Source organism: Klebsiella planticola ATCC 33531, from assembly GCF_000735435.1.
Lineage (GTDB): Bacteria > Pseudomonadota > Gammaproteobacteria > Enterobacterales > Enterobacteriaceae > Klebsiella > Klebsiella planticola.
On sequence record NZ_JMPP01000036.1, the window covers coordinates 1 to 56,007 of the forward strand.

The window sequence follows — 56,007 nt, forward strand, 5'->3', positions numbered from 1 at the left end:
CCTGGGCTTTCTGCTCAGCGGCTGGTTTAGCGGCAGCTTTGTGGTGTTTTTTTGCGGCCTGGGCTTTCTGCTCAGCGGCTGGTTTAGCGGCAGCTTTGTGGTGTTTTTTCGCGGCCTGAGCTTTCTGTTCAGCGGCTGGTTTGGCAGCGGCTTTGTGGTGTTTTTTATGATGGGTGGTCTTGGCAGTGGTGCTGTGAGTTGCAGCAGCCGGAGCCTGAGTAGTGCTTACTGCATCAGCAGCGAAAGCAGCAGAAGACAGACCCATAGCAGCGGCAACGACCAGAGCTAATACTTTTTTCATTCTGATATCCTCGAAATTGTTTCTTCAGTTAACCCCACTGCGGGGCTGTTGAAATTACTATAAGTTTTTCTTTCTCAGGCTTCAGTGAGTGTTTGGTATCGGCGAGTAACGGAATGTACAACGCGCAGGGCGGGCGAAAAGCAGGATGCTCCGCCAACGGAGTCAGCGTCGGCGGAGGGGGGCGGTTAGCGATGCGGTGTATGGGACAAGGTCGTGAGCAGCGTCGGGCGGGTCATTCGTACGCAATAGGCGGGCTGGCCGCGTTCAAAACGCCATCCTTCGGACAGTGGTCCGGCGTCGACGGTGTCAAAGCCAAACGCCTCGTACAGCGCGGCGGCGATCGCTTTTCCTTTTTCACTATCGCCTGCTAACGGCAGCGCCCGACGATTTTCCGCCCCCGCGGGCAGTCCATCGCTTTCCAGTTGGGTCATGGGAATAGCGTTAAACGCTTTAGTGACGGTAGCGGCAGGCAGGATCTGGGCGAGCAATTCGCTGGTCGTGGTCTCTCCTGACTCCAGCGCCTCGATCGGGCCATCACGCTCGGGATAGTAATTCACTGCATCAATGACATGTTTATCCTTAATGCCGGCAACCGGCAGCGAATGGATAGCGCTGAGCGGCACGGCAATGACCACCACCTCGCCAAATTCGGCAGCGTCCTCTGCGCTACCGACCTGACAGCCAATCATCGGACCCAGGCTGAAAAGAGTCTGGGGCCCCCGTGAGTTACTCAACATGACATCGTGACCGGCGGCAAGCGACAGCTTCGCGATAGACCGGCCAACGAATCCGGCGCCAATAATGCCAATCTTCATTTTCAACTCCTTACCAATGATCTGATAGTGTCGATAAATTTAATTCCATCTCTGCAGAAGATAAATCGTAAGATAGTGGAATGATAAACAACTCAAATGAGTGAATCATGGACCAGCTCACCAGTATCAGGGTTTTCGTGAAGGCGGCTGAAACGGGGTCGTTTGCCGCCGCTGCCGGACAGCTGCGACTCTCGCCGCAGATGGTCGCCCGACACGTGGCAGCGCTTGAGGCGCACCTGGGCACTTCATTAATCGCCCGCACCACGCGCCGACAGACGCTCACCGATATCGGGCGTAGCTATTATGAACGCTGCCGGGTGGTACTGGCTGAGATCGCGGAGGCGGACGCGGTGGCGCAGGAGATGAAAGCGACACCTTCAGGCATCATCCGGGTGAATGCGCCGGTCACTTTTGGTTCGCATGCGCTCGCAGCCTTTATTACCGACTATCTTGCCCGCTACCCTGACGTTCAGGTTGAACTGACGTTGAGCGACCGCATTGTCGACCCGATAGAAGAGGAGTTTGAGGTGATCGTGCGCATCGGTGAGCTGGCCGACAGCTCGATGGTTGCATGGCCTCTGCTGCCATACCGGCTGATTGCCTGTGCGTCACCCGACTATATTTTGCGCCACGGCGAACCGCAGACGCCGACCGATCTTCAACATCACGCGTGCCTGGTTTATGGACACTGGTCGGCGGGCAGCGCCTGTCGGTGGCAATTTGAGAAACAGGGGGCCATGTTCGAGATCAAACCCTCCGGGCGGTTCCGCGCGAATGACTGGAAGGCGCTGATGAATGCGGCCATTGCCGGGCACGGTATTACCCTCGGGCCGGAAGATGTGTTGAAAACCGAAGTGGAGCGGGGGAGCCTGGTGCAGGTATTAGCCGGATTCTCAGGACCGGCGCGGCCCATGCATATTCTGGTGCCGGCCGGACGTCGGCGGACGACGAAAATTAAATGTTTTGTTGACGCCTTAAGAACCGCGCTGGGCCCGCGCTGAATCCCTACGACGGTGAGGAGCGGCACCCTGGGAACAGGTGCCGCTGTGCGTTAGCGCGCCGCGCGTTGCAAAATCACGCTGGACGGTTGACGCTGCAGGAAACGCATCCGCAGCATCATCATCACTGCTGCCGAGGTGAGCCCGATAATAAATCCGCACCAGAAACCGGCGGGCCCCATACGCGGAACAAGCGTATCGGTTAAGGCCAGCAGGTAGCCGCTCGGCAGTCCCAGCACCCAGTACGCGGTAAACGTAATAAAGAAGATCGAACGCGTATCTTTATATCCGCGCAGAATCCCGCTACCAATCACCTGTACGGAGTCGGAGATCTGATATATCGCGGCCAGCAGCATCAGTTGGGAAGCCAGCAGGACCACTTCCGGATTGTCGTTATACAGCAGGGCAATCTGCTTACGCATCAGGATGGTGAAAATCGCCGTGATCACCGCCATGCAGACGCCAACGCCAACCCCGGTTCTGGCAGAAACCTGCGCATCGAGGGTGGAACCCTGCCCAAGACGGAAGCCGACGCGGATGGTGACCGCTGCCGCCAGCGAGAGGGGTAAAACGAACATCAGCGAACTGAAGTTCAGGGCTATCTGATGGCCCGCGACGTCCACAATCCCCAGTGGAGAAACCAGCAGCGCAACGACCGCAAACAGAGTGACTTCAAAAAACAGCGCCAGCGCAATTGGCAGCCCAAGCTGCACCAGACGTTTAAGCACGCTGAAGTCCGGTCCGCTGAAGCCTTCATCGCTACGGATATCGCGCATAGAGCGGGCGCGACGTACCCAGGAGATCATACAGAAGAACATCACCCAGTAAACGGATGCCGTCGCCACGCCGCAGCCGATGCCGCCCAGTTCAGGCATGCCAAAGTGGCCGTAGATAAAGATATAGTTAACGGGAATATTGACCAGCAGGCCGATAAATCCCATTACCATCCCCGGTTTGGTTTTCGCAAGGCCTTCACACTGGTTACGTGCGACCTGGAAGAAGAGATAGCCGGGGGCGCCCCACAGCAGCGCGCGCAGGTAGCCTACCGCTTTTTCGGCGAGGGCCGGGTCAATATTGTGCATCGAGCTGATGATGTACCCGGCGTTCCACAGCACGACCATGACCAGCAGCGAAACGAATCCCGCCAGCCAGAACCCCTGACGAATCTGATGGGCAATGCGGTCGCGGCGACCGGAGCCATTTAGCTGTGCGATAACCGGCGTCAGCGCCAGCAGCAGACCGTGGCCAAAGAGAATTGCCGGGAGCCAGATAGAGGTCCCAATCGCGACGGCTGCCATATCGGTGGCGCTATAGCCACCCGCCATCACGGTATCGACAAAGCCCATGGAGGTCTGGGCGACCTGTGCCAGGATCACAGGAATGGCCAGTGCTAATAACTGACGCGCTTCAATAAAATACTTCTGCACGTGAACACCTTTATATTGTTGTTATTTTGAGACTAAAAAAGCCGCCGTAAATGGCAGCAAGAAGAAAGAGCAGAGGGATTTTCCAGTCTATTGTAGCGAGGATGCGCCATTAAGCCAGTGAAAAAATGGTAGGGCACGATGCGCGCTGGCAACCTGTTTTGCCAACTGGTATTGTTCCCGACAGGTATAACGGTAATGATACCGTCACGAAAGTCTACAGGAGTAAAGCATGTTTACAGGCATTGTGCAGGGGACCGCTAAAGTGGTGTCCATCGATGAAAAACCCAATTTTCGCACCCATGTGGTGGAGCTGCCTGAGCATATGCTTGCCGGCATCGAGACCGGGGCATCGGTGGCGCACAATGGTTGCTGCCTGACAGTCACCGAAATTGACGGTCCGCGCATCAGTTTTGACCTGATGAAAGAGACGCTGCGTATTACCAACCTTGGCGCTGTAGAGGTGGGGGATGTGGTGAACGTGGAACGAGCGGCAAAATTCAGCGATGAGATCGGCGGCCATCTGATGTCCGGCCACATTATGACCACGGCGGAAATCGTCAAGATCCTGACCTCGGAAAATAATCGCCAGATCTGGTTTAAGGTTCAGGACCCGACGCTGATGAAATATATCCTCTATAAAGGATTTATCGGCGTTGACGGCATCAGTCTGACGGTCGGTGAAGTGACCCCGACGCGTTTTTGCGTGCATTTGATCCCGGAAACGCTGCAGCGCACCACGCTTGGCATTAAAAAACTCGGCGATCGGGTGAATATCGAGATCGACCCGCAAACGCAGGCGGTAGTCGATACCGTGGAACGCGTGCTGGCAGCGAAAGAAGCGGCACAACAGCTGAGCGATGAATGATCGGCCGCTGCTGCCGGATGAAGAAGGAAAGAAAAGAATATCCCCCGTGTTAACGGGGGATATTTTTAGCGGGCCACGCGAAGGCCGTTTTCCACACCGCGAGAAAAGACCACCTGCCAGAGCTGAATATCGCGCGCGCGAAAAGCCCCCGCGCAGGCGTTCAGATAATAACTAAACATACGTTTAAAACGTTCCGAATAGTTATCGGCGATATCGGGCCAGCTGGCCAGGAAACGTTCGTACCAGGCCATCAGCGTCGTATCGTAATCGGCGCCGATATTGTGCCAGTCTTCCATCACGAAATGGGATTCGCTGGCTTGCGCGATATGACGAACCGAAGGCAGACAACCGTTGGGGAAAATATATTTATTGATCCACGGATCGACGCTGTGGTCCGTTTTTTTGGAGCCAATGGTGTGTAATAAAAAACGACCGTCAGGTTTTAAATTACGATCCACCACTTCAAAATAGGTGGCGTAATTTTTAGGTCCCACGTGTTCAAACATCCCGACGGAAACAATGCGATCAAACTGGTCATGCAGGTCACGATAGTCCTGCAGCAAAATGGTAACGTCTAACCCTTCGCATCTCTGTTGGGCCATTTTTTGCTGCTCGGCGGAAATGGTCACGCCAACTACGCTAACGTGATAATTTTTGGCCATATAGTAAGCCAGACCACCCCAGCCGCAGCCAATATCCAGCACCCGCATCCCCGGTTCCAGCTGCAGCTTGCGGCAAATAAGATCTAATTTTGCCACCTGCGCCTCTTCCAGCGATTGCGCCTCTTTCCAGTACGCGCAGGAATATTGCATATAGGGGTCGAGCATCCGGCTGAAAAGATCGTTGCCCAGGTCGTAATGTTCTTTGCCGACAATCCAGGAGCGCTTTTTACTTTGTAGATTGAACAGGCGTGCGCCCGCGATACGAAGCGTATCTTTCAGATGGTGAGGAAGCTGATTTTCCAGCCCGGCACGGAGTACTTTATGGAAGAATATATCCAGCCGTTCGCAATCCCACCAGCCGTCCATATAACTCTCACCTAACCCCAGCGACCCTTCCTGTAAAACACGTTTAAAGAAGAGCGGATTGTTAATCCGCAGATCGGAGGGTGCGGTGCCATTAACCTCAATGCCCGCGCGACCGAGCAATTCGGTTGCAATTCGGTACCAGTCGTCGTTTGGTACGCTTACTTCTTCTATACACGATGAACTCATAGCTTCTCCATCACGCCCAAGTGATCAGAACCTTAAAACAGCGTAGACGCTTTTTTGGCTTTGTGAGAAATCTCACGGAATATCCGTGAAGCTGCTATCCGACGTAGAACAGAGGAAGGGCGATAACCCTTGCCGAAAGGCCTTCCATGGTGAAACGGGATGCATCCTGCTCCCGTTAATCTTAAAAAATATTTTATTTATGTGAAGCCGGTTCAGTATAGGCCGCTGAAATCAGGCTTTCAATAAAAATATATTAGCAGGCTAATTACTGAGCCTTAACATCACTGAAACGCGTTTATGCATGAGACGATTCGGTAGTCAGGCAAACGCTGTGACGCTGCATAAAATAACCCAGCCCGGCCAGCACGATAGAGACCAGCATCACGCTGGTGGTAGTGAGCAGCGGCGTGGCAATCAGCGCGGAAACCAGCAGACTGGTCAGGAAGCACAGACCAAGCTGCAGCGTGTTCTGCAGCGCGGCGGCACGACCGGTCGCCTGCGGGAACGGCTTCAGCGCCTGGGCGACAACAATCGGGTAGATCCCGCCATTGACAATGGCCATCACGCAGAAGGGAATCATCACCGCAATAATTGAGACATCCTCAACCAGACCAACCATCCAGGTGGCAGCCACGCTGACGGCGAAAATCACCAGCAGCCAGGGCAGCAGCTGTTGGCCTTGCCATTTCTGCAGCGCCGCGCGGCATCCATAGCCACCGATTAAAAAGGCGATTGTCTGCGGAACATAGCTAAGACCGATAGCGGTTGGGCTGTAGCCCATCTCATGGAGAATAAACGGCGACCCGGTTAACCAGGCAAAAAAGCTGGCGGAGCAGGCGGCGTAAATCAGCACGTTGCCGCTGTATTCGCGCGAGCGCAGCAGCGTCAGAAAGGTCAGCTTCTCGCGGACGTCACCCTGCGGCCTGACGACCGGCTTCAGGCGCAGGGCGGGCACCATCAGCAGCAGGGCGATGGCAAAAAGGGTGGCAAAAATGGCCTGCCATTCCAGATGGGCAAGCAGCCAGCTGCCGAGCAACGGCGCCAGAGCCGGCGATAAACCCACCAGCGGCATAATGGTGGCGAAAATACGGTTAGTTCGCTGAGCTGGATAATAATCGGTGACCATCGCCTGCCAGGTCACCGCCGCCGCGCAGACGCCGATCGCCTGGATAAAGCGCAGCACCAGCATCAGAGTGGCGTCACGCACCCACAGCATTCCCAGACAGCTGATAGCGAAGATCGCCAGCCCGGTTAGCAGAATCGGTTTACGTCCGTAGCGGTCCGAGAGCGGGCCCCAGAACAGCTGCCCGATGGCGAAGCCGGCGAGGAACAGGCTCAGACTGGCGCTGACCGACGCTGCAGAAGTATTGAGATCTTGCTGGATGGCCGAAAAGGCCGGCAGATACATGTCGGTGGCGAGGAAACCCAGCACGCTGAGTCCCGCCAGCCACACTAAAAATCCTTTCCCGGGTTGTTGCATAACATTCTCTTATAGATGCAGGTATGATGCCGCAGAGTGTAGGGAGTGCATTCTGGCTTGTGAAACGCTAATATTTGCTACATGCGTTCAAAATTTTTGCAGGCAGAATATGTGGTCCGAATACTCACTCGAAGTTGTTGATGCTGTCGCCCGCAACGGCAGCTTTAGCGCCGCGGCGCAGGAGCTGCACCGCGTACCTTCGGCGGTCAGTTATACCGTACGTCAGCTGGAGGAGTGGCTGGCGGTACCGCTTTTTGAACGCCGCCATCGCGATGTCGAATTGACCCCCGCCGGGCTCTGGTTTTTACAGGAAGGACGATCTGTTATCAAAAAAATGCAGATCACCCGCCAACAGTGTCAGCAGATAGCCAACGGCTGGCGTGGTCAGCTGTCAATAGCCGTGGATGACATTGTTAAACCGGCCCGTATGCGGCAGATGATTGTTGATTTTTATCGTCACTTTCCCGATGTCGAGCTGATTGTTTTTCAGGAGGTTTTCAACGGTGTCTGGGACGCGCTGGCCGACGGACGCGTGGAACTGGCTATCGGGGCAACCCGTTCGATTCCGGTGGGGGGACGCTACGCCTTTCGCGATATGGGGATGTTGAGCTGGCATTGCGTGGTGGCGAGCCATCATCCTCTGGCGCAGATGAGCGGGCCGCTCAGCGATGATGTGTTGCGCAACTGGCCGTCGCTGGTCAGGGAGGACACCTCCCGCTCGCTACCAAAACGCACGACCTGGCTACTGGACAACCAGAAAAGGGTGGTGGTGCCGGACTGGGAATCCTCGGCCACCTGCCTCTCGGCGGGATTGTGCGTAGGGATGGTACCGAGCCATTTTGCTCGCCCGTGGATTGACCGCGGTGAATGGACCGCGCTGGCGCTGGAAAACCCGTTCCCGGACGCCGCGTGCTGCCTGACCTGGCAGCAGAGCGACACGTCACCGGCGCTGTCGTGGCTACTGGATTATCTGGGGGACAGTGAAACGTTAAACCGGGAGTGGCTGCGGGCGCCGGAGTAACCGGCGCCGCACGGGCGATTAGCGACGGTAGTCGACGAACGGGCCGTCTACGACGGAGCGGCGCTCTACCAGCCGCGGGTGAACCTCGATCGACTGTGACTCTTCGCGCTTGTTGACGATACGATCCATCAGCATATTGAAGGCCGCTTCCCCCAGCGAATCTTTCGGCTGGTGGATGGTGGTCAGCGCCGGGCTGAAATAGCGGGCGTTACGCACGTTATCATACCCGATCAGCGAAATGTCCTGCGGCACGCGTAGCCCCATCTCATCCGCAGCGCAGATTGCGCCCATCGCCATGATGTCGCCGCCGCAGAAGACCGCCGTCGGGCGATGCTGCTGGCTGAGGATCTGCTGCATTGCGCGGTAGCCGGATTCAGGCTCGAAGTCTCCCTGCACAATCCAGCTTTCCGGAACGGCGATCTGCGCTTCTTCCATGGCTTTCATAAAGCCCGCCAGGCGCCCGGCGCCGGTGTTACGCTCCAGCGGACCCGGGATCACGCCGATTTCACGATGGCCGCGTTCCACCAGATAGCGACCGGCCATATAACCGCCCTCGAAGGCGTTATCGATGACCGAATCGGTAAAGTCGGCTTTGGATTCACCCCAGTCCATTACCACCATCGGAATATGGCGGTACTCTTCCAGCATGCTGAGCACCGATTCCGGATATTCAGAACACATAACCAGCAGGCCGTCGACGCGCTTTTGCGCCATCATCGACAGATAGGCCTGCTGCTTTTCGAGATCGTTCCACGCATTGCCCAGAATCAGGGTATAGCCTTTCTGGAAACAGCTCTTTTCTACGGCTTCAATAATCTCAGCGAAATAGGCCGCTTCGCTGCTGGTGGCCAGCAGGCCAATCGATTTGGTGTGATTAACCTTCAGGCTGCGAGCCACGGCACTGGGGGAATAGTGCAGCTCTTTGATCGCCGCCCACACGGCGTTGCGGGTTTCTTCCGCCACGAAACGGGTTTTGTTAATTACATGTGACACTGTTGTAGTGGAAACGTTTGCGCGCTTCGCTACATCTTTAATTGTTGCCATTACTTCTCACTCCAGACCTTGACCTGATCGTCTGATTATCGATACGTAAACGTTTGCCTATACACACCCTGAATACAATTTTCAACATTGCATCACGTCGGGAAAACGACACAGAACGACAGGAAGGGGTCAATGGCCGATACGCTTTCAAATTAGCGTGGGATTTTGTCCGATCTTGCGGCAAAGGGGAAGAGCAAAAATGTGCATCACCCTAAAACATGGAAGATTTTTGCGCTATATTGTGCAAAAATGAGCAAGCTCACTTTTCATGTGGGGATAACTGGGGGAAAAATTGATGGATACAGATTTAAAGTTTTCGCTGACGACAACGATTATTGTCCTGGGTCTGATCGTGGCCGCCGGCCTGACCGCGGTGCTGCACTGATTTATCCGGGGGAGAGAGCTCTTTCCCCCGACGTCCCGCCATTATTATCAATTTCGCAAAAATCTTTTGCCATTTCGTTTACTTTTGTTTTTTTGTGATTGATGTCATGCTTTTGACTTCTGATGAGATACCGTCGCCGATGACGGTCTGCTGGAGTCATTGAATGAAAATCAACTTTCCCTTGTTAGCGCTGGCGATAGGCGCGTTTGGTATTGGCACCACGGAGTTTTCCCCGATGGGGCTGCTGCCGGTGATTGCCAAAGGTGTCGACGTGTCAATTCCGGCGGCGGGAATGCTGATCAGCGCGTATGCGATCGGCGTGATGGTCGGTGCGCCGCTGATGACTTTGCTGCTCTCTCATCGCGCGCGCAGAAATGCGCTGATTTTTCTGATGGCTATCTTTACGCTGGGGAACATTCTCTCCTCAATGGCGCCGGATTACACCACGCTGCTGATTTCGCGCATTATCACCAGTCTTAACCACGGCGCTTTCTTCGGCCTCGGGTCGGTGGTGGCGGCGAGCGTGGTGCCGAAACACAAACAGGCCAGCGCGGTGGCGACCATGTTCATGGGCTTGACTATCGCTAATATTGGCGGCGTTCCGGCGGCGACATGGCTTGGCGAGACCATCGGCTGGCGGATGTCGTTCCTCGCGACGGCAGGTCTGGGGCTGGTGGCGATGGTCAGCCTGTGGTTTTCGTTGCCCAAAGGCAGCGCTGGCGAGCGTCCGAACGTAAAACAGGAGCTCTCGGTGCTGGTTCGTCCGCAGGTGCTCTCCGCATTGCTGACCACCGTGCTGGGGGCCGGCGCGATGTTTACCCTCTATACCTATATTTCACCGGTGCTGCACACCATTACGCACGCCTCACCGCTGTTCGTCACCGCCATGCTGGTGTTGATTGGCGTCGGCTTTTCACTGGGTAACTACCTCGGCGGTAAATTCGCCGACCGTTCCGTCTCCGGGACGCTGAAGGGTTTTCTGCTGTTGCTGATGGTTATCATGCTGGCGATTCCGCTGCTGGCGCAGACGCAGCTGGGAGCCGCAATCAGTATGGTGGTCTGGGGGGCGGCGACCTTCGCCGTGGTTCCACCGCTGCAAATGCGGGTGATGCGAGTGGCTCATGAAGCACCGGGACTCTCTTCGTCGGTCAATATCGGAGCGTTTAACCTCGGCAATGCGCTGGGTGCGGCAGCCGGTGGCGCGGTGATTTCTGGCGGACTGGGCTATGCCTTTGTGCCGGTGATGGGGGCGATCATTGCCGGCGTGGCGCTGCTGCTGGTGCTGTTCGGCGGGCGTTCGCAGCCGGAAGAGGCGTTGGTCTGACAGTCGGTATATTCGCAGAAGGGTTGCCCCTTCTGCGTTAGCGTTTTAGGCCGCCAGATTGGCTGCCACAAACTTCCAGTTTACCAGCGCCCAGAAGTGCGCCAGATAGTCAGGACGGGCGTTGCGGTAGTCGATGTAATAGGCATGTTCCCAGACATCCACGGTCAGCAGCGGTTTGGCGTCGCCGGTCAGCGGCGTGCCAGCGTTGCTGGTGGAGACAATGCTCAGGCTGCCATCGCTATTTTTAACCAGCCATGTCCAGCCTGCGCCAAAGTTCTTCGCTGCCGCGTCGGTAAACTTCGCTTTGAACTCTGCGAAGCTGCCGAAGGATTGATTGATGGCGGCTGCCAGCTCACCTTCCGGCTCGCCGCCCGCATTCGGCGCGAGGCAGTTCCAGTAGAAAGTATGGTTCCAGACCTGGGCCGCATTGTTAAAGATGCCGCCTTCAGAAGCGCGGACGATCGCTTCTAAAGATTGACCTTCAAACGCGGTGCCTTTGATCAGGTTGTTGAGGTTGGTGACATAGGCCTGGTGATGTTTGCCGTAGTGGTATTCCAGGGTTTCTGCGGAAATGTGCGGCGCCAGGGCGTCTTTTGCATACGGTAATGCAGGTAATTCAAACGACATTGTTACTCTCCTTATAACTTCTTGTTTTCTAGCTCACATTCAAAGGATGTTTTACCATCCAGAACAGCATGTACTGTCCCTCGCCGGGGCGAGTGCAACAGGTTTTTATTGTGATCGGAATGCTAACACTTGCAGAAGGGAGTTAAAAGCCTTGCAATGATAAAGGGTATATTTAACAAACTTACCCGGCTAAGCCTTCGCCGGAGCGCAAGGCATCGCATTTCAACAGGGCAGGTTGATCGCTGTTGCCGTTGAAATATAAAGTGATTAGTGAATATCCATTTTGCAGAGGTCTGTTTTGTCTAACATAGTCTATCGCCAGGCGACTCTGGCCGACGTCGAACGCTGTTTTGAAATTGAAACGACCGCATATGAAGGGGATGAAGCGGCCACTCGTGAAAAGATTGCCACCCGAATCCAGCAGTACCCGGAAGGATTTCTTTGCATGGAACGGCAAGGAGAGGTCATTGGCTTCATTAATTCAGGGTGCGCGTGGGAAGTCGTGATGTCGGATGAAGCCTTCAAGGAGCTGGTCGGGCACGATCCTCGCGCGCCGAATGTCGTGATTATGTCTGTCGTCGTTGATCCTGAACACCAGGGAAAAGGGTATTCGACTGCTCTGATGGAGCGCTTTATCCGGCAGATGGCACAGGCGCAAAAGAGCGCCATTCACCTGATGTGCAAAGACCGACACGTGGCCCTGTATGAGAGATTTGGTTTTCGCTACGAGCGGCCTTCCGCCTCGGATCATGGCGGCATGTCCTGGCATGAGATGAGCCTGACATTATAGTGAGGAGAGTTGACCTGCCGCAGACGCGGCAGGTCAGGCTCAGCGAATGGTTTTGGGGGTCATCACCCGGCGTGCGCCGACATAGTGGCGAATCCAGTAATCTTCGCTTAATGAGGTGATCTGGATGTCGCGGCCGGTACGCGGCGACTGAATAAACTTGCCGTTGCCAACGTAAACGCCGACGTGATCGGCGGTGCCGCGCCCACGGGTGCGGAAGAAGACCAGATCGCCGCTCTGCAGCTCGCCGCGATCGACCGGACGGGCATCGCGCAGATGATACATCTCATTGGCGGTGCGCGGAATGCGGATTTTTACCAGATCCTTATAGGCGTAGTAGACCAGCCCACTGCAGTCGAAACCGGTACGCGGCGAAGTTCCGCCCCAGCGATACGGTTTGCCAATCTGATCCATTAACTTCGACATAGCGGTGCTTTGCGCTCTCTGCACGCGGGCTTTATGCGCATCCGCCAGGGTCAGCGGCGGTTCTTCCGCGATTGTTTTGCAGCGTTTTTTGTAACCTTTACGCACGACGCATTTACTCTGCACGCTGGCCATGACCGGGGCCGGTTCAGCGGCTGGCGCGATCGATTTCGCACACTGCTTTTTATACCCTTTACGCAAAACGCATTTTTTGGTGCCGGCGGCCTGACGGTTCAATGCCGTCTGGCTGGATGCGGTGGTGCGAGTGGGGTGTCGGGTGCGGGTGGCCGTTGAGGCTTTCTTGCTGGTGGTTTTGGTTGTGGACTTCGTTTTCTGACTGCTGGCTTTTTTCTTACGTTCTGTAGTGCCTTTCGCCGCATGCGCTTTTGGCGTGGCGGAGGTGTGCGTATGCCCTGAAGCATGCGCCAGTGGTGTAAATGAGATAGATGTAAACAGTAATGCACAGAGCGAAATCGCGATTTTGTTTAGCCGCGCCACTGAGCAATCCCCTGATTAATGACAGATATGTACCCATACCTGACGGTGAATGACAAAACCCAACGATTCTAAAGCATAAAAACCCGGAAAGTTAATACTCTTTTGTATCTAAAGTGTCGTTTGATTAACAATTGCAAAAAATTATCTCAGACATTAACCACCTTGTACGTGAAATGTACAGCGATACTGCTTTTACGCGGCCAAAATGATATTTTTAAGGCAACTTCTGACCACAGAAGATAAAATATAATGAGTGAAAAAAATGTTATTATCTGTCCTGCGTTCAGGACGCTACAATGACAAATTACTGCCGTATAGAAGTTAAGGAAGCATGACAATGAGCACGACTGTAGAAAAAATCCAACGTCAAATCGCTGAAAACCCGATCCTGCTGTACATGAAAGGGTCTCCGAAACTGCCAAGCTGCGGTTTTTCCGCTCAGGCTGTGCAGGCGCTGTCTGCATGCGGCGAGCGTTTTGCCTACGTTGACATCCTGCAGAACCCGGATATCCGCGCGGAACTGCCGAAATATGCGAACTGGCCGACCTTCCCGCAGCTGTGGGTTGATGGCGAGCTGGTTGGCGGTTGCGACATCGTGATTGAAATGTATCAGCGCGGCGAACTGCAGCAGCTGATCAAAGAAACGGCGGCAAAGTACAAGACCGACGAGCCGAAAGCTGAATAAGTCTGCCGCCAGTAAAAAAGCGACTTCCTGCGAAGTCGCTTTTTTTTGTCTCTTACTCTTGTCCGGCAAGCGGTAATGGCCAGCCGCCAAGACGTTTCCAGCGGTTGACGATTTCGCAAAACAGCTGCGCCGTCTGCTCGGTATCATACAGCGCAGAGTGCGCCTTGCTGCCATCAAACGCCATTCCGGCGGCCAGGCAGGCTTTGGACAGCACCGTCTGGCCGAGCGCCAGTCCACTCAGCGCCGCGGTATCAAACGTCACGAACGGATGAAACGGATTACGTTTGAGTCCGGCGCGTTCGGCGGCGGCCATCGTAAAGGTGAGATCGAACGTCGCGTTGTGCGCCACCATGATGGCACGATTACAATCGTTATCCTTAATTCCCTTGCGGACCATTTTAAAAATGGCGTGCAGGGCGTCGTATTCGCTCACCGCGCCGCGCTCAGGATCGTTCGGATTGATGCCGTTAAAGGCCAGCGCTTCAGGCTGCAGATTGGCGCCTTCGAAAGGTTCAACATGAAAATGCAATGTCTCGTCCGGCATTAACCAGCCTTGCTCATCCATTTTCAACGTAATGGCGGCGATCTCAAGCAGGGCGTCGGTTTTAGCATTAAACCCGGCGGTTTCTACATCAATCACCACGGGGTAGAAACCACGAAAACGGTCGCACAGACCATTAAGTTGAACGTTCTCGGACATCTGATTCTCTTAACTGGAAAAAAGTAGCGCGCATTATGGCAAATTTTGCCGCGCCTTGCAGCAGGAAGGGGAAAAACAGCGGGCGCCGATGAGCGCCCGAAGCAGGTTAGTTGCCAAGGCCTTTGCCGGCGTCCTTCTCTTCAATCAGTTCGATTTTGTAACCGTCCGGATCTTCAACGAAAGCGATAACCGTGGTGCCGCCTTTCACCGGACCCGCTTCGCGGGTGACGTTGCCGCCGTTCTGGCGAATACGCTCGCAGGCTTCGGCGGCGTTATCCACGCTCAGCGCGATATGACCGTAAGCGCTGCCGAGGTCGTATTGGTCAACGCCCCAGTTGTAAGTCAGCTCGATAACCGCCGTATCGCTTTCCTCGCCGTAGCCGACGAAGGCCAGCGAGTATTTGTACTCGGTATTTTCGCTGGTACGCAGCAGCTTCATGCCCAGCACGTTGGTGTAAAACTCGATAGAACGTTGCAGGTCGCCAACGCGCAGCATAGTGTGAAGTAAGCGCATAGTTTTTATACTCCTTGTTTACAGCCCCTTAGCGGAGACCGTATGTGCAATTGTCTGAATAGCGTAACAAAACGGACAAGGCGTTTCATACCCCTGAGCACTATATCGTAAAAAGGCCGCCATTTCAGGCGGCCCTTACGCCGATCTTTCTTGTCGTATCCGCGGACGAGATGAGTGCGTCCTGGATGTGCAGTCAGTTACCACAGAATACGATAGCGGCTAACCGTCGCGATACCCGGCGGGATTACAACGTCGGGTAATCGGTGTAGCCTTCCGCGCCGCCGCCGTAGAAGCTTTCAGGGCGCTGCGGGTTCAGCGCGGCCTTGTGCTGCAGACGAGCGACCAGATCGGGATTGGCGATATAGTCACGACCGAAGGCCACCGCATCAATTAAGCCTTTGCCGATCAGATCGTTGGCTTTTTCTACCGTGTAGGCACCGGCGCCGATAATCGCGCCCGGGAAGCGATCGCGCACTTTTTGGCGGAATGCGTCGCTGTACGGCTGGCCGCCGGCCCAGTCCGGCTCGGACATGTGCAGATAGGCAATGCCGCGTTTTGCCAGCTCTTCAATCAGATACAGCGCATCGGCTTCTTCGTTCGGGCCATTATCGACATTCTGGAAACTGCCGATTGGCGACACGCGGATCCCGATACGATCGGCGCTCCACTCTTTGCTGACGGCATCCACAACTTCCAGCACCAGGCGCGCACGGTTTTCAACGCTGCCGCCGTATTGATCGGTACGGTGGTTAGAAGAAGGGGACAGGAACTGATGCAGCAGGTAGCCATGCGCAGAGTGCAGCTCTACAAGGTCAAAACCGGCATCGCGGGCATTGCCGACCGCCTGGCGGAAATCATCGACGATCCCCGGGATCTCATCGAGCTCCAGCGCACGCGGCATGGAGGTGTCGACGCGAATGGCGTGGCCATGTTCATCGCGCAGGGAGGTACGGGTGCCCGCACTGATAGCAGAAGGCGCAACCGGCGCTTCGCCGCCGGGCTGCAGGGAGTTGTGGGAAATACGACCGGTGTGCCACAGCTGCACGGCGATACGGCCATGTTCAGCGTGAACGCCGGCGGTAATTTTCTGCCATGCCGCGATCTGTTCCGGGCTGTGCAGGCCCGGAGCGCCGGCGTAGCCTTTTGCCTGGGCGGAAATCTGCGTGGCTTCGGAGATGATCAGTCCGGAGCTGGCACGTTGACGATAGTACTCGGCCATTAACGGCGTCGGGATATCGCCTGGTTCGATACTGCGCAGACGCGTCAGCGGAGCCATAAATACGCGGTTAGGTACAGTTATTGCACCGACTTTCAGTGGAGAAAACAGTTTTGATTCGGACATAATGACTCCTGAGTAGACCGGTCGTCTTGTAATTCGTTAAATAAAAACGCCTGTTAAACGTCAGGCGCTGCAATAATCTGTCTGGCATGGGCAAGGGCGCTTTCCAGCGGCATTGCACTGCGGGTAATCTTGGCCTGCAAATTGGCCCCCAGCCACAGGGAGTAAAGCACCTGGGAGAGGGTAAAAGCATCGCCGTTAAATGTCAGGCTCCCTTCCTGGCGACCCTTTTCCAGCGCTTCGCCCAGCAACGTAATAATCTGGCTGGCGCCTTTGTTCATCTCTTCGCGCATGGATTCAGACAAATCACACACTTCAGCGGAGAGTTTCACCGTCAGGCAACCGCTGATAATACCCTGTTGGCAAAACTGCGTCAGGGTATGCTGGTAGTAAGCCAGCAGACGGTCGCGATAGTTCCCTTCGCCGTGAGCAAAATGGTCAACCAGGCGGCGGATATAGCCAGCATAGTGATGTTCAAGCAGCGCGACGCCGTAAGCTTCCTTAGAGCGAAAATAGTGGTAGAAAGAACCTTTCGGCACTTCCGCTATTTTCAGCAGTTCGCTCAGGCCCATTCCGGTAAAACCGCGGTGCATGCACAGCTGTTCGCCGGTCACCAGAATATGTTCGCGAGTATCGTATTCACAATGTTTGTTCATGGCGCTCACTGTAATAGACCGATTGGTCTAATGCAAGCGAAAAAATGTCGCCCGGGGCAGAGGCTGAACAACAAAAGTTGCGAAGCAGAGTTGAAACGTCTTCAATAAAAGACACAGAAGAGTCGCCGGAGGCGTGGAGTGGCAGAGCAGCTGGAGTTTTTCCCGGTACAGAGTCCATGCCGGGGAATTTGTCAGTCGGACGAACGTGGATTTTGTCGCGGTTGCTTTCGTAGTCGTGAAGAGCGTTTTCACTGGCAAACAATGAGTGATGCCCAGAAGCAGGACGTGCTGCGCCTGTGCCGTCAGCGTCTGTTGCGCAAATTACGCGCGAATAAACCGCAGGCCGAGGAAGAACCACAGCAGCCTTCACTGTTTTAATGGCAAAATTGCGTATACTCAACACACTTTTTTGTTGAGGACGTTGTTATGGTTCAGCGTATTGCTATGGCCCCGCAGGGGCCGGAATTCTCGCGTTTTGTTATGGGCTACTGGCGTTTGATGGACTGGAATATGTCCGTGAACGAGCGGGTCAGCTTTATTGAGCAGCACCTGGATCTGGGCGTGACTACCGTCGATCACGCGGATATTTACGGCGATTATCAGTGCGAAGCGGCTTTTGGCGAAGCGCTGAAGCAGGCTCCGCATCTGCGCGGTCGCATGGAAATCGTCAGCAAGTGTGGGATTGCCACTAAAGCCCGCGCCGAAAATACCATCGGCCACTACATCACCGACCGCGATCATATCGTCTTAAGTGCCGAGCAGTCCTTGCGCAATCTGGCGACCGACCATCTTGATTTGCTGCTGATTCACCGCCCGGATCCGTTAATGGATGCGGATGAGGTGGCGGAAGCCTTCCTCGCACTGCATCACAGCGGTAAAGTTCGCCACTTTGGCGTCTCCAACTTTACGCCGGCGCAGTTTACGCTGCTGCAATCGCGTCTGCCGTTTACTCTGGCCACCAACCAGGTTGAAATCTCTCCGGTACACCAGCCGCTGCTGCTGGATGGTACGCTGGATCAGCTGCAGCAGCTGCGTATCCGGCCGATGGCCTGGTCCTGCCTCGGCGGCGGGCGGTTGTTTAATGATGAAAGCTTCCAGCCGCTGCGTGATGAGCTGGCGCAAGTGGCTCAGGAGCTGAATGCTGAGAGCATCGAGCAGGTGGTTTATGCGTGGATCCTGCGTCTGCCGTCGCAGCCGTTACCGATTATCGGCTCCGGTAAAATCGAGCGTGTCCGCTCTGCCGTGGTGGCCGAAAAACTGAATATGTCTCGTCAGCAGTGGTTCCGCATCCGCAAAGCTGCGCTGGGTTATGACGTGCCATAACTGACTGACGCCGCCTTCGCAATGGCTGTCCCGGTCGGCGACGAACCGGGATGGCCCTGCCGGAGGCGTTGTTTGCCGCTGTCTCCTCGCCATCACGCCACAGCGCTTCGCTGAAAATCAGAACGCATTCCGTTTTACGAGGCGCTCGCTCTCTCCGTTATTGTCCCGACCGCAGGTGCCTGCTCAAGCTGAGACAGGGCGCAATACAGCCGCCAGATCACGGCTGCCAGCTCTTTTGCTGCCGGCTGATGATGATGGTTCAGCGTGTCGCAAATTCGCTGTAGCTCCTGCAAGGTTGAGGCCAGGGGGCGTTGCTGGACTCCGCGTTCGCTCATGACATCCCGGAGCAGACTGATGCATAAATCCCGCACCTGCGAGAGCGGGTCAGAACGGGTTTCCCACTCGCGAAGCTGCCAGACCACGTGCGAACAGTTAAGCAGCACCACGCCCCAGCGCAGCAGCCAGCGGCGCGCCAGGGCATCCTGGCTGTTACTTAACTGACTGATATGATGGTAGACCAGCGATTCAAACTCGTGTTCGCTATGTTGAGGTCGGCGGCTCAGCTGATCGACAAAGTGACGGCGTAACGCTTTTATGTGCCGGCGGCTCTTGCGCGCATCGGAACCGGGGCTGATCACGGCAAAAGCAAGCCAGGCAAAGCCGACGCCAATGATTTTTCCAAGATTGTCGTTGAGGAACGAGGCAAAGTCGTAGACCGGCGGATTGGTCACCGAAATAAACGACCCCATGAACACAATCAATTGTCCCCACAGACCCGCCAGCTTGGGCATTTGCAGCTTAAGCAGTTGCATGGTGGTCAGTAGCGGGAAAAGGAACAGCAGGAACTGCCACAGGTCGGTTATCTGTACCATCAGTCCGAATTTCACCCCGAAGCTGAATATCGACAGCAATATCAGCGTACGCATCAGCAGGGTCAATGATTTGAACGGCGAGGGTGAGACCGAGTAAAGCACGCAGCAAATTGCTGCCAGGGTGAGCGCGGCGGCGCACGACTGCCATTGGGTGCTGATACCCCAGGCTCCTACCGCAACCAGCGCGCAGAACGTTCTGATGCCGTTCCACAACGCTTCGGCCTGATCGGTATGACGAGCTAACGCCGGGGCGGAAGGAACATTAAATTCGGCGATTACCGAGGCGTTTTCCACGCGCTGGAGCCAGCGACTGCTGTCCAGATACAGGCGGCAGAAGTAGCGCAGGCGCTTCCAGAACGCGAGATGGCGATAGTCGGCATCGGCGGGAGGCGCCAGCGGGGCGATTATCCGTGCGACAGCGTAAAAATCGGCCCGTGGATTGGCCAGCGCGATAAGCAGCGTTTCCAGTACTTCGCGGGTCTGCGCCGGCGCGGCCGGCCAGTTAACCAACATCCGCCGCAGGCTGGAGATGACGCTGGTCAGCCGCAGCTGCTGGTGGAGTAAATAGTTCAGCAGCGGGTTCTGACGACGAAAACGGTAATGACTCCAGAAGGCCTGAATACGCAGCAGGTTCATGGTCAGGATTTGCCCGATCACGCTTTCGTGGGCGGTGCGAATGGCATCGGTGGTTTCCGGCACCCACAGCAGACTGGCGTGCTCAAGCAGGCGAGCATGCATATTTTTCAATGCCGTCAGCAGCGCAGTGCCATCCGACGTACTGGGCATGATCATCATCATCAGCCCGCCGCACAGGATGCCGACGATAACCTCGCAAACTCGCGACTGCGCGATAGTCCACAGCTCGTTGGCGTCGGTAATGTTGATAACCGGAAAGGCGATAATGGCGCAGGTGTAGCCGGCGAGCTGGAAAGCGTAGGCCACGTTGTTGGTATACATTGCGCAGGCCCAGGTACAGAGCGCAATCCACGCCGAAATGCTGAATAAAAATAGCCAGGGGTCGTTTAGCGTATGTCCGGCGAGCAGCAGCGCGGCACAGGCGCCGAGCAGGCTTCCGGCAATGCGTCCGAAGCTCTTACTGATCACGCCACCGACCGTCGGGAAACTGACGACGGCGGCAGAGGTCATCGCCCAGTAAGGCTCATCAAGATCCAGCCAGTAAGCAATACTCAGCGCGAGACACATCGCGATGCCGTTACGCAGGGCATAGCGCCACTGCGGACGGCTGGCTTTAACCCAGGGAAGAGCACGCCATGACGGGACCTGCAGCTTCATCAGGGTTCGCCAATTGAGACGGTGCAGGTGGTCCCGGAAACCAGCGTCGTATCCGCAGGCAAACCGTTGAGTTCGATGCGCACCGGTACGCGCTGGGCCAGACGAACCCACGGGATATTCGGTTTAATATTGGCAACCAGGCTGTTCCCGCCTTCGATACTTTGGTCGACGATGGCACGGCCGATACTGGATACGTGACCCTGTAACGTTTGCTTGCTGCTGTACAAAACTATCTGCGCACTATCGCCAGCGCGAATATGGCGCAGCTTGGTCTCTTCAAAGTAACCAATGACATAAAATGAATTGCTATCGACAAGGGCGAAAACCGGATGGCCTGCCGAGGCGTAGTCGCCCACGCGGGTCGTTAAGTTTGTCACCCAGCCATCTACCGGCGATTTCACGGCCGTCTGACCAAGCTGCCATTGCGCGTGCTCCAGACTGGCCTGCGCCACGCCGACCACCGCTTTGGCGGCCTCAAGGTTGGTCGTCGCAGTGTTCAGCGCGGTATTGGCGCTTTCCAGATCTTCGGCGGAGATTGCCTCTTGCGAAAGATGACGACGACGACGGGCATCACTGGCCGCTTTCGTTTGCTCCGCTTTGGCTTTGGCCATTTCCGCTTGCGCTTTCGCGAGCTGCGCTTCGGCGTTGAGAGCGGCAATACGATAAGGGGTGTCATCGATCCTGAACAGAACGTCGCCGGCTTTGACTAACTGGTTATCGCGAACGTTTAGCTGGAGGATGCTGCCGGAGACCTGCGGCGTGATGCTGACCTGTTCGGCGCGTACTTTGCCATCCCGGGTCCAGGGGGATTGCGTGTAATAGTTCCAGACCAGCCAGGCGGCAATGATCGCGAGTGCGGCGACCAATAAGGTCGAGAGGTATTTGAGTTTTTTCATGTCGTGAACATTACCAGGCAGTCAGTAAAACCAGAGCCAGACACACAGAGAGTGCAAACAGGGACAGATCCATCAGCAAGGGATGCCAGATATCGCCGGCATACATCCAGTCGCGCAGCTGGCGGTGAATAACCAGCCAGATAAAAAATCCCAGCAATACGGCTTTAAACAGGGGAGGAAAGTAAATTGACGCACCGAATACCAGGTCCTGGAGCGACAATCCGGAAGTGTTAAGACTCAGTTTCACAAGCAAAAATCCTTTGCCATTGCAGGGAGAATGTTCAGAGCATGCTACTATTACACATTGTAAATCATTGTTTTGAATTTGGTGTATCAGGTAATTCATTTGTTTTGATTATTCAAATGCTGCACACTATTCTAAAATCAGTATAATAACTTAGCAAGCTAATTATAAGGAGATGAAATTGGAATCGCCACTGGGTTCTGATCTGGCACGTTTAGTGCGCGTCTGGCGCGCGCTGATCGACCATCGCCTGAAACCTCTGGAGTTAACGCAGACGCATTGGGTCACGCTGCACAATATTCATCAGCTGCCTCCTGAGCAGTCGCAGATTCAACTGGCGAAAGCTATTGGTATCGAGCAACCCTCACTGGTGCGTACGCTGGATCAGCTGGAAGAGAAAGGTCTTATTTCTCGCCAGACTTGTGCAAACGACCGGCGCGCGAAACGAATCAGGTTAACGGAAAAAGCGGAGCCGCTGATCAACGAAATGGAAGAAGTGATCGGCAAGACGCGTGATGAGATTCTGTCTGGTGTGTCGGCAGAAGAAGTCGCAACGCTGCTCAATTTAATCCGTAAACTGGAACAAAATATCCTCGATCTTCAGGCAAAAGATTAATTTATTCAGGGCCCTGAGCGTTCAAGGCCCTTTTTTTATCTTCGGTTATGCCAGGCGTCAGTTAGCCATCTGATTCCCTCCGCCTTTCCTGGCCTGATACATGGCGGCATCGTCTCGTTTTCGCCTGACGGAGACGTTCTGCCCCCGTCAGTCTTCATGAACCGTACTGACCAGCAGGAGAGCGGTGAGGCTATCCAGGGGGCTGCAATTATAGCGCCGGCCCAGCAAATCGTGGGTCCAGTTTTGACAGCAATAATTTATCCCTGAATTCCCGACAGAGGTTAAACACATCACACCGTAAATAAATAAGGTACCGGGCATTGCACCGAAGGGGGCTTTTGCGACTGGTGTCTGCCATCAACAGGAAAAGCAAAAAAATAATACGCTGTGCAGAAGATTCACCGCAGCAAACTATATTGTGTGGCCGCGGTAAAATAATAATTCGGTATATATAGCCTTCCGCTGGCCTGAATGAAATAATGAGCAGAGAGTAATACTTCCGGCAAAAGCAATGCACAATACCAGAATAAGCGTATGTGCCTGCCGGGGGAGTTTTTCGCTATGGCGACAGGTGGAGAAAATGCGAGCGGTGATAAACAGTCGCATCGTATTCGTTAAGAACAGCGTCTCGTTAGCCTGACAGGCCTGTCGCCCCAGCCTCAGACGCTGCGAAAGCGCAGTGGGTGGCTGTCAGGCACAGGGATTTTCTGGCATACCCGTCAGCCTAAAGCAAGAAAGCGTGACGCGGAGTATGAATAAAAAAGTGAATCCGCGGGGCGTGGAGTCAAAATCGATATACGATTCATTAATGTGGCCCGAAATAAACCTGTCTCTTTCATGAAAACAGCGCTGCACACGAAGTGAATAAAATTCCTTCACGCCGTGCTGAAGAATAATACGCATGGCTGTTGAAAACAATATCCATCTTTTGGGACGGCGCGAGAAGTGTGACGGAATAAGATGACAAAGCCGTTATGAGTTGACGGTGAGCGAACATGGGGTTGCCCGAGCACGGTGTTTTTATATAACAGCGGTGCTGCCGAGTTCTTTTTTTCAGACACTACCGGACACGGTTTTGATATTAACCAGAGGGAGAAGCAGGGCGGCCATAAAGACCGCACTGAGAGGTTCAAACTTAACGTGGGGAGACGGTAACCTGGCTGCCGCTGCCGGCAATCGCCACGCGCTGGCCGACAGAGAACGGCGTGCTACCCTGTTTCTGCACCACCAGGATGGTATTGCCGTCATCTTTACGGATTTCCAGCTCAACGCCCTGAGTTTTGTTCATTGCGCCCTGTACACCCTGTCCGGCTACGCCGCCGGCGACCGCGCCTGCTGCGGTGGCCAGAGAGCGGCCGGTACCGCCGCCGATGGTATTACCGAGGAAACCACCAAGCACCGCACCACCGATAGCACCGATAGCATTGCTGTCATCACCGCTCTGGATCTGTACTGCGCGGGTATGAACAATGGTCCCGTAGGTGACGCTTTGCACCTGTTTGGCTTCCGATGCGGAGTAAACGTCTCCGGAGAGGCCGCTGCTGCTCACGCAACCTGCAAGCGATAAACCAATCATCGAGACAGCCAAAACACGTAAAATCATTTATGAATCTCCTTCACCGAATAGTGTTCTGTTGAACGTCCATGCGTTCAATTATATGGCATTTCATCGTCGGCTGGCATACTTCCAGCATGGACCAGACAAAAAATAATAATCCGCTCCTCTTCAACTTAACATAAACATAAGTTCTTTACGTAATGCGCAATCTTTCGCGCTTTAGTGTTAATAAACGTTAGTGCACCGTAGCATTGCCCTCTTCTTTATGATGGAGTGTGAGGCATACGAGAGTCATGGAATGAAGGAAGGCGTATGAAATCAGGTCACTTTATCGGCGTAATGTCCGGAACCAGCCTCGATGGCATTGATGTGGTTCTGGCGGCAATCAACGAAAGCGTAGTGGCGCAGCAGGCCAGTCTGTCGTACCCCATTCCGGTGGCAATAAAAGAGGATATTCTGGCCATCTGCCAGGGGCAAACGCTGACGTTATCCCAGCTCGGTCAGCTGGATACGCGTCTGGGGCGCTTATTTGCCGATGCCGTGCTGGCTCTTATGCGTCAGGAGAATGTGCAGCCGACGGATATTGTCGCTATCGGTTGTCATGGGCAAACGGTATGGCACGAACCAACGGGCGAAGCGCCGAATACGCTGCAAATCGGTGATAACAACCAGATAGCCGCCCATACCGGCGTGACGGTGGTGGGGGATTTTCGGCGTCGTGATATGGCGCTTGGCGGTCAGGGAGCACCGCTGGTTCCGGCTTTCCACCATGCGCTGTTGGCGCATCCCGTCGAGCGGCGGATGGTGCTCAATATCGGCGGGATCGCCAACCTGTCGCTGTTGGCGCCGGGCGTGCCGGTCCGCGGCTATGACACCGGACCGGGTAATATGCTGATGGATGCGTGGATCTGGCGTCAGTGTGGAAAACCCTACGATAAAGACGCGCAGTGGGCCAGCGAAGGCAAGGTGCTGCTACCGCTGCTACAAAACATGCTCAGCGATCCGTGGTTTGCGCTACCGGCGCCGAAAAGCACCGGACGTGAATATTTCAACTACGGCTGGCTGGAGCGCCATCTGGCTCGTTTCCAGGGGCTGCGTCCGCAGGATGTGCAGGCGACTCTGGCAGAACTGACGGCGGTGACCATCGCGGAACAGGTGCTGCTGAGCGGCGGCTGTGAACGTCTGCTGGTGTGCGGCGGCGGCGCGTGTAATCCGCTGCTGATGGCGCGGCTGGCAGCGCTGTTGCCGGGTACGGAGGTGTCTACGACCGATGCGGCTGGTATCAGCGGCGATGATATGGAAGCGCTGGCATTTGCCTGGCTGGCATGGCGGACGATGTCCGGACTCCCCGGTAATCTCCCGTCGGTCACCGGCGCTTGTGAAGCCACTGTGCTCGGGGCCATTTTCCCCGCAAACCGGCCGCAGAATCAGAGTTAACTGAAACACCTGTTTTTTATTTACCGGTAAACTGGATGAAGTTAACGGGGGGCGATTTGCCCTCCTGGACCGGGATAGTCGAAGGCAAACGAATGAAAAAAATCCTTATCGCTGTAGTACCCTTTATGCTCGCAGGCTGTAGCTACTATAACCAGTTTGTGGAGCGGATGCAGACGGATACCCTGGAGTATCAGTGCGATCAGAAACCGCTGACCGTGCACATCAACAATACCCGGCAGATTGCCAGCTTTATCTATGACAACCAGCAGTTGAATCTGGCACAGGGGCTTTCGGCATCAGGCGCGCGCTACACCGACGGCGTGTATGTCTTCTGGTCGAAAGGCGACAGCGCCACCGTTTACAAGCGCGATCGCGTTGTGCTGGAAAACTGTCAGCTGCAGACGGCCAAACGTTGAGATTTCCGGCCCGGGGGCGCACAATGACGCCACCCGATGACTATTTTCTCACTTGCCATGTCTGATAACGACGAATTGCAGCAAATCGCGCATCTGCGCCGAGAGTATACCCGTGGCGGCCTGCGCCGCCGCGATCTTCCCGCCGAACCGCTGACTTTATTTGAGCGTTGGCTCAGACAAGCCTGCGACGCCCGGCTGGCCGACCCGACGGCAATGGTCGTCGCCACCGTTGACGAAAACGGCCAACCTTACCAGCGAATTGTTCTGCTCAAGCACTATGACGAAAAAGGGCTGGTGTTTTATACCAACCTCGGAAGTCGCAAAGCCCACCAGATCGAAAACAATCCTCGCGTGAGCCTGCTTTTTCCGTGGCACATGCTGGAGCGTCAGGTGATGGTGACTGGCAAGGCGGAGCGCCTGTCAACGCTGGAAGTGGTGAAGTATTTCCACAGCCGCCCGCGCGACAGCCAGATTGGCGCCTGGGTCTCCCAGCAGTCAACCCGCATCTCAGCCCGCGGTATCCTGGAAAGTAAGTTCCTGGAGCTGAAACAGAAATTCCAGCAAGGCGAAGTGCCGCTGCCGAGCTTCTGGGGGGGATTCCGCGTGAATATTGAGCAGATGGAATTCTGGCAGGGCGGTGAACACCGTCTGCACGATCGTTTTTTATACCAGCGCGACAACAGCGCGTGGAAAATCGATCGTCTGGCCCCGTAATCCCTGAAATTTGTTGTGTTAAGCGCTGGTGCTGGATGGGCTGGCGCTTTATTCTATAGACTTCATTTTTCAAGCTGCGTCTTTGTTGGCTGTGCCGGCTTATTCCGGCCGTTTGCTTGCGTAAGTCTCCGTACTTGCCGCCTTGAGGCAACTTGAATGATTTTGCATAGATGTTTTTTTTCGCGTCTGGCGAAAAGTCGTGTACCGGCAAAGGTGCAGTCGTTTATACATGGAGAATTTGATGGCAAGCAGTAACTTGATTAAACAATTGCAAGAGCGGGGGCTGGTAGCCCAGGTGACGGACGAGGAAGCGTTAGCAGAGCGACTGGCGCAAGGCCCGATCGCGCTCTATTGCGGCTTCGATCCAACCGCTGACAGCTTGCATTTGGGGCATCTTGTTCCATTGTTATGCCTGAAACGCTTTCAGCAGGCAGGCCATAAGCCTGTGGCGCTGGTGGGGGGAGCAACCGGTCTGATTGGTGACCCGAGCTTTAAAGCCGCCGAGCGTAAACTGAACACCGAAGATACCGTGCAGGAGTGGGTGGATAAAATTCGCAAACAGGTCGCGCCGTTCCTCGACTTTGATTGCGGTGACAACTCGGCCATTGCCGCGAATAACTACGACTGGTTTGGCAGCATGAACGTGCTGACCTTCCTGCGTGATATCGGCAAGCACTTCTCCGTAAACCAGATGATCAACAAAGAAGCGGTTAAGCAGCGTCTGAACCGCGACGATCAGGGCATCTCGTTTACCGAGTTCTCCTATAACCTGCTGCAGGGTTACGACTTCGCGTGTCTGAACAAGCTGCATGGCGTGGCGCTGCAGATTGGCGGTTCCGATCAGTGGGGCAATATCACCTCCGGCATCGACCTGACCCGTCGTCTGCACCAGAACCAGGTGTTTGGTCTGACCGTTCCGCTGATCACCAAAGCCGATGGCACCAAGTTCGGTAAGACCGAAGGCGGCGCGGTATGGCTGGATCCGAAGAAGACCAGCCCGTACAAATTCTACCAGTTCTGGATCAACACCGCGGATGCTGACGTTTATCGCTTCCTGAAGTTCTTCACCTTTATGGACATTGCCGAGATCAATGCGCTGGAAGAAGAAGATAAAAACAGCGGTAAGGCCCCGCGCGCGCAGTACGTGCTGGCCGAGCAGGTCACCCGTCTGGTACATGGCGAAGAAGGGCTGGTAGCAGCAAAACGCATTACCGAAAGCCTGTTTAACGGTAATCTGAGCGACCTGAGCGAAGCCGACTTCGAACAGCTGGCGCAGGATGGCGTGCCGATGATTGAGCTGGAAAAAGAGGCCGACCTGATGCAGGCGCTGGTGGATTCCGAGCTTCAGCCATCGCGTGGCCAGGCGCGTAAGACTATCGCCTCTAACGCCGTCACCATCAACGGTGAAAAACAGTCCGACCCGGAATATGTATTTAATGACGGCGATCGTCTGTTTGGTCGCTACACCTTACTGCGTCGCGGTAAGAAAAATTACTGTCTGGTCTGCTGGAAGTAATTGCGTAAAGGCAGGGGCGTGGGAAACCACGCCCCTTATTTTTTGCTGTCAGGTACACAAGATGAAGAACATCCTCGCCATCCAGTCCCACGTTGTGTTTGGTCACGCCGGCAATAGTGCCGCAGAGTTTCCGATGCGCCGCCTTGGCGCGAACGTCTGGCCCCTTAATACCGTTCAGTTCTCCAACCATACGCAGTACGGGAAATGGACCGGTTGCGTGATGCCGCCTGCGCATCTGACCGAAATCGTTCAGGGGATTGCTGATATTAATCAGCTGCAGCGTTGTGATGCGGTATTGAGTGGCTATCTGGGCTCCGCCGAACAGGGTGAACATATTCTCGGTATCGTGCGTCAGGTAAAAGCGGCCAATCCGGCGGCGAAATATTTCTGCGACCCGGTGATGGGACACCCTGAGAAAGGCTGCATCGTCGCACCCGGCGTGGCGGAGTTTCACGTCCGCTACGCGCTGCCGGCGAGCGACATTATTGCCCCCAACCTGATTGAGCTGGAAATCCTCTGCGGTCATCCGGTGGCGAACGTTGCACAAGCCGTCTTAGCCGCGCGCGAGCTGATTGCGCAGGGTCCGCAGGTGGTGCTGGTTAAACATCTTGCCCGCGCCGGGTTGAGTATGGACCGGTTCGAAATGCTGCTGGTGACGGCTGATGAAGCCTGGCATATCAGCCGCCCGCTGGTGGATTTTGGCCTGCGTCAGCCGGTTGGCGTCGGCGATGTCACCAGCGGATTGCTGCTGGTTAAACTGCTGCAGGGGGCTCTGCTTCGCGATGCGCTGGAGCATGTGACCGCGGCGGTGTATGAAATTATGCTGGCCACGAAAAATATGCAGGAGTACGAGCTGCAGGTGGTTGCCGCACAGGATCGTATTGCGCAGCCGGAGCACTACTTTAGCGCCACGCAGCTTTAACCTTAAAACTGCCCGGCCTCGCAGCCGGGCAGATAATGTCTGGCGATTAAACCCCTTCCGCCGCCAGCGCCGCGGCCACCGATGGACGAGCGGCCACGTGTTTCATCCAGGCCTCGATATTGCTGTAACCTGTCATATCCAGCTTCACGGCCCTGGTCCAGCGCAGTACGGTAAACAGGTAGCCATCAGCGATGGTGAAACGATGCCCGTTCAGCCACTGCTTCTCCTTCAGCGACTCATCAATATAATGCAGCTTCTTCTCCAGCTGAGCGCGCACGATCGGTTTGTAATCTTCCGGAGTGTCCGGGCGGAAAAGCGGCGTAAAGCTTTTATGCAGTTCCGTCGCGACATAGTTCAGCCACTCCAGTGTCTGGTAGCGCGCAATGGTGCCCACCGGCGCCAGCAGCTGGCGATCCGGCACCTGATCGGCAATATATTGCATAATGGCGACGCCTTCCGTGAGCAGGATATCGTCGTCAAGGAGCAGCGCCGGAACCTGTCCCTTCGGGTTGATCTGCAGATAGTCCTCACCGTTTTCCAGGCGCTTCTTCTGCAGGTCGACGCCTTGTAAGGTGAAGTCCAGTCCGCTTTCGCGCAGGGCGATATGTGATGCAAGGGAACAGGCGCCGGGTTTGTAGAACAGTTTCATCAGTAACTCCTCGTGGCTGCAGTTTTCTGTATGTTAGCCCAGGGGTAAAAAAAAAGCCGCTAACAAAACGTTAGCGGCCTAAATTTATTGGTTTTCCCGAAGCGCTTAAGCGGTTGCCGTATCGCGAGCTTTGCTCACTGAGTCGTCATCCTGGGTCATGCGGTTCAGTTTCGGTGCGATAGCAAACATCAGCACGGCGATAACTGCGGTAGCAATACCAATCTGCAGGAAGACATGGCCATATACGGCAAGAGACTGCAGCGGATCGGTCACGTTCTCCGGAACCGCCATCAGGTTGGCGACTTTACCGGCGATGATAGCGGCGCCTGCGGTAGTCAGGAACCAGCTGCCCATGATAAAGCCCATCAGGCGCTGCGGTACCAGCTGTGCCACCATCGCCAGACCCAGACCGGAAATCATCAGCTCACCGATACTCTGCAGCGCGTAGCTCAGAATCAACCAGTTAACGGAGACGATACCGGCATCGGTTGCAAATTTGGCGCCCAGCGGCAGAACGAGGAAGGCCAGCGAGCACAGCACCATGCCGATCGCAAATTTGTGCGGCATTGGCAGACGGTCGCCCATCTTGTTATAGATAGCGGCCAGAATCGGGCTGCCGATCATAATCCAGAACGGGTTCAGCGCCTGGAACTGTTCAGGCTGGAAGTCAATGCCCAGAATGGCGTGCTCAACGTTGCGGATAGCAAAGAAGTTCAGTGAAGTCGGCATCTGGCTGTAGAGGACGAAGAAGACGATCGCCTGAACCATCAGAATGAAGGCAACAATCATCTTACGACGCGCAGCCCCTTTCATCGCAATAGCTTCTTTCGCAAAAATAATCACGATACCCAGAGCCACCACGCCCAGCACCATACGGGCAATGCCCTGGTTGTGCAGCAGCCAGGTCGCAATCACCACCAGGACGATCACGCCGACGATGGTCGCCAGCAGTTTACCGAAGTGTACCGGGGCAAAGTCAGGCTTCGAACCGTAGTTTTTTACCCATTTTTTGCAGAACATGAAGTTCACCAGGGTAATCAGCATCCCGACGAAGCTCAGCGAGAAGGCGATGCTCCAGCCAAATTTCGCCGCCAGCCACGGGGTAGCCAGCATAGAGAAGAAGGAACCGATGTTGATGGACATATAGTACATCGTAAATGCGCCATCAAGACGCGGGTCATCTTTCTCATAGCAGGTCGAGAGCAGGGAAGACGGGTTAGCCTTAAACAGGCCGTTACCGACGGCGATAGTCGCCATACCCATATAAACGATAGCCGCGTCGTGTCCGGAATACGCCACCAGGGCGTAGCCGATAGCGAGGACGATGGTCCCCAGCATAATCACACGCTTAGTACCGAGCACTTTATCGCCCAGCCAGCCACCGATAGCCACGAGGCCATAAACCAGCGCGCTGAAGGAGGAGAAGAGAGTAATAGAATCCGCTTCTGACATACCCAGCTGTTTGACCAGGTAAACGGCCATGATCCCTTGCAGGCCGTAATAACCAAAACGCTCCCATAATTCGATCGAGAAGATCAGATAGAACGATTTCGGTTGTTTGAAAGCGTTCAGACTCACGCTTTCTGCTGGTTTATTGTTTGCAGTTGACACATATACCTCTTTTTTTACATCCCATATTAACGGGGGGTGTTCGGGGCGCAATCTGATAAGACCGCCGCCTTTATAGTTATTCTGGAGGGAAAACGGGAAGTAATGTTCACTATCCTGGCCGTTCAGGCAAGCGTTTTGTAATACTCTGTTACATATATCTTGGACGTTATAATACGCCAGTCATTCAAATGTTATACAGAGTTAAATTTCACCTTTTTCACATTGGTGATATTTTTATCTGTCGGGACGGGAAGGGGATCGGATAATGGCGATATATTCTGCTGATAAGCCTTGAACATAGTGATATAGCCCATAATCCTAAAAAATGATGGGGTATTGTCCTGGTAAGTGGTGCTCTGCTATTGGAAATACTGGCTTTCCTTATCATTGTTGCAACAATAATTTAACATTAAGTTGCGTGGATGATCTGGATCACAAATGTATAGAAATTTTTTCGCCACAAAAAATGATTAACCTGGATGAACGTTATATAGGCGGTTAATTGTCCTGTAGAGTGCGGAAATAGTGGCGTTAAAGGCAGGGGATTAGCGCAAAGGACAGAACCATTACCACAAGCAGGGTAATGGTTTGTCTGAATGTTATTCGTAGACTTTCTCTTTAAACTCGCACAGATCTTCAATCAGGCAGGAGCCGCAGCGGGGTTTGCGCGCAATACAGGTATAGCGGCCGTGGAGAATAAGCCAGTGGTGACAGTCGACTTTAAATTCGGCGGGAACGACCTTTAGCAGTTTTTCCTCCACCTGTTCAACGTTCTTCCCGGGGGCAAATTGTGTCCGATTGCAAACGCGAAAAATATGCGTATCCACGGCAATCGTCGGCCAGCCGAAAGCGGTATTCAGTACCACGTTGGCAGTTTTACGTCCTACGCCGGGAAGCGCTTCCAGCGCCGCTCTGTCCTCGGGAACCTCGCCATTGTGCTGCTCAAGCAGGATCCGGCAGGTTTTAATGACATTTTCAGCTTTGCTGTTAAATAACCCGATGGTTTTGATATACGATTTGACGCCATCAACACCCAGCGCCAGCATGGCTGCCGGCGTATTCGCTACGGGATAGAGCCTGGCCGTGGCTTTATTCACGCTGACGTCCGTCGCCTGCGCCGAGAGCAGTACGGCTATCAGTAATTCGAACGGCGAGCTGAAATTCAGCTCCGTTGTGGGGTGCGGGTCGTTATCCCGCAGTCTGGTCAGTATTTCCAGACGTTTGCTCTTATTCATCCCAGACTTTCCCTGTGCGCATCAACCGGCGCGGCTTGACTCGCTTCAGCTGCCTTTGCTTTACGCTGTTTGGTTCGTTCATCAATCAGGTATTTCACCGCCAGCATCATCCCTAAACCGATAAAGGCGCCCGGCGGCAGCATCGCCAGCAGGAACGGCGTATCGGTATGGAATACTTCGATCCGCAGCGCTTTCGCCCAGCTGCCCAGCAGGCTATCGGCACCATCAAACAGCGTCCCGTTGCCGAGGATTTCTCGCAGCGAACCGAGCACAAACATCGCGCAGGTCGCCCCCATACCAATGGAGAAACCATCCAGCGCCGACAGCGCCGGCCCTTTTTTGGCAGCGAACGCTTCGGCACGACCGACCACGATGCAGTTGGTCACAATCAGCGGAATAAAAATCCCCAGAGACTGATACAGACCAAATGCGTAGGCGTTAATCAGCATCTGTACGACGCTCACGACCGAAGCGATGATCATGACATAAATCGGGATACGAATTTCAGCCGGTGTCCAGCGACGCAGGCTGGAGATGGTCAGGTTGGTCAGCGTCAGCACCAGGGTTGTCGCCAGTCCCAGCCCTAACGCATTGGTGGCGGTAGAGGTCACGGCGAGGAGGGGGCACATGCCTAACAGTTGTACCAGCGCGGAGTTGTTTTTCCACAACCCCTGAACAATAACGTCTTTGACTTCGCTCATGGCTTACTCTCCACAGGACGTGAGTTCGGGAATCTGTGCGGGCAGCGTTTGCGCGTACAGGCCGGCACGCTTAACGGCGTTGACCACCGCGCGTGGGGTAATAGTGGCGCCGGTGAACTGATCGATATCACCGCCGTCTTTTTTTACGGCAAAGTGACTGTCGCCGGGGCCATGAATGACTTTACCCGCAAAATGGGTTATCCAGCCAGACAGGCGAAGTTCAATTTTGTCGCCAAGGCCGGGCGTCTCATGATGCTCCGTCACGCGGGTTCCAAGTACGGTGCCTTTGAAGTCGGCGGCAACCAGCAGCTGAATCGCACCGGAGTAACCATCGGGGGCGGTCGCTTCCATCACCACCCCGACAGGGGCGTCGTTATTTTTGGCAATCCAGATCTTATGCTGACCTTTACCGAGCGGTGGCGCAGCGACCAGATAGCAGCTCTGTAGCAAATCGTTATTATAGCGGTCCGCAGGCAAAACCTGATTGAACAGCGCTTTTTGCTGCGTCGCCGCCTGCTCAGCAATCGTCGATTTCGTCAGCTCATTGATGGCCGCGGTTAACCCGGTAGAGCCGGCGGCAAAGAGCGCCAGCGTAATGCCGTGTTTGCGCATGCTTTTTAACATCATTGGTCCTCAGCGGTGGCCATAGACGCGCGGGCGCGTGTAGTAGTCGATTAACGGAACGGTAATGTTCGCCAGCAGCACGGCAAAAGCCACACCGTCAGGATAACCGCCAAAGCTGCGGATGAGCCACACCAGCACACCGGCGAGGGCGCCGAATATCAGGCGGCCGCGGTTGGTGGTGGAAGCGGTAACCGGATCCGTTAAAATAAAGAATGCGCCGAGCATGGTCGCGCCGGAAAGCAGATGAATCTGCGGGGCAGCGAAGCTCTGCGGTGAAAACATCCAGCCCAGGGTGGCGCAGAGGGTCAGGCTAAGCAGGAAGCTCAGCGGAATATGCCAGCGAATAGTCTTCTGCCAGAGTAAAAACAGACCGCCGAGCAGATAGGCGATATTGACCCACTGCCAGCCAAGACCGGCCAGCGTGCCGCCGTAGATCGGGTACTGCAGGATCTCCTTCACCGCGTGACCGGCATGCAGCGACGTTTTAAACGTATCCAGCGGCGTGGCCTGGCTGATGCCATCGATCCCCAATCGCAGGGCGTTCATATCGTTACCGCTGGCGGTATGGCCGCTAAAAATAACCTGCAGGGCGTCGGTGAAGCCTGGAACGGTGGCCGCAATCTCATGCGGCGGCAGCCAGGAGGTCATCTGCACCGGGAATGAGATCAGCAGCACGACATAGCCAATCATTGCCGGGTTAAACGGGTTGTGACCCAGCCCTCCGTACAGCTGCTTGGCAATAATAACGGCAAAGGCGGTACCTAAAACGACCAGCCACCAGGGCGCCAGCGGCGGAATACTGATGGCCAGCAGCAAACCGGTCAGCAGCGCGGAGTTATCGGCAAGCGTGGCGGCAATATTCTGTTTCCGCAACCTGAGGATGGCGGCCTCTGTCGCCCAGGCCGTGAGGGAGGCGAGAACGAGCTGCACCACGGTTCCCCAGCCAAAGAACCAGGTCTGAACCGCGATGCCGGGTACGGCTGCGAGCAGAACCAGCAGCATAATCCGTGAGGTCTGACGCTGGTTGTGGGTATAAGGAGAGCTTGCGATTCTGAAAACCATTTATTCCTCGTTAACTGCCTGCCGGGATGCTTTCCTGGCCTGAACGCGGGCGATTGCTTCGGCGACCGCGGCTTTACGCGGGTCGTCGTTGGCGGCTGACTGGGTCATCTGCTGTTGCTGCTGCTCGGCTTTGCGGGCCTTCGCGCGGGCGATAGCCGCTTCAACGGCCGCTTTACGCGGGTCGACGGCTTCGGCGGCGGGCTGCACGTCAGCCGGTGCGGCGGCCTGCTGCTCGGCCTTGCGGGCCTTCGCGCGGGCGATAGCCGCTTCAACGGCCGCTTTACGCGGGTCAGCAGCCTCGGTGGCAGGCTGTCCCGTTTGCTGATCCTGCTGCGCCAGCTTGCGGGCGCGGGCCTCGGCCTTACGGGCTTCGCGGGCGGCGATCGCTTCACTGTTATCCGGTTTTGCTCCGGCCTGGACAACGATCGGCTGGGCGGCATCGCGTTGTTTTTCGCGAACCCGGGCCAGCGCCGCGTTAATCGCCGCATGATCTTTCGCGGCCGGTTGAACAGCAGACTGTTTGTGGCGTTCCAGACGAGCGGCTTTGTCCCGCTCCAGACGAGCCTGGCGGGCCTCAAAGCGGGCTTTGGCCTCCGCCGCGCGCTTTTCTTCCTGACGGATAGCCGTAATCTCGGCCTTTTCCTGACGGAAATATTGTACCAGCGGAATATTACTCGGACAGACCCAGGCGCAGGCGCCGCACTCGATGCAGTCGGCCAGGTTATGGGCGGTGGCTTTATCGTGCTGCTGGCCTTTGCTGAACCAGTACAGCTGCTGCGGCAGCAGATCGGCCGGACAGGCATCCGCACAGGCGCTACAGCGAATACAGCCTTTCTCTTCCTCGGGGTCGCCCATTTCGCTTGCCGAGGGCGCCAGCAGGCAGTTGGTGATTTTGACCACCGGAACGTCAAGCCACGGCAGGGTGAATCCCATCAGCGGGCCGCCCATAATGACCATCTGTTCGGCGCTCGGGCAGAAGCCGGCATCTTCCAGCAGATGGCGAACCGGGGTTCCCAGTCGCGCCCACACGTTGCCCGGACGGGTAACCGCCTCGCCCGTGAGGGTGACAACGCGCTCGGTGAGCGGCTCACCGTCGATCACCGCGCGTTTAACCGCATAGGCGGTCCCGACGTTTTGCATCAGCACACCGATGTCCGACGAGCGCCCGCCGTGGGGAACCTGTTTGCCGGTGAGGATCTGCGTCAGCTGCTTCGCGCCGCCGGACGGATACTTGGTGGGAATCACCCGCAGTTCGATACCGTGAGCATCGGCAAGGACTGCCCGCATCATCGAGATGGCCTGCGGTTTATTATCCTCAATCCCGATCAGCACCTGACGCGGTTGTAAAATATGGGCCAGGATGCGGATGCCGGCGATAATTTGCGCCGCGCAATCCTGCATCAGGCGATCGTCGGCGGTAATATAGGGTTCGCATTCAGCGGCGTTAATAATCAGGGTTTCAATTTTGTCGCCGCCGCCGCGTAATTTGCTGCCGGTCGGGAATCCCGCGCCGCCCAGCCCGGCCACGCCGAACTGATGAATACGCTCGATAAGCTCTTCGCGGGTTTTGTTTGCGTAATCACTCCAGCCGTCACGCTCAATCCACCGGTCTTCACCGTCGGCATCGATAATGACGCTCATCTCGGCGAGGGCGGAAGGGTGTGCGGTCGAGTGTGGCGCGATGGCGCTGACGGTACCGGAGGTCGGAGCATGAACCGGCAACATTCGTCCCCAGCCGCGGGTCAGCGGTTGACCACGCAGTACGCGATCGCCGGGCCGCACGCAGAGCTCACCCTCAGCGCCGATATGCTGTTTTAACGGGATCACAAACTGCTGCGGCAGGGAAACCTGGCGCAGCGGCGTACCGTTAGACTGGCTTTTCATTTCAGGCGGGTGAATACCGCCGTTGAAGTCCCAGACTTTATCTTTTCTGAAAGCGGAAAATAGCTTAAACATGTTGTTCCACAGGAATATTGCGTACTGGAATAGTGTGCAGGTCCCACTTCCAGTTTTCAGTGGTCGTCGCGACAGGAACCATCTCGATACATTGCGTCGGGCAGGGCGCGACACAAAGATTACAGCCGGTACAAAGGTCGCTCATCACTGTGTGCATTGCGCGAGTTGCGCCGACAATCGCATCAACCGGGCAGGCCTGGATACACTTTGTGCAGCCGATACAGTTGTTTTCGTCAATGATCGCGAGCATGCGTGCCGGCTCGAGTTGCTGTTCATCGCCATCGATGGGCTGCGGGTCGACGTTCAGCAGAGCGGCAATTTTTAGCATCACCGCTTCACCGCCAGGAGCGCAGCGGTTGATTTTCTCACCCTGAGTGCCGACGGCCTCGGCATAAGGACGACAGCCGGGGTAGCCGCACTGTCCACACTGACTCTGCGGGAGAAGCTCATCGACTTTTTCAACAACGGGATCATCTTCCACTTCAAACCGACGGGAGGCGTATCCCAGAATCACGCCAAAAACGAGCCCCAACAGGCTAATGGCGATCACGGCTATCCAGACTGCACTCATATTACAACTTCACCAAACCACTAAAGCCCATAAAGGCCAGCGACATTAAACCGGCAGTTACCAGGGCAATGGCATTACCACGAAACGGCGCAGGCACATCTGCAACCACCAGGCGTTCGCGAATAGCGGCGAACAGAACCATCACCAGCGAGAAACCGACCGCGGCGGCAAAGCCGTAGAGCGCGGACTGCAAGAAGTTATGCCCGAGGTTAATATTCAGCAGCGCGACGCCGAGCACCGCACAGTTGGTGGTGATCAGCGGTAAGAAAATACCGAGCAGTCGATACAGGGCAGGGCTGGTTTTGCGCACTACCATCTCGGTGAACTGCACCACTACCGCGATAACCAGGATAAAAGCCAGGGTACGCAGGTAGATCAGGTTAAGCGGGATTAGAATCCAGGTATCAATCAGCCAGGCGCAAATTGAGGCCAGCGTCATCACAAAGGTGGTGGCCAGTCCCATCCCCATTGCGGTTTCCAGTTTTTTGGAAACCCCCATAAACGGGCACAGTCCAAGAAACTTCACCAGCACGAAGTTGTTCACAAGGACAGTACCAATAAAGAGCAGTAAATAATCAGCCATCAACTCGACCTGAAAACAGAAAAAGCCGCCTATTATCGAATAAATCGATACCGGCGACAACAGGTTAACTGTGGGGTTATTACGAATTCACGAAGGTTCGCTTAACCCGTGCGGAACGTTTGAAATAGGGGACTAACAGCGCCGCGGCGAGAAGCGGAAACAGCAGCTGGCGCAAGGCCATCACGTCTGATATGGGTGAAAAAGCAAAGGCCTTTATCGCCAGCAGCAGAGAGATGAGCAGCCAGATAATATAGTGCTTTGGTACGATGCTTCGCCGTTTGAAAAACGCAATGGTTAGCCACAGGGTATAGTACCACATGGCGAGGGCGAACAGCAGCGACCCCACCCAAAGCAGGAGGTGCCCTGTGCTCATTTCCGCCAGCAGGGCGTAGGTCCGGGAGCTCATCAACGCATTAGCAAAGATTAACAGCGACAGCGAAGTGCTAAGCAGAGCAACCAGTAGCCATGCGAGCGGCGCCAGCAGCCACCCGCCGATACGTTCTGCAGAGTGAGAAGACATGATTTCTCCCGGATTCAATCAAAATGAAGAGCGGGAGTATAAGCAACTGCCATGGCGGAGAACAGTTTTTATTGCACGTAACGCCAGACGGATTTCGGAACCTGCCCGACATCGAACAATTTACCGCCAGAAACCAGCTCTGCCCGGCGGTGATCGGCAGCGCGATACATGTTGACGATTTCCGCGGTGTCGGTCAAAGAATAGTTAAGATGGTCAAAAAGTTTTTCAAGGCTTTCAAGGGAGCTGATTTTACGGAATTTTAATAAGTAGTCCTGAACGGTCATTTGCGTTTCCATTTTATAATCGGAATAAACAAGTCGAATATTAACAACTGTCGGTAAACCATCATTCAACAAACAGTGCCTTCTTAACGGGCCGGATGAAATTATTTAGGTTGTAAATACTAAAGACAAGAAATGATTTCATTCCTGAGGTAGTCAAAAGAAATTTAAGAATATTCTAGAGCTAAATCAGGCGCCGGGCGGCGCCTGGGAGAGAAGATTAACGCTGTTTGCCCCGGCTGGCAATCACGTTTTGATACCAAAAAAAGCTCTTTTTCCGTTTACGGGCGAGCTCCTGCTGATGATCAACATACACAAAACCGTATTGTTTTTGGTAACCATTCAGCCAGCTCAGCAGATCAATAAAGGACCAGGGATAATAACCGCGGACATCGGCCCCGGCTTCGAGGGCCTTTTCCAGCGCATTAATATGGCTGCTGAGATAGTCGATACGCGGATCGTCAACGACCTCACCATCAATAATCGGATCTTTTGCGCCTAAACCATTTTCGGTGATGTAAATGGGAATATCGCCGTAGCGGTCTTTGATCATCATTATGCCGTCGGTTAACCCCTGCGGCCAAATCTCCCAGCCCCATTCGGTATAGGTGCTCTGCGGGTTGCGCACGAAATAAAACAGACCTTCGACGCCCGGTTCACCGCCGCTGAGTCCCTCCTGAGGTCGGGCTGAGACGGTCTCACGACGATAATAGTTCAGACCAATAAAATCGCAGCGGTTGTCGCGCAGCAGCGCGTCATCGCCGGGAGCAAACTGCGGGACCCCCCACAGGGCCTGGGCCTGCTGTAAAAGCGACTCGGGGTAATGGCCTTTTAACACCGGATCGTATAGCCAGTGTGTATGTATCGCGTCCGCCATGTCGCTGGCCTGACGATCTGCTACGCTGTCGGTGAGCGGCGTATGCGGCTGCAGGACATTCACGAATCCAATCTCGCCATGGATACCGCTTTCGCGAAACTGTTTTACCGCCATCGCGTGGGCAATAAAAACGTGATGACAGGCCTGGATGGCGCGCGCCGGATCGCGCACCGCCGGCGGATGGCAGCCGTTAATATAGCCGTGTCCGATGAACACTATGGTTTCGTTGAAGGTTGCCCACAGCTTTACCCGGGAACCGTAGCGCGCGTAACACAAGCGGGCATACTCGGCGAACGCTTCGGCGGTGCTTCGCGCTTCCCAGCCCCCTTCATCCTGCAGCGCCTGCGGCAGGTCCCAGTGATAGAGCGTAATCATCGGCTCGATATTGTGAGCCAGTAGCTCATCGATCAGATCGCTATAAAACCGGACGCCCGCTTCGTTAACTTCACCACGGCCATGAGGCAGCAGGCGAGGCCAGGAGATAGAGAAACGGTAGCTTTGCAGGCCCATTTCGGCCATCAGGGCAACGTCTTCGCGAAAACGATGATAGTGATCGACGGCGACATCACCATTGGTGTTTTCGAATGTCGCGCCGGGTTGATGGGCGTATATGTCCCAGATTGACGGGCCTTTACCGTCGGCATCGTGACCGCCTTCAACCTGATAGGCTGCGGTGGCGGCGCCCCAAAGAAAATGTTGCGGAAATGCGGCCATGAAAAACTCCTTATCGAATGATAAAGAGAGTGTAGTGAATGCGTTTAGCCGTGTGCAACCGGTTTCTGAAACCGGTTGCACACTTGCGAAGTGGGTCACTGTTTAGCGTCAGCAGAGGCTGACAGGCTAATGGGACAGGGAGCTTGTTTGCACAGCATTAGCCGGAGGCGGGGATTGGTAATTATCAATGTGGTGAGCGATAACCAAAAGCAGGGCTGAAACGCCAAATACAACCCAACCAATAAGTTCTACAATTCGGTTAAAAACGTTTGCCATAATCCTGAAATTAAAAGTTAAAACAGACGTAAATGTTACTAAATGGTGAGAGTAACGCAAGGGCTGACGGATGAGTATTGTCACGATTGCTGTAAAGGTGAACGCTTGAGAAGCATAAGCAAAGCTAATAAATCAATTGAGGCTTATAGTTATCAGAGGGCAAAAATCCTTGAATGAGAGGGCTGCAAGATGAGTGACACTATCCGGGTGGGGATGATTGGCTACGGATATGCGAGTAAAACTTTCCATGCGCCGTTAATCAGCGGTACGCCGGGAATGACGCTGGCCGCGGTGTCCAGTAGCGATGAAAGGAAAGTCCAGGCCGACTGGCCCCAGGTGAGCGTGGTGGCCGAACCCGCAGACTTACTGAGCAACCCTGATATTGATTTGGTCGTCATCGCTACGCCAAACGATAGCCATTTCCCGCTGGCAAAAGCGGCGCTGGAAGCGGACAAGCATGTGGTCGTGGATAAACCTTTTACCGTGACACTGTCACAGGCAAGGGAGCTGGAGGCCGTGGCCAGGCGCTGCGGCAGACTGCTGTCCGTTTTTCATAATCGCCGCTGGGATAGTGACTTTCTGACACTGAAATCGCTGATTAACGAAGGCCTGCTGGGCGAGGTGGGCTACTTTGAATCGCACTTCGATCGCTATCGTCCGGAGGTTCGTAACCGCTGGCGCGAACAGGGCGGCCCGGGAAGCGGAATCTGGTACGATTTGGGACCGCACCTTCTTGATCAGGTCGTCAATTTATTTGGCCTGCCGGTCAGTATTAGCGTTGATTTGGCGCAGCTGCGTCCGGGCGCCCAGGCGACCGACTATTTCCACGCCGTGCTGGCATATCCTCAGCGCCGGGTGGTGTTGCACGGCACGCTACTGGCGGCAGCAGAAACCGCGCGGTATATCGTCCACGGTTCCCGGGCAAGCTATGTTAAATATGGGCTGGACCCGCAGGAGGAGCGGCTGAAAAATGGCGAGCGGTTGCCGCAGGAGGACTGGGGATACGATATGCGTGACGGGGTACTGACACGGGTTGAGGGGGAGGAACGCACGACGGAAAACTGGCTCACTCTGCCGGGTAACTACCCGGCTTACTATGCTGCCATTCGCGACACCCTCAATGGCAGCGGCGAAAATCCGGTGCCTGCCAGCCAGGCGATTCAGATTATGGAGTTGATTGAACTCGGTCTGGAGTCGGCGAAACATCGCGCCACCCTGAGTCTTATCTAAAGCCTCTGCCCGGCAGCGAGGCCGCCGGGCTGGGGGTCAGGCCTGCTGCACGCGCTGAATCAGCGCCGCTTTTTCCTGACTGCTGAGAAACGCCAGTTCCAGACCATTGATTTGCGCCTGGCGAATCTGATCGCGACTCAGGCCGGCTGCCGGCGCGGCCACGGTGTATTCGTTAATGATGTCGATACCTTGTACCGCCGGGTCGTCGGTATTAATGGATGCCAGCACGCCGTGTTCAAGGAAGGTTTTAAGCGGATGTTCAGCCAGTGATGCCACGGTGCTGGTCTGGATATTGGAGGTCAGGCAGGACTCAATACCGATACGCTGCTGCGCAAGGTAATCCATCAGGGCCGGATCCTGGACGGCTTTTACGCCATGTCCGATGCGCTCAGCTCCCAGCTCCCGTATAGCCTGCCAGATGCTTTCCGGCCCGGCCGCTTCGCCGGCATGCACGGTAATACGCCAGCCGGCATCGCGAGCCAACGTAAAGTGTTGCATAAACAGAGTGCCCGGGAAACCGAGTTCATCACCCGCCAGATCCAGGGCGGTAATAGCGTCGCGGTGGGCAAGCAGCGCGTCCAGCTCTTGCTGGCAGGCCGCTTCGCCGAATGTCCGGCTCAGAATACCAATCAGGCGGGTTTCGACATTAAAATCGCGACTGCCTTCACGTACGCCGGCAATCACCGCTTCAACCACGCCATCGACCGGCAGCTGGTGGGTCATTGCCATATAGCGCGGCGAAAAACGCAGTTCAACGTAGTGGAGACCATTGCGCGCCGCATCCTCAACGTTTTCATACGCAACGCGACGACAGGCTTCCAGCGAGGCCAGAACTTTTACGCCCCAGTCCAGTTTGGCGAGGAAGCTGACCAGATCGGGTTCATTACTGGTGACCTGTACATGTGGGATCAGCGTGTCGAGCGAGGTCGCTGGAAGGGTGATATTGAACTGGCGGCCAAGATCGAGAATGGTTTGGGCACGAATATTGCCGTCAAGGTGGCGGTGAATGTCGGTTAATGGCAAAGTTAAATCAATCATGGTCGCACTCATTTTTTAGTTAAAGTGCACGTCATTATACAGCAATTCTTTAACTCTTTAAAAGCATTGAAAAAATCCAGTGGATACAATCATCTGTCAGACGCGCGATCGGTTTTGAACGCCCGCAGGATCGTCTGCTGATCCCGTCAAAGCCCCGGGCGCCGATCGATGCCGCTCCAGTCCCTTTCTGCTGAGGTCAAGAGACTGGACGACGGGATCCGAAAGGACAGGGTCTCCTGCGCAGAGGCGAAGCAGCGGCTATTGTGCAGCCTCGCCATATTTATTTCTTTTGTGAACGTACAACAGCTTATCGGATTTTTTGATCGCGCTCTCAAGGGAATCGCCTGGCTTTAATGGATAGTTGCCATGTGAAAATGAGACCCGCGGGTCTTTATCCGTATGGCGTAAGTTTTCTTTGATTCGGGCGATGATTTCTAAGCTCTTCGCGTAGTCGGTATCGATAAGAATTAATAGAAACTCATCGCCGCCAGGACGGATGCCATAGTCACTTTTACGAAGGGACTGCTCGATGGCCTGGCCTAATGACTGGATGACTTTATCGCCCATATCATGACCGAGCGTGTCATTGATCCTTTTCAGACCATCGCTGTCGATAGATACCAGCGTAACAGGAATGTTCTTTTTCAGCATTGCGTCGATTTTATTACTCAAGGCCTCGTTCAGTATTTTTCTGTTATAAAGGCCTGTCAGCGTGTCAGTAATATTATCTTTGGACAGTTCAGCATGGCGTGTCATTTGTTTTTTGGTGTAGCGACAAAGCAGCCAGGTGCTCATAACGTAGATAAATGCCAACCATAAGTTGTCGATGATAAAATAAATAAGATCTAATTTTATATTTAGTAAGTAGATCGGAGTTAAATGTTCCTGGTACTGTATAATATTAATCGATTTGATGGTCGAACGGTTAAAGTAAATATCACTGGCGGTCACTTCATCCGTTAAGTACAGCGACAGGAAGCGCCAGAGTATCGGGCGGTCCGCGGTGTAAAAGGCCGTGGCTAAATCGTCAATATTTACATCGGTGACAATGATTCCTTTGATTTGTCCATTTTTAAAAACCGGGGTTAACATGCTGATAATGTTTTTTTTAGTATAACCGTCCCGATAAACATGGGAAGTGACATTTTCTCCATGAAGAAAATCGTTTAATGCCCGACGATCAATGCTGATGATGTGGGCGCTACGGGTAATGTCGATGGCATTATCATTGCGGACCTGCCAGTTATCAAATTTGTATTGGTTGGCGGCAATGGGTTTGTTAATGTAAATATAGTCATTATCCAGATCGATATAATACCTGAGGTTGTTGAAAATATACCCGCGATAGCTGGAGAAAGTATATTTTGACGCCGGGAGGTGGCGATCGTTTTGAATAACCGAAAGCGATGGAACATCCCTGACCCAGCTACGACAGTCCGGATTCCGGGTTTGCAAGGTCCCGTTTAAACCATGAAATGTCTGCCTGGTAAGGTTTAATCCCAGTACGCCATTCACCGATTCAAGATATGCGCAAATGTCGTCCCGCTGAATCCTTTGCTCGTCTGACGCTGAGGGGGCAGCAGAAAAAGCTCTGGAAAGCTGAAACGCCATATTCTGATTGATGTATTCCGCATGGGAGAGTGCTGATTTCCCATTTTCAGCCACGTAGCTCATATATCTTTCCAGATCGCGGTATTCACGGATGATGAAACCGATGAAGATCGCCGTGGTCAGAATCACGATCAACGTATTGATATACCTGAAACGCGTGGAAAGCGTGTTGGTGTGCATTCTCAATGACCTGTAAAACTGCAGTCGTGATAACCCAGGCTCAATAGCGCGCAATCGCTGGCAACGAACCCGAATGTCAATGGCTCAATAAATGAGAACAGTAACGAGAAAGGGAAGACATCGGAAATATTGCTGCCAACCGGGTTTAATATTCATGCGTCAGCCTCGCGGCGCTGGCATTACCATCGCCTGTTGCGCATACCCGCGCCCGCGCAGCGGATGCAACACCGTTCTACCCGGGTTCGTTGGTATTATCTTGCATGGAAATCCGTGACATCTGTCTGAAATTTTAATCTGCATTAGCCTTTTTTACCAGTGACTTAATCCATAATATCGCGCCTGCTGCGCCAGGCGACTCCTCGCCATCCTTAACCATGAGACGGGCTCATAGCCAATCGCTATAAATCATAGTGAATCAGTCTTTAATATCGTCAATGATATTTTCTATAGTCTCAGACGCTAATTTTCCTGCTATGAGCGGCAGGCTATTTTAAAAAGGACTCTGGGATTATGGTTTTTACGCTGAAGAAGTTTGCTGTTTCATTGCTTGTCGCCAGCACCTCGCTGCTTGCCGCCTGTGGCCCCGCCGGGCAGGACCCGAACCATATCAAAGTGGGTATCAGTGCGGGGGTCGATCAGCAGGTATGGGCGGTGGCGCAGAAGGTGGCGAAAGAGAAATATAACCTTGATGTTGAAATCGTCACCTTTAACGATTTCGTTTTGCCAAATGAAGCGCTGAATAATGGCGATCTGGATATCAACGCTTTCCAGCACAAACCGTACCTGGATAAACAGATCCAGGAGCGCGGTTATAAGCTGGTTGCGGTAGGAACGACATTCGTCTATCCGATCGCCGCCTACTCGAAGAAAATACACGCCATTAATGAGCTACCTGAAGGGGCTCAGGTAGCCGTGCCAAACGACCCGACCAACCTCGGACGTTCCCTGCTTTTGCTGCAAAAGCAGGGACTGATTACCCTTAAAGATGGGGTGGGGCTGCTGCCAACGTCATTAGATATTGTGAACAACCCGAAGAAGCTGAAAATCGTCGAGATTGAGGCGCCGCAGTTAACTCGCGCGCTTGACGATCGGCAAATTGCGCTTGCCGTGATTAATACGACATTTTCCAGTCAGGTAGGGCTCTCGCCTACCCGTAACGGGCTTTTCATCGAAGATAAAAATTCACCCTACGTCAATATCTTCGCCAGCCGGATTGATAACAAAGACAGTGCAAAGGTGAAAAACCTGGTGAAAGCGTATCAAAGTGATGAAGTCGCCGCTGCCGCAGCGGAGCTGTACAAAGGCGATGCGGTAAAAGGCTGGTAGTCGGTATGGCATCAGGCCGGCGGCGGGAGCACGTCACCGGCCTGGGCGCCAGGGATTACTTCTGGATCAAATAGCGGATAGTTGGCCCGTCTTGTTGAATATCCAGCACCGTATAACCGTAGTTGCGGGCGTCCTGCGGAATGTTATTAATCGACTGGGGACAATCGCTGACCACTTCCAGAATCTCCCCTTTCTTAAGCGAAGGCATCGCTTCCAGGGTGGCAACGGCCGGGTAGGGACAGGGTTCGCCTACCATGTCGAGACGATAATCGGGAACGATAGTTTTCATGCGGTTTCCTTAACATTGGCCATGGCGGCGGATTTCTGCCGGAAAAAATGTTTCTCCCAGGCAATGACCAGCATCAGCGCGATAAATAATAGCAGGTAGGTCACCAGCAGGCCGCCAAACGGCCCGAAGGTGGCCAGCAGATTGACTTTATCCCAGTTGGTGGCCAGCGTTGGGGATAAATCATCCCAGAAATAGGCCAGAATCGTCGAACCAATGACGTTGCCCAGCCCTACCCACCAGTAGTGGACCTGACCTTCAACGGCGCGGTACATCCAGCCGGTTTCACAGCCGCCGGCCAGCACAATACCGAAACCAAACAGCAGGCCGCCGATGACTGCATTCGGGCCAGCCCACATGATTTTGGGCTCCATGCCCAGCTGCACATAGCTGAAAATGCCAATCGCGCTCGCCGCCATCCCGAAGATAATCGCTTTGGCCATATAGGTGCGTCCGGTGATCCACATATCGCGGAACGCCGAAGTAAAGCAGATCTGCGCACGTTCAATCAGCAGACCAAAACCGACCCCGAACAGCATCGCCAGTCCCAGTTTAGGCTGATTGAGTGCGGTCAGTAATCCCCAGGCGATCATGGCGAAGAACACCAGCATCCCTGCGCGAAAACGACGCCGCGCCTGCGCCGGTTTTTGCGTTAGCGGCGAGGCCGCCGAAACTTTTTGTATCCTGACCGGGATACGGAACAGGGGCAGCAGCGTAAAGCGCGCGCCAAACCAGGTTCCGATAGCCGTTGCGATGGCAAAGAACCAGGCGTGGAGGGAAAACTGAGGAATACCGGTAAAAAAGGCTGCCAGGTTGCAGCCCATCGCCAGGCGTGCGCCAAAGCCGGCAATGATCCCGCCCGCCACGGCCTGAATAATACGGATCCGGCTGCGTGGCAGGCGTAATTTGATATTGTTTGCCCACAGCGCGGCGGCGAAGCAGCCGCCAAACATGCCGATAATCATCATGCCGTCAATGCGGGTTAACGGCGTCCCTTCGAGATGAATCAGTTTGAAATAACCCCACTGCTCGGTATGAACCCCGGCAAGTTGCAATAACTGCCCGCCCCAGCGGGTAAATTCCCCGGTCACGGCCCAGAACGTGCCGGTAATACCGAAATAATAGGTGGAGAGAATACCGGCTGCGATAACCGCGGGGGCCGGCGCCCAGAATTTAATCAGGTAGGCCTGTTTGAACTGTTGCCATGTCATGAAAGATGCCTCTGAACTCAGAAGGTAAATGACCCCGGGCGGGGTGCAAGAAGGCGGGATAATACGCCGCTTATAGCGAGAAAACGCTCGATGGGATCAATATGAATCGATCCGGCCACAAAAATAAAGGCCGCGTAGCGGCCTTTATTCTCTTTTATTCTCTTTGCGCAGGTCGATGAGTCATCGTCGGGAGGCAATTAATGAAAGCCCAGCCGAATAAGGCTCATCGGGCAATATAGTCCTTCGCAGCCTTCTATTTCCACGCAGTCCGCGCGGCGTAATTGTTCCGCCGTTTTACCTTCGCCGTGGATGGCCTTAATAACGCCCGTCACGCCATTTCCTGCCACCATAACCATGCTGCCTGTTGAGATAGCGTTACGGTTACGATCGTAAGTTTTCATGGTTTCCTCCTCTTATCAAATATCTGAACGGGATGGTTAGCGGCTTTTTTTAATACACCTTTTACCGGTGAATTTTTTTGAGCTTTATCAAAATCATGCCTGTTTTTACCCGTAAGTCCCCCTTCATGGCGACGGGGGACTTACGGGCTATTCCGCGCCGCGGGCTAGGATACTTTCGCGAACATCCAGTACAGCACCGCGGAGAGTATCACCGAGGCGGGCAGTGTGAGTACCCATGCCATCAGCAGATTACGCACGGTAGAAAACTGCAGTCCTGAGCGATTTGCCGCCATGGTTCCGGCGATACCGGAAGAGAGGACGTGGGTGGTGGAGACGGGAAGACCAAAGGCATCGGCGGCGCCGATGGTGCTCATCGCCACCAGTTCCGCGCTGGCGCCCTGAGCGTAGGTCAGGTGCGTTTTGCCGATCTTCTCACCAATGGTGACGACAATACGCCGCCAGCCGACCATGGTGCCCAGCCCGAGCGCCAGAGCGACGGCCACTTTGACCCAGAACGGAATGAAACGGGTGGCGTTATCGAGCTCTTTTTTCAGCGCATCGAGGTTCTGTGACGTCTCCCGCGGCAGTTGGACATCGGGGTTGTTCTTCAAATGCTTGATCGTTTCCGACGCCAGATACATATCGTTACGGGTGTTGGATACCGCCTGGGCCGGGATCTTATCTACCGAACCGTACTGGCGAATCTGGTCGCCAATAATGCCGGAAAGATGCGCCAGCGCCGGTAACACGTCCGGCGTCAGCTGGCTGTCGCGCACATACTGGGTCAACACTTCACGAGGATCGCTGGGGAGGTTCCCCGGGAATTGTTGGAGCAGCCTGTTTTCGGTGACTTCGGCCAGCGCCGCGACCCGCGGTGCCTGTTCCGGCGGCAGAGTGCGGTTGAGCGCATAGGCGATGGGCATGGTCCCCACCAGAATCAGCATAATTAGCCCCATTCCCTTTTGCCCGTCGTTGGAGCCGTGGGCAAACGAAACGCCGGTACAGGTGAGGATCAGCAGACTACGGATCCACAGCGGCGGCGGCGCGTCATTTTTCGGTGCGGCGTAGAGCTGTCTGTTTTTGACGAAGCGCTTTAACAGCAGCAGCAGGACGGCGGCGCAGACAAAACCGACCACCGGCGAGAGCAGCAGGGAATATCCGACATTGACCGCCTGGCCCCAGTCGACGCCGCTGGTGCCGTTGCGTCCGTGGATCAGCGCGTTGGAAACGCCAACGCCAATGATCGAGCCGATCAGCGTGTGCGACGAAGAGGACGGCAGGCCGAACCACCAGGTCCCCAGGTTCCAGATAATGGCTGAAAACAGCAGGGCATACACCATGGCAAACCCGTTGCCGGTACCGGCCTGCAGAATGAGTTCGACCGGGAGTAATGAGATGATACCGAAGGCCACCACGCCGCTGGAGAGCAAAACGCCGAGGAAATTAAAAAAGCCGGACCACATGACCGCGACGGTGGGCGGCAGAGAATGGGTATAGATGACGGTGGCCACGGCGTTGGCGGTATCATGGAAGCCGTTAACAAATTCAAAGCCGAGTGCAATCAATAAAGCCAGTCCTAATAAAAGAAAAGGCAGGTAGCTGGTATATACCGTTCCTGAACGGGCGACATCGTTAAATAAGCTCACGCCGGAAAATGCGATGCCGATAGCTAATAAAAAGACAAAAAAAAGAACAGTTTTTTTACTGTTCTTTTGGTAAATCTTTGACTGGATGATTTGCGGGCTAAGGCCCGGCGCAACGCGTTGCGAGCTGCTGTTATCGCTCATCAGGAACCTTCCTCTAAACGTCAGACAGGGTAAATTATTACGGGTGACAGCGCTGAACTTATAAAACGCAGATGTCAGCCAGGTTTCCGTTTGATGAACAAATCATTAACCTTGCCAGGCTCTGAAAAATAGCGAAAGATGACTTTATTCGGGTCCGAACAGCATGCAATAAAATCCTGAGGGATATATGAGTCAAGATGTCGCAGGAAAGATGTTAAAGCCCGATTTTGATATGGAAGTCTCTGGGCTGGTGTACGGTTTTCTTTTTCGTGAAGGGCATCAGCCGCTGCAAATCACCTCCCAGCAAGTGTGCTCCCGCTTTCACGAGCTGGACGGGGAAAATGATTTCGTCTGGCTGCATCTTAATCTCAACCACGCAACCGCCGAGAAGTGGCTGATGAACCATTTCCCCGTTGCCGATTTTTTCTTTGAGGAGATCCGCGACGGTTCTCACACCACCCGCATTGAGCGGCAGGGCGACAATTTATTTGCCGTGCTGAACGACGTCATTTTTCATCCTAAAGAGACCACCGCAGAAACATCGACGCTGTGGCTGTACTGCAGTCAGAAGCTGGTGGTAACGGCCCGCTATAAACCGCTGCGCTTTATTGAATGGATGTTGCCACGGCTGGCGACATTGAACGTGACATCCTCCACCGCGCTGTTGGCCTTTTTGCTCGAAGAGCAGGAGGAGGTGCTGGAACAGGTGGTGCGCCAGGCAAGCCGCCACGTCGATACCATCGAAGAGCGGCTGCTCAGTAACCATGTCCAGCGTAACCGCGCCGATCTGGCGCGCCTGCGGCGGATGCTCCTGCGCTTTCAGCGGCTGTTGGCTCCCGAACCGGCAGCCATGTTTCGGCTCCTCAACCGGCCTCCGGCGTGGATCGACCGCTCCGTGGTTCAGGAGTTTCGCCAGTTCACCGAGGAGTTTACCGTAGTGCTCAACGACCTCTCCGGGCTGACCGAGCGTATCAGCCTGCTGCAGGAGGAGATCAGCGCCCGGCAAATGGAAAAAAGCAACCGCACGCTATATACCTTGACGGTCATTACCGTGCTGGCGTTACCGATCAATATTGTGGCGGGGTTCTTCGGCATGAACGTCGGGGGGATTCCGCTTTCGACCAATCATCACGGGTTTATCCTGCTGGTGCTGCTCGTCGGGGGATTTACCCTTGGGGCCGGTTATCTGGCCTTCCGGCGGCGGGACGATTTGTGAGCCGGGGGGCTGTGCAGGCTTGCCCGCAGCGTTTAACACGGCTGACACCGTGCTGAACGCCGCGGTGTGGCTATGCTAAAGCACGCAGGGCGGCAATCAATCCGTTGACGCCTCTTTCCAGTTTCTCCCGGGGACAGCCGGCATTGAGGCGCACAAAACCCACGCCTTCTTCGCCGTAGGTATACCCGGGCATAATGGCGACCTTCTGTACCTCGATGAGCGTTTTTTGCAGCGCGCGGTCGTCCACGCCGAGCGGGCGCAGATCGATCCAGGCGAGATAGGTGGCCTGCGGCGGCTTCCAGTTCAGCTGCGGGAAGGCCTGATTGAGCGCCTGAGCAATATAGCGCATGTTATCCTGCAAATAGGCCCGTAGCGCATCGAGCCACGGGGCGCCTTCACGGTAGGCGGCAATATGGGCGACCAGCGCCGGCACGGAGGGGGAAGAGAGTCCATCGCGACTCTTCAGAGCCGTGAGATAAGCTTCGCGGGATGCGGCATCGTCAATCAGGCCGTAAGCCCCGGTAAACGCGGGAATATTGAAGCTTTTCGAGCCGGAGGTGAACAGCGCCCACGGCCCGCGAGCGACGTCGCACCACGGCGTATGACGATGCTCACCCCAGACCATATCCATATGAATCTCATCGCTGATGACCTTCACGCCGTGCTTTTCGCACAGCAGGGCCATGGTTTCAAGCTCTTCGCGGCTCCACACTCTTCCGGTCGGGTTATGCGGGCTGCACAGCAGCAGCAGCGTGTTGCGCGGCTCCGCCAGCGTGCGTTCAAGCTGCGCCATATCGCAATGCCACTGATTATCCCGATGCGTCAGCGGGACCGGCGCAACGCGACGGCGGTTTCCGGCAATGGTTTTATAAAAAGCGTCATAGGCCGGCGTATGGACCACCACACCATCGCCTTCGTCAGACCACTGGCGAATCATCTCCGCCACCATGTAAATGACCGACGGGCCATACACGATTGCATCGCGGTTAACGGGGCACTGAAAACGGCTGGCGTACCAGTGGGCGACCGCGCCCAGAAACTCATCGTTTTTCCAGCGGCTGTAACCGAACACGCCGTGCGCCAGGCGCCGACTGACGGCATCAAGAATGCAGGGGGCGGTGGCGAAATCCATATCGGAGATAGTAAAGGGGAGCAGGTCGGCGGCACCGAAGCGGTCGGCTACGTAGTCCCATTGCGTACACCAGGTGCCGTGGCGATCGACAGGCGTTGCAAAATCAAACATTGACACTTCCTTTATCAAAGCCCCCTCCGGGTCAGGAGGGGGCGGGCGTTTATGCCTGGACGGTATTCATCAGTACGCTCATTTCATCTTTCACCGACTGAACCTGAGGGCCGATAACCACCTGCAGGTTATGCTGATTCAGCTGTACTACGCCGATGGCGCGGTTGGCTTTCAGCGCGGCGCTATCCACTTTACTCATGTCGTGCACCGACAACCGCAGGCGGGTAATGCAGTTATCCAGGGAAACGATATTGTCGGCCCCACCCAGCGCGGCCAGAATGGCCGGTACGTTGTAACCGGATTTACCGGTGACGCCGCTCACGGCTTTGTCAAAGGCGGTCTGGGTTTCGATATCGCGGCCCGGCGTTTTCAGGTTAAAGCGGGTAATGGCGAAGCGGAAGATGCCGTAATACACCGCAAACCAGATAGCGGCAACCACCGGTACCAGATACCACTTGGTTGACAGGCCGTGCAGGATGCCGAAGACCACGAAGTCAATGACGTTCCCGTCGGTGTTGCCGATAGTGACGCCCAGCACCGCCATGATGGTGAAGCCGAGGCCGGTCAGCAGGGCGTGAATAACATACAGTACCGGGGCGACGAACAGGAACAGGAACTCCAGCGGTTCCGTGGTGCCGCCGACGACGCAGGCAATCACGCCGGAGATCAGCAGGCCTTTAATTTTATGACGGTTTTCCGGACGCGCGCAGTGGTACATCGCCAGCGCCGCCCCCGGCAGGCCGCCGAGGAATGCCGGCATTTTACCCTGCGACAGGAAACGGGTGGCACTTTCTGAGAAGCCGTGAGTTTCCGGGCAGCTCAGCTGCGCCTGGAAGATAGTCAGCGCGCCGCTAACGGTATGACCGCACACATCCAGGGTTCCGCCCGCTTCGGTAAAGCGAATCAGGGCCACCAGAATGTGGTGCAGACCGAACGGCAGCAGCAAACGTTCGCCGGTACCGAAGATCATCGGTCCGAAGTCGCCGGCGCTGTTAATCACGTGACCGAGGGCGTTAATCCCCATGGCAAAGACCGGCCAGACGAGGGGGATAACCAGGCCGACCAGCCCGAGCACCACGGTGGTGATAATCGGCACAAAACGCGTGCCGCCAAAGAAGGCTAATGCGTCAGGCAGGCGGATATTATGAAAACGCTCGTGCAGCATCCAGACAATGATCCCGGCGATCACCGCCCCCAGGATCCCGGTATCGATCGACTGAATACCGATGATGTTCTGGATATTGTTGGCTTTCAGCACCGCCGCATCGGTCGTGGGCAGAATTCCTTTCGCGGTGAGCCAGAAGTTCACCGCCAGGTTCATGACCGCATAGCCAACGAAGCCGGCGAAAGCCGCCACGCCTTTATTTTCGCGCGCCAGCCCCAGCGGAATCGCGATACAGAACATGACCGGCAGGAAGCTAAAGGCGAAGGAGCCGACTTTGCTCATCCAGACAAACACGGCCTGCAGCAGCGGAATATCGAGCCACGGCAGCAGGGTGAGCACATCATGACTGCTTAAAGAGCTGCCGATCCCGAGCATGATCCCGCAAAAAGAAAGCAACGCCACGGGCAACATAAACGTTTTTCCTAACTGCTGGAAAAACTCCCACAAGGTAATTTTTGGTGTCGTTTTTGCCGTCATTAACACGAATCCTGATTTTTTAAGTTATGGGTAGGGTGTAACGCTACGGCAAGATAAAACGTTTTATCACTTTTTAGTGCGATAAAAATCACATAATCAGGCGAAGATAACGTTTATAAAGGTAACTCATTGATAAAACGTTTTATCGACCGCCACAGGGAGACGGTTGCAGTTATGGCTATCGCAAAAAAGATCACCATTAACGACGTTGCGCAGGTGGCAGGGGTGTCGGTGAGTACGGTTTCACTGGTGCTGAGCGGCAAAGGCCGGATATCGTCGGCTACCGGCGAGCGCGTCAATCAGGCGATTGAACAGCTGGGTTTTGTGCGTAACCGCCAGGCGGCTTCACTGCGCGGCGGGCAGAGCGGGGTGATTGGTCTTATCGTGAGCGACCTCTCCAAACCCTTTTACGCGGAGCTTACCGCCGGACTGACCGACGCGCTTGAGGCCGAGGGGAAAATGGTCTTTCTCACCCAGGGCGGCGACGGTGGAGAAAAAATGCGTCAACGCTTTGAAACCCTGATTTCGCAGGGCGTAGACGGGGTGATTATCGCCGGCGCTATCGATAAAGGCAGCGAACTGCGCGATCGCGCAGCGGAGGTCGGCATGCCGTTGGTGTTTGCCTCCCGCGCCAGCTATCTCGATGATATCGATCTTATCCGTCCGGATAATATGCAGGCCGCGCAGATCGTCACCGAGCATCTGATCCGCCGCGGGCACCAGCGCATCGCCTGGCTCGGCGGACAAAGCGCTTCGTTGACGCGTGCGGAGCGGGTGGGCGGATACTGCGCGACGCTGCTGAAGTACGGGCTGCCGTTTCACAGCGAATGGGTCGTGGAGTGCGAATCGAGCCAAAAGCTGGCGGCCGAAGCAATGGCCTCGCTGCTGCGGCACAACCCGACCATTACCGCCGTGCTGTGTTACAACAACGTGATTGCCACCGGCGCCTGGTTCGGCCTGATGCGGGCGGGACGTCAGAGCGGTGAAGACAGCGTGGAGAGCTATTTTGAACAGCGCGTGGCGCTGGCGGCGTTTGCCGAAGTCCCGGAAAGCGCGCTGGATGATGTGCCGTTGACCTGGGTCACCACGCCTGCGCGCGAGATGGGCCAGAGCCTGGCGGAATGTATTCTACGGCGTCTGGAGAAGGGGCAGATGAGCGCGAGAAATCAAATTATGCCCCCGCGGCTGGTGACCCGAAAATAGCCCCTCGAAAGGGGCTAATCGCGAGATTACTGCTGCGGCGCGACCGGCGGCGCCACTTCTTCAGGCAGGGTTTCCTGCGGTTCGGCGCCAGGGGCTGCCGGCAGAGTAAAGCCAAACATTCCCGCGAACTCATCCAGCGGCATTTTCTGCCCGTTCAGGGTGACCTGACCTTCGGCGTATTGCAGACTGGAGGTGATCGCGTTGTCTTCCATCGCGGTAATGCGGAACATCTGTCCCATGGCGGCGAGACCTTTCACCTGCTGGTCTGCCAGTTTCGCCGCATCTTCCGGCTGGTAACCTTCGAGACCGGCAATCTGAGTCATAAATGCGGTGGCCATATCGACCGGAATCACCAGCTTGCTGTCGAGCGACTTGACGCTGCGATCCACTTCATCCGCCAGCGTTTGCGGCTCAGCGGTGGTCAGCGCAGGGTCTTTCAGCAAAACAGACATATTGAAGGTGCTTTCCCCTTTGGCATTGCGCCAGCTTAGCGGGGCGATAGTCAGAGACGGGTTGCCCTTCAGTAAAATCGGTAGCGCTTTAAAGAAGGTTTCCGTCAGCGCCTGCTGATACAGCTCAGGATTCTGCGTCAGCTCCGGCTTCGCCATCAGCGCCTGAGCTTCGGCATTGTACTGCTGGCTGAACTGATGCCAGGCCTGACCATCAAGATTCGCCAGCTTGATGGTCAGTTTACCGCTGCCGATATCCTGGTTTTGCAGCTTCAGGCTGTTGACGGTGTAGTCCAGCTGGCTGTTAATCCCTTTACCGTCTTCAGTCAGCGAAGACTGGCCATCGATGTTCATCCCTTCCAGCAGGGCCAGCTCTTTCCCTTCAACGCCAATCGACAGCTTCTCCAGGGAGATTTTTTGCTTACCGATGCGCTCATTAAAGCTGGTCATCTCGGTGGCGCCGTCGGTTTTCAGATTATTGAAGTTCAGCTGGACTTTCTGGTTGTATTCATTGAGCGCGTTGATCTGGCCGCTGCTCGCTTCACCGCTCAGACTCACGGATTTGCCTTCCGCATCCGCATCGAGCTGGAACTGACCGCCGCTGAAGGTGACTT

The 56,007-nt window shown here is 55.1% G+C and carries 57 protein-coding genes (1 of these 57 only partly in view); 19 read left to right on the forward strand and 38 right to left on the reverse strand.

The features are described 5' to 3' along the window. Both asr and GRPL_RS10090 read right to left on the reverse strand, forming a co-directional pair. Nucleotides 1-301: acid resistance repetitive basic protein Asr (asr, locus tag GRPL_RS26965; protein WP_155274632.1), on the reverse strand; the 301-nt coding region annotated here is incomplete at its 3' end. A 185-nt stretch (nt 302-486) separates the two neighbouring features. Beyond that, on the reverse strand, nt 487-1,116 hold the full coding sequence (locus GRPL_RS10090) for an NADPH-dependent F420 reductase (RefSeq protein WP_032699674.1): 630 nt from the start codon (nt 1,114-1,116) through the stop codon (nt 487-489). Nucleotides 1,117-1,223: 107 nt separating this feature from the next. On the opposite strand from GRPL_RS10090, the gene GRPL_RS10085 reads away from it, so the two are divergent. Next, nucleotides 1,224-2,117: a LysR family transcriptional regulator gene (locus tag GRPL_RS10085; protein ID WP_032687375.1), complete on the forward strand. Its 894-nt coding sequence runs from the start codon at nt 1,224-1,226 to the stop codon at nt 2,115-2,117. Between the two features lie 50 nt (nt 2,118-2,167). On the opposite strand, the gene mdtK is transcribed toward GRPL_RS10085, so the two are convergent. Beyond that, on the reverse strand, nt 2,168-3,541 hold the full coding sequence (gene mdtK, locus GRPL_RS10080) for an MdtK family multidrug efflux MATE transporter (RefSeq protein ID WP_032687376.1): 1,374 nt from the start codon (nt 3,539-3,541) through the stop codon (nt 2,168-2,170). A 229-nt stretch (nt 3,542-3,770) separates the two neighbouring features. On the opposite strand from mdtK, the gene GRPL_RS10075 reads away from it, so the two are divergent. Beyond that, complete coding sequence (locus GRPL_RS10075) at nt 3,771-4,406, forward strand: riboflavin synthase (RefSeq protein ID WP_032687377.1); 636 nt, start codon at nt 3,771-3,773, stop codon at nt 4,404-4,406. 65 nt (nt 4,407-4,471) lie between these two features. Here the strand turns inward: GRPL_RS10075 and cfa are convergent, their stop codons facing one another. Continuing rightward, nucleotides 4,472-5,620: a cyclopropane fatty acyl phospholipid synthase gene (cfa, locus tag GRPL_RS10070; protein ID WP_032687379.1), complete on the reverse strand. Its 1,149-nt coding sequence runs from the start codon at nt 5,618-5,620 to the stop codon at nt 4,472-4,474. Between the two features lie 295 nt (nt 5,621-5,915). Beyond that, nucleotides 5,916-7,100, reverse strand: coding sequence for a purine nucleoside transporter PunC (gene punC / locus GRPL_RS10065; RefSeq protein WP_032687380.1), 1,185 nt, complete (start codon nt 7,098-7,100; stop codon nt 5,916-5,918). Nucleotides 7,101-7,209: 109 nt separating this feature from the next. Between punC and punR the strand changes: the two genes are divergently transcribed. Beyond that, nucleotides 7,210-8,121 (forward strand): DNA-binding transcriptional activator PunR, encoded by a 912-nt coding sequence (punR, locus tag GRPL_RS10060; protein ID WP_032687382.1) that lies wholly within the window; start codon nt 7,210-7,212, stop codon nt 8,119-8,121. 18 nt (nt 8,122-8,139) lie between these two features. Here punR and purR read toward each other — a convergent pair whose 3' ends face one another. Continuing rightward, a complete protein-coding gene (gene purR / locus GRPL_RS10055; protein ID WP_004862740.1) occupies nt 8,140-9,165 on the reverse strand; it encodes an HTH-type transcriptional repressor PurR in 1,026 nt (341 codons plus the stop codon). 295 nt (nt 9,166-9,460) lie between these two features. On the opposite strand from purR, the gene cydH reads away from it, so the two are divergent. Beyond that, nucleotides 9,461-9,550, forward strand: coding sequence for a cytochrome bd-I oxidase subunit CydH (gene cydH, locus GRPL_RS27795; RefSeq protein ID WP_004862736.1), 90 nt, complete (start codon nt 9,461-9,463; stop codon nt 9,548-9,550). Between the two features lie 163 nt (nt 9,551-9,713). Then, entirely contained in the window at nt 9,714-10,874 is a 1,161-nt protein-coding gene (locus GRPL_RS10050) for an MFS transporter (protein WP_032687384.1), read from the forward strand. Between the two features lie 45 nt (nt 10,875-10,919). Here the strand turns inward: GRPL_RS10050 and sodB are convergent, their stop codons facing one another. Then, nucleotides 10,920-11,501 (reverse strand): superoxide dismutase [Fe], encoded by a 582-nt coding sequence (gene sodB / locus GRPL_RS10045; protein ID WP_032687386.1) that lies wholly within the window; start codon nt 11,499-11,501, stop codon nt 10,920-10,922. Nucleotides 11,502-11,799: 298 nt separating this feature from the next. Between sodB and GRPL_RS10040 the strand changes: the two genes are divergently transcribed. Further along, complete coding sequence (locus GRPL_RS10040; RefSeq protein ID WP_032687387.1) at nt 11,800-12,291, forward strand: GNAT family N-acetyltransferase; 492 nt, start codon at nt 11,800-11,802, stop codon at nt 12,289-12,291. Nucleotides 12,292-12,330: 39 nt separating this feature from the next. Here the strand turns inward: GRPL_RS10040 and GRPL_RS10035 are convergent, their stop codons facing one another. Further along, nucleotides 12,331-13,209, reverse strand: a complete 879-nt coding sequence (locus GRPL_RS10035; RefSeq protein ID WP_032687389.1) for a C40 family peptidase — start codon at nt 13,207-13,209, stop codon at nt 12,331-12,333. Between the two features lie 337 nt (nt 13,210-13,546). Between GRPL_RS10035 and grxD the strand changes: the two genes are divergently transcribed. Next, nucleotides 13,547-13,894 carry a monothiol glutaredoxin 4 gene (grxD, locus tag GRPL_RS10030; protein ID WP_004862717.1) on the forward strand — a complete coding sequence of 116 codons (348 nt, stop codon included), beginning with the start codon at nt 13,547-13,549 and terminating at the stop codon, nt 13,892-13,894. 52 nt (nt 13,895-13,946) lie between these two features. Here grxD and rnt read toward each other — a convergent pair whose 3' ends face one another. The 4 genes from rnt to GRPL_RS10010 form a co-directional block, all read right to left on the reverse strand. After that, nucleotides 13,947-14,594, reverse strand: coding sequence for a ribonuclease T (gene rnt, locus GRPL_RS10025; protein WP_032687390.1), 648 nt, complete (start codon nt 14,592-14,594; stop codon nt 13,947-13,949). 106 nt (nt 14,595-14,700) lie between these two features. After that, entirely contained in the window at nt 14,701-15,108 is a 408-nt protein-coding gene (gene gloA / locus GRPL_RS10020; RefSeq protein ID WP_032687392.1) for a lactoylglutathione lyase, read from the reverse strand. Nucleotides 15,109-15,352: 244 nt separating this feature from the next. Beyond that, the gene (locus GRPL_RS10015) at nt 15,353-16,450 is read right to left on the reverse strand and encodes an alkene reductase (protein ID WP_004862710.1); all 1,098 of its coding nucleotides are present in this window, start codon (nt 16,448-16,450) and stop codon (nt 15,353-15,355) included. Nucleotides 16,451-16,503: 53 nt separating this feature from the next. Continuing rightward, nucleotides 16,504-17,103, reverse strand: a complete 600-nt coding sequence (locus GRPL_RS10010; RefSeq protein WP_032696034.1) for a TetR/AcrR family transcriptional regulator — start codon at nt 17,101-17,103, stop codon at nt 16,504-16,506. 138 nt (nt 17,104-17,241) lie between these two features. Between GRPL_RS10010 and GRPL_RS10005 the strand changes: the two genes are divergently transcribed. Both GRPL_RS10005 and GRPL_RS10000 read left to right on the forward strand, forming a co-directional pair. Beyond that, nucleotides 17,242-17,481, forward strand: a complete 240-nt coding sequence (locus tag GRPL_RS10005; protein WP_032687394.1) for a DUF1289 domain-containing protein — start codon at nt 17,242-17,244, stop codon at nt 17,479-17,481. Nucleotides 17,482-17,529: 48 nt separating this feature from the next. Further along, a complete protein-coding gene (locus tag GRPL_RS10000; protein WP_032696035.1) occupies nt 17,530-18,426 on the forward strand; it encodes an aldo/keto reductase in 897 nt (298 codons plus the stop codon). A 134-nt stretch (nt 18,427-18,560) separates the two neighbouring features. Here the strand turns inward: GRPL_RS10000 and GRPL_RS09995 are convergent, their stop codons facing one another. Genes GRPL_RS09995 through GRPL_RS09985 form a run of 3 tightly spaced genes read right to left on the reverse strand, consistent with a single transcriptional unit; the run spans nt 18,561 to nt 21,734 of the window. Then, nucleotides 18,561-20,591 carry an FUSC family protein gene (locus tag GRPL_RS09995; protein ID WP_032699675.1) on the reverse strand — a complete coding sequence of 677 codons (2,031 nt, stop codon included), beginning with the start codon at nt 20,589-20,591 and terminating at the stop codon, nt 18,561-18,563. Next, complete coding sequence (locus GRPL_RS09990) at nt 20,591-21,487, reverse strand: efflux RND transporter periplasmic adaptor subunit (protein WP_032687397.1); 897 nt, start codon at nt 21,485-21,487, stop codon at nt 20,591-20,593. Before GRPL_RS09990 ends, GRPL_RS09995 begins: the two co-directional genes overlap by 1 nt. A gap of 10 nt (nt 21,488-21,497) precedes the next feature. Next, complete coding sequence (locus GRPL_RS09985; protein ID WP_032687398.1) at nt 21,498-21,734, reverse strand: DUF1656 domain-containing protein; 237 nt, start codon at nt 21,732-21,734, stop codon at nt 21,498-21,500. 172 nt (nt 21,735-21,906) lie between these two features. Between GRPL_RS09985 and slyA the strand changes: the two genes are divergently transcribed. Further along, nucleotides 21,907-22,347, forward strand: a complete 441-nt coding sequence (gene slyA / locus GRPL_RS09980; RefSeq protein ID WP_032687399.1) for a transcriptional regulator SlyA — start codon at nt 21,907-21,909, stop codon at nt 22,345-22,347. 1,135 nt (nt 22,348-23,482) lie between these two features. On the opposite strand, the gene slyB is transcribed toward slyA, so the two are convergent. Continuing rightward, nucleotides 23,483-23,950, reverse strand: a complete 468-nt coding sequence (gene slyB, locus GRPL_RS09975; protein WP_032687400.1) for an outer membrane lipoprotein SlyB — start codon at nt 23,948-23,950, stop codon at nt 23,483-23,485. Nucleotides 23,951-24,217: 267 nt separating this feature from the next. Here slyB and anmK point away from each other — a divergent pair, with 267 nt between their 5' ends. The 5 genes from anmK (at nt 24,218) to pdxY (ending at nt 28,910) form a co-directional block, all read left to right on the forward strand. Next, a complete protein-coding gene (anmK, locus tag GRPL_RS09970; protein WP_032699676.1) occupies nt 24,218-25,342 on the forward strand; it encodes an anhydro-N-acetylmuramic acid kinase in 1,125 nt (374 codons plus the stop codon). Between the two features lie 92 nt (nt 25,343-25,434). Next, nucleotides 25,435-25,758, forward strand: a complete 324-nt coding sequence (gene mliC / locus GRPL_RS09965; protein WP_032687402.1) for a C-type lysozyme inhibitor — start codon at nt 25,435-25,437, stop codon at nt 25,756-25,758. Nucleotides 25,759-25,815: 57 nt separating this feature from the next. Further along, nucleotides 25,816-26,472, forward strand: a complete 657-nt coding sequence (gene pdxH / locus GRPL_RS09960; protein ID WP_015584201.1) for a pyridoxamine 5'-phosphate oxidase — start codon at nt 25,816-25,818, stop codon at nt 26,470-26,472. A 241-nt stretch (nt 26,473-26,713) separates the two neighbouring features. After that, a complete protein-coding gene (tyrS, locus tag GRPL_RS09955) occupies nt 26,714-27,988 on the forward strand; it encodes a tyrosine--tRNA ligase (protein ID WP_032687404.1) in 1,275 nt (424 codons plus the stop codon). Between the two features lie 61 nt (nt 27,989-28,049). Next, nucleotides 28,050-28,910: a pyridoxal kinase PdxY gene (gene pdxY, locus GRPL_RS09950; protein WP_032687407.1), complete on the forward strand. Its 861-nt coding sequence runs from the start codon at nt 28,050-28,052 to the stop codon at nt 28,908-28,910. Between the two features lie 46 nt (nt 28,911-28,956). Here the strand turns inward: pdxY and gstA are convergent, their stop codons facing one another. The 13 genes from gstA to blr all read right to left on the reverse strand — a co-directional run bounded on the left by gstA (nt 28,957) and on the right by blr (nt 40,570). Next, nucleotides 28,957-29,559 (reverse strand): glutathione transferase GstA, encoded by a 603-nt coding sequence (gene gstA / locus GRPL_RS09945; protein ID WP_032687409.1) that lies wholly within the window; start codon nt 29,557-29,559, stop codon nt 28,957-28,959. 105 nt (nt 29,560-29,664) lie between these two features. After that, nucleotides 29,665-31,170, reverse strand: coding sequence for a dipeptide/tripeptide permease DtpA (gene dtpA / locus GRPL_RS09940; RefSeq protein WP_032687410.1), 1,506 nt, complete (start codon nt 31,168-31,170; stop codon nt 29,665-29,667). Nucleotides 31,171-31,769: 599 nt separating this feature from the next. Beyond that, nucleotides 31,770-32,405, reverse strand: a complete 636-nt coding sequence (gene nth, locus GRPL_RS09935) for an endonuclease III (RefSeq protein WP_032696038.1) — start codon at nt 32,403-32,405, stop codon at nt 31,770-31,772. Then, nucleotides 32,402-33,106: an electron transport complex subunit E gene (locus GRPL_RS09930; protein ID WP_032696039.1), complete on the reverse strand. Its 705-nt coding sequence runs from the start codon at nt 33,104-33,106 to the stop codon at nt 32,402-32,404. The genes nth and GRPL_RS09930 overlap by 4 nt, the downstream gene beginning before the upstream one ends. Before the next feature lie 3 nt (nt 33,107-33,109). Beyond that, entirely contained in the window at nt 33,110-33,730 is a 621-nt protein-coding gene (gene rsxG, locus GRPL_RS09925) for an electron transport complex subunit RsxG (RefSeq protein ID WP_032699677.1), read from the reverse strand. Nucleotides 33,731-33,739: 9 nt separating this feature from the next. Beyond that, nucleotides 33,740-34,792: an electron transport complex subunit RsxD gene (rsxD, locus tag GRPL_RS09920; RefSeq protein ID WP_032699678.1), complete on the reverse strand. Its 1,053-nt coding sequence runs from the start codon at nt 34,790-34,792 to the stop codon at nt 33,740-33,742. Next, the gene (gene rsxC / locus GRPL_RS09915) at nt 34,793-36,748 is read right to left on the reverse strand and encodes an electron transport complex subunit RsxC (protein ID WP_032699679.1); all 1,956 of its coding nucleotides are present in this window, start codon (nt 36,746-36,748) and stop codon (nt 34,793-34,795) included. Further along, nucleotides 36,741-37,319, reverse strand: coding sequence for an electron transport complex subunit RsxB (rsxB, locus tag GRPL_RS09910; RefSeq protein WP_032696042.1), 579 nt, complete (start codon nt 37,317-37,319; stop codon nt 36,741-36,743). Before rsxB ends, rsxC begins: the two co-directional genes overlap by 8 nt. Nucleotide 37,320: 1 nt before the next feature. Further along, nucleotides 37,321-37,902: an electron transport complex subunit RsxA gene (rsxA, locus tag GRPL_RS09905; RefSeq protein WP_004862649.1), complete on the reverse strand. Its 582-nt coding sequence runs from the start codon at nt 37,900-37,902 to the stop codon at nt 37,321-37,323. 79 nt (nt 37,903-37,981) lie between these two features. Continuing rightward, nucleotides 37,982-38,422, reverse strand: coding sequence for a DUF2569 domain-containing protein (locus GRPL_RS09900; protein ID WP_032687418.1), 441 nt, complete (start codon nt 38,420-38,422; stop codon nt 37,982-37,984). A 68-nt stretch (nt 38,423-38,490) separates the two neighbouring features. Beyond that, nucleotides 38,491-38,706: a transcription modulator YdgT gene (ydgT, locus tag GRPL_RS09895; RefSeq protein ID WP_032687419.1), complete on the reverse strand. Its 216-nt coding sequence runs from the start codon at nt 38,704-38,706 to the stop codon at nt 38,491-38,493. 217 nt (nt 38,707-38,923) lie between these two features. Further along, a complete protein-coding gene (locus GRPL_RS09890) occupies nt 38,924-40,294 on the reverse strand; it encodes a GH1 family beta-glucosidase (protein WP_032699680.1) in 1,371 nt (456 codons plus the stop codon). 126 nt (nt 40,295-40,420) lie between these two features. Then, the gene (blr, locus tag GRPL_RS26970; RefSeq protein WP_071999979.1) at nt 40,421-40,570 is read right to left on the reverse strand and encodes a division septum protein Blr; all 150 of its coding nucleotides are present in this window, start codon (nt 40,568-40,570) and stop codon (nt 40,421-40,423) included. A 189-nt stretch (nt 40,571-40,759) separates the two neighbouring features. On the opposite strand from blr, the gene GRPL_RS09885 reads away from it, so the two are divergent. Then, nucleotides 40,760-41,800 (forward strand): oxidoreductase, encoded by a 1,041-nt coding sequence (locus tag GRPL_RS09885; RefSeq protein WP_032687421.1) that lies wholly within the window; start codon nt 40,760-40,762, stop codon nt 41,798-41,800. A 36-nt stretch (nt 41,801-41,836) separates the two neighbouring features. On the opposite strand, the gene add is transcribed toward GRPL_RS09885, so the two are convergent. Together add and dgcJ are read right to left on the reverse strand one after the other, a co-directional pair. Beyond that, nucleotides 41,837-42,838, reverse strand: a complete 1,002-nt coding sequence (gene add / locus GRPL_RS09880; protein WP_032699681.1) for an adenosine deaminase — start codon at nt 42,836-42,838, stop codon at nt 41,837-41,839. Between the two features lie 258 nt (nt 42,839-43,096). After that, a complete protein-coding gene (gene dgcJ, locus GRPL_RS09875; protein WP_032699682.1) occupies nt 43,097-44,629 on the reverse strand; it encodes a diguanylate cyclase DgcJ in 1,533 nt (510 codons plus the stop codon). Between the two features lie 510 nt (nt 44,630-45,139). Between dgcJ and metQ the strand changes: the two genes are divergently transcribed. After that, the gene (gene metQ / locus GRPL_RS09870; RefSeq protein WP_032699683.1) at nt 45,140-45,955 is read left to right on the forward strand and encodes a methionine ABC transporter substrate-binding lipoprotein MetQ; all 816 of its coding nucleotides are present in this window, start codon (nt 45,140-45,142) and stop codon (nt 45,953-45,955) included. 55 nt (nt 45,956-46,010) lie between these two features. On the opposite strand, the gene yedF is transcribed toward metQ, so the two are convergent. The 4 genes from yedF to GRPL_RS09850 form a co-directional block, all read right to left on the reverse strand. Further along, nucleotides 46,011-46,244 (reverse strand): sulfurtransferase-like selenium metabolism protein YedF, encoded by a 234-nt coding sequence (gene yedF / locus GRPL_RS09865; protein ID WP_032687424.1) that lies wholly within the window; start codon nt 46,242-46,244, stop codon nt 46,011-46,013. Beyond that, complete coding sequence (gene yedE, locus GRPL_RS09860; RefSeq protein WP_032699684.1) at nt 46,241-47,452, reverse strand: selenium metabolism membrane protein YedE/FdhT; 1,212 nt, start codon at nt 47,450-47,452, stop codon at nt 46,241-46,243. Before yedE ends, yedF begins: the two co-directional genes overlap by 4 nt. Before the next feature lie 197 nt (nt 47,453-47,649). Beyond that, nucleotides 47,650-47,853: a putative selenium delivery protein YdfZ gene (gene ydfZ, locus GRPL_RS09855; protein ID WP_004862611.1), complete on the reverse strand. Its 204-nt coding sequence runs from the start codon at nt 47,851-47,853 to the stop codon at nt 47,650-47,652. 164 nt (nt 47,854-48,017) lie between these two features. Beyond that, nucleotides 48,018-49,640, reverse strand: coding sequence for an inorganic phosphate transporter (locus GRPL_RS09850; protein ID WP_032687426.1), 1,623 nt, complete (start codon nt 49,638-49,640; stop codon nt 48,018-48,020). Between the two features lie 187 nt (nt 49,641-49,827). Here GRPL_RS09850 and GRPL_RS09845 point away from each other — a divergent pair, with 187 nt between their 5' ends. Further along, nucleotides 49,828-50,856, forward strand: a complete 1,029-nt coding sequence (locus GRPL_RS09845) for a CorA family divalent cation transporter (RefSeq protein WP_032699685.1) — start codon at nt 49,828-49,830, stop codon at nt 50,854-50,856. 70 nt (nt 50,857-50,926) lie between these two features. On the opposite strand, the gene GRPL_RS09840 is transcribed toward GRPL_RS09845, so the two are convergent. Together GRPL_RS09840 and malX are read right to left on the reverse strand one after the other, a co-directional pair. Beyond that, nucleotides 50,927-52,099 carry a MalY/PatB family protein gene (locus tag GRPL_RS09840; protein WP_032699686.1) on the reverse strand — a complete coding sequence of 391 codons (1,173 nt, stop codon included), beginning with the start codon at nt 52,097-52,099 and terminating at the stop codon, nt 50,927-50,929. 49 nt (nt 52,100-52,148) lie between these two features. Then, nucleotides 52,149-53,741: a maltose/glucose-specific PTS transporter subunit IIBC gene (malX, locus tag GRPL_RS09835; protein ID WP_032687429.1), complete on the reverse strand. Its 1,593-nt coding sequence runs from the start codon at nt 53,739-53,741 to the stop codon at nt 52,149-52,151. 174 nt (nt 53,742-53,915) lie between these two features. On the opposite strand from malX, the gene GRPL_RS09830 reads away from it, so the two are divergent. Continuing rightward, nucleotides 53,916-54,944, forward strand: coding sequence for a Mal regulon transcriptional regulator MalI (locus GRPL_RS09830; RefSeq protein WP_032687430.1), 1,029 nt, complete (start codon nt 53,916-53,918; stop codon nt 54,942-54,944). 26 nt (nt 54,945-54,970) lie between these two features. Here the strand turns inward: GRPL_RS09830 and GRPL_RS09825 are convergent, their stop codons facing one another. Then, nucleotides 54,971-56,007, reverse strand: the 3' portion of a protein-coding gene (locus tag GRPL_RS09825) for a YdgA family protein (RefSeq protein WP_032687433.1). The gene runs 508 nt beyond the window's last position; only the last 1,037 of its 1,545 coding nucleotides appear in the window; the start codon falls outside the window, past its right edge; its stop codon occupies nt 54,971-54,973.

Excerpts from the sequence above, each read along its gene's own strand:
- cfa (WP_032687379.1), bottom strand. The coding sequence starts at position 5,620 with ATGAGTTCATCGTGTATAGAAGAAGTAAGCGTACCAAACGACGACTGG.
- ydfZ (WP_004862611.1), bottom strand. The coding sequence starts at position 47,853 with ATGAAAACTTACGATCGTAACCGTAACGCTATCTCAACAGGCAGCATG.
- GRPL_RS10015 (WP_004862710.1), bottom strand. The coding sequence starts at position 16,450 with ATGTCCGAATCAAAACTGTTTTCTCCACTGAAAGTCGGTGCAATAACT.
- rsxC (WP_032699679.1), bottom strand. The coding sequence starts at position 36,748 with ATGTTTAAGCTATTTTCCGCTTTCAGAAAAGATAAAGTCTGGGACTTC.
- GRPL_RS10090 (WP_032699674.1), bottom strand. The coding sequence starts at position 1,116 with ATGAAGATTGGCATTATTGGCGCCGGATTCGTTGGCCGGTCTATCGCG.
- yedF (WP_032687424.1), bottom strand. The coding sequence starts at position 46,244 with ATGAAAACTATCGTTCCCGATTATCGTCTCGACATGGTAGGCGAACCC.
- purR (WP_004862740.1), bottom strand. The coding sequence starts at position 9,165 with ATGGCAACAATTAAAGATGTAGCGAAGCGCGCAAACGTTTCCACTACA.
- gstA (WP_032687409.1), bottom strand. The coding sequence starts at position 29,559 with ATGAAACTGTTCTACAAACCCGGCGCCTGTTCCCTTGCATCACATATC.
- GRPL_RS09850 (WP_032687426.1), bottom strand. The coding sequence starts at position 49,640 with ATGAGCGATAACAGCAGCTCGCAACGCGTTGCGCCGGGCCTTAGCCCG.
- GRPL_RS10050 (WP_032687384.1), top strand. The coding sequence starts at position 9,714 with ATGAAAATCAACTTTCCCTTGTTAGCGCTGGCGATAGGCGCGTTTGGT.
- tyrS (WP_032687404.1), top strand. The coding sequence starts at position 26,714 with ATGGCAAGCAGTAACTTGATTAAACAATTGCAAGAGCGGGGGCTGGTA.
- dgcJ (WP_032699682.1), bottom strand. The coding sequence starts at position 44,629 with ATGCACACCAACACGCTTTCCACGCGTTTCAGGTATATCAATACGTTG.
- malX (WP_032687429.1), bottom strand. The coding sequence starts at position 53,741 with ATGACGGCAAAAACGACACCAAAAATTACCTTGTGGGAGTTTTTCCAG.
- pdxY (WP_032687407.1), top strand. The coding sequence starts at position 28,050 with ATGAAGAACATCCTCGCCATCCAGTCCCACGTTGTGTTTGGTCACGCC.
- GRPL_RS09845 (WP_032699685.1), top strand. The coding sequence starts at position 49,828 with ATGAGTCAAGATGTCGCAGGAAAGATGTTAAAGCCCGATTTTGATATG.
- punC (WP_032687380.1), bottom strand. The coding sequence starts at position 7,100 with ATGCAACAACCCGGGAAAGGATTTTTAGTGTGGCTGGCGGGACTCAGC.
- nth (WP_032696038.1), bottom strand. The coding sequence starts at position 32,405 with ATGAATAAGAGCAAACGTCTGGAAATACTGACCAGACTGCGGGATAAC.
- rsxB (WP_032696042.1), bottom strand. The coding sequence starts at position 37,319 with ATGAGTGCAGTCTGGATAGCCGTGATCGCCATTAGCCTGTTGGGGCTC.
- rsxG (WP_032699677.1), bottom strand. The coding sequence starts at position 33,730 with ATGTTAAAAAGCATGCGCAAACACGGCATTACGCTGGCGCTCTTTGCC.
- grxD (WP_004862717.1), top strand. The coding sequence starts at position 13,547 with ATGAGCACGACTGTAGAAAAAATCCAACGTCAAATCGCTGAAAACCCG.
- anmK (WP_032699676.1), top strand. The coding sequence starts at position 24,218 with ATGAAATCAGGTCACTTTATCGGCGTAATGTCCGGAACCAGCCTCGAT.
- rsxA (WP_004862649.1), bottom strand. The coding sequence starts at position 37,902 with ATGGCTGATTATTTACTGCTCTTTATTGGTACTGTCCTTGTGAACAAC.
- pdxH (WP_015584201.1), top strand. The coding sequence starts at position 25,816 with ATGTCTGATAACGACGAATTGCAGCAAATCGCGCATCTGCGCCGAGAG.
- add (WP_032699681.1), bottom strand. The coding sequence starts at position 42,838 with ATGATTGATTTAACTTTGCCATTAACCGACATTCACCGCCACCTTGAC.
- GRPL_RS09840 (WP_032699686.1), bottom strand. The coding sequence starts at position 52,099 with ATGTTTGATTTTGCAACGCCTGTCGATCGCCACGGCACCTGGTGTACG.
- GRPL_RS09890 (WP_032699680.1), bottom strand. The coding sequence starts at position 40,294 with ATGGCCGCATTTCCGCAACATTTTCTTTGGGGCGCCGCCACCGCAGCC.
- GRPL_RS09995 (WP_032699675.1), bottom strand. The coding sequence starts at position 20,591 with ATGAAGCTGCAGGTCCCGTCATGGCGTGCTCTTCCCTGGGTTAAAGCC.
- mliC (WP_032687402.1), top strand. The coding sequence starts at position 25,435 with ATGAAAAAAATCCTTATCGCTGTAGTACCCTTTATGCTCGCAGGCTGT.
- GRPL_RS09930 (WP_032696039.1), bottom strand. The coding sequence starts at position 33,106 with ATGAGCGAAGTCAAAGACGTTATTGTTCAGGGGTTGTGGAAAAACAAC.
- cydH (WP_004862736.1), top strand. The coding sequence starts at position 9,461 with ATGGATACAGATTTAAAGTTTTCGCTGACGACAACGATTATTGTCCTG.
- GRPL_RS09990 (WP_032687397.1), bottom strand. The coding sequence starts at position 21,487 with ATGAAAAAACTCAAATACCTCTCGACCTTATTGGTCGCCGCACTCGCG.
- rnt (WP_032687390.1), bottom strand. The coding sequence starts at position 14,594 with ATGTCCGAGAACGTTCAACTTAATGGTCTGTGCGACCGTTTTCGTGGT.
- GRPL_RS10085 (WP_032687375.1), top strand. The coding sequence starts at position 1,224 with ATGGACCAGCTCACCAGTATCAGGGTTTTCGTGAAGGCGGCTGAAACG.
- GRPL_RS09900 (WP_032687418.1), bottom strand. The coding sequence starts at position 38,422 with ATGTCTTCTCACTCTGCAGAACGTATCGGCGGGTGGCTGCTGGCGCCG.
- sodB (WP_032687386.1), bottom strand. The coding sequence starts at position 11,501 with ATGTCGTTTGAATTACCTGCATTACCGTATGCAAAAGACGCCCTGGCG.
- ydgT (WP_032687419.1), bottom strand. The coding sequence starts at position 38,706 with ATGACCGTTCAGGACTACTTATTAAAATTCCGTAAAATCAGCTCCCTT.
- gloA (WP_032687392.1), bottom strand. The coding sequence starts at position 15,108 with ATGCGCTTACTTCACACTATGCTGCGCGTTGGCGACCTGCAACGTTCT.
- blr (WP_071999979.1), bottom strand. The coding sequence starts at position 40,570 with ATGGCAAACGTTTTTAACCGAATTGTAGAACTTATTGGTTGGGTTGTA.
- GRPL_RS09885 (WP_032687421.1), top strand. The coding sequence starts at position 40,760 with ATGAGTGACACTATCCGGGTGGGGATGATTGGCTACGGATATGCGAGT.
- slyA (WP_032687399.1), top strand. The coding sequence starts at position 21,907 with ATGAAATTGGAATCGCCACTGGGTTCTGATCTGGCACGTTTAGTGCGC.
- punR (WP_032687382.1), top strand. The coding sequence starts at position 7,210 with ATGTGGTCCGAATACTCACTCGAAGTTGTTGATGCTGTCGCCCGCAAC.
- GRPL_RS09830 (WP_032687430.1), top strand. The coding sequence starts at position 53,916 with ATGGCTATCGCAAAAAAGATCACCATTAACGACGTTGCGCAGGTGGCA.
- metQ (WP_032699683.1), top strand. The coding sequence starts at position 45,140 with ATGGTTTTTACGCTGAAGAAGTTTGCTGTTTCATTGCTTGTCGCCAGC.
- GRPL_RS10000 (WP_032696035.1), top strand. The coding sequence starts at position 17,530 with ATGGTTCAGCGTATTGCTATGGCCCCGCAGGGGCCGGAATTCTCGCGT.
- GRPL_RS10010 (WP_032696034.1), bottom strand. The coding sequence starts at position 17,103 with ATGAACAAACATTGTGAATACGATACTCGCGAACATATTCTGGTGACC.
- GRPL_RS10075 (WP_032687377.1), top strand. The coding sequence starts at position 3,771 with ATGTTTACAGGCATTGTGCAGGGGACCGCTAAAGTGGTGTCCATCGAT.
- rsxD (WP_032699678.1), bottom strand. The coding sequence starts at position 34,792 with ATGGTTTTCAGAATCGCAAGCTCTCCTTATACCCACAACCAGCGTCAG.
- yedE (WP_032699684.1), bottom strand. The coding sequence starts at position 47,452 with ATGACATGGCAACAGTTCAAACAGGCCTACCTGATTAAATTCTGGGCG.
- slyB (WP_032687400.1), bottom strand. The coding sequence starts at position 23,950 with ATGATTTTACGTGTTTTGGCTGTCTCGATGATTGGTTTATCGCTTGCA.